Here is a 53,879-nt window from a genome sequence, read left to right on the forward strand (position 1 = left end):
GTCCCACGGGTCGTCGCCGCCCGGACCGCCCGCCCCGTCCGGGCTCCCCACGGGAATCGTCGAGGCGTTCTCCCCCTTCGCCACCCGCCGGAACGCGGCCGTCCCCCGCGTCAGATCGTGGCCCACCGCGACCGCCTCGATGTCCACGAACGTCTTCCGCCGCCCCTCCCGTTCCTCCTCACGCACCTTCAGCCTGCCGTGCACGACGAGTGGTTCCCCGACGGAAACGGAACCGGACAGATTCAGCGCCAGCGCCCGCCAGGCCCACACGGTGAAAAAGCTGGTGTGCCCGTCGGTCCAGAGCTGTTTCCCGCGATCCCAGCGGCGCGGCGTCACCGCGAAACGGAATCGCGCCATTCCACCGGACGCCGTCTCCCGGAACTCCACGCCCGTCGCCGCGTTGCCCACCAGCGTCACCAAGGTGTCGTTCATGACTCCGCCTCCCCTTCGGCCCTCGGACCGGTGACCGCTTCCGCGCGGCCACCGGTCCCAGATTGGAGGAGAGGCGGAAATCCTGCCGGGACCTGTGGACTACGTACCGGTTGTGGAAATCTCCGTCACCGTCACGTACCTCTCCCGCACCTCGCGGTACCGCGCGAGTTCGGCCGCCACCGGGTCGAGGACCCGCGCCCGCCCGCACGCCGCCGCCGCCTCGCGCAACTGCCGCTCGGCCTCCTGCCCGTACCGTCGCGCCGGCCCCCGCGCCGCGGCCACGCACGACCACTCCACCAGGGGACCTCCGACGACCCCGGCCAACATCACCAGGGCCGGGACGACGTAGCCCGGTTCGAGCACCCCGACGATCTGGCCGACCAGCCAGAGACCGCCGAAGACCTGCAGCAGCGTCATCGAAACCTGGGCCAGCACGGCGGCCGGCCACCACTTCGGCCTCGGCGGCCGCCCGTTCGCCCGCCCGCCGTGCGCCGTACCGGAGGTCCCGGCCGTCCCCGGCTCCCCGGCCGCCGCACCGCGCCCCTCCTCGCCCGCGCCGTCGGCTCCGCCCGTACCGTTCGCCCGGCCCCTCTCCTCCACGGCCCCGGCCCGCTCGACCAGTTCGTCGAGCGCCTCCGGCAGACCTTCCGCACCGTTCACCGCCGCCTCGCGGACCGCCTGCGCCCAGGGGGCCGGCAGCCCGTCCGCGGCTTCGTCCGCCACCGCCCGGACCGCCTGCTCGACGCGCTGCCGGGAGGTGAGCCGCTCCTCGGGGGGCGCGGGCTGCGCGGGGCGCTCCGGGCTCCCGGGCCGCCGGGTGGACTCGTACCAGCGCCACAGCCGCAACCACGGCGTGCCGCACGCCCGTCCGGCGTTGCGGCGCCATTCCCGTTCGGCCGCCTGTCCCGTCGCCGCCGCCCCGACGGCCTCCGCGAGCCGGTCGGCGAACTCCTCGCGGGCCTGTTCGCCGAGTCCGGCCCGCCCCTCGGCCACGTACACCGGGCGGAGCCTGGCCGCGGCGACGTCCACGTCCGCGGAGAGCCGGCGGGCCGCCGCGCTGCGTTCCTGGACGAACCGGCCGAGCACCTCGCGCAGTTCGCCCACTCCCTCACCGGTGAGCGCGGACAGGGACATGACGGTGGCGCCGGGTTCGCCGTGCTCGCCCAGGGCCATGCCGTCCTCGTCGAGCAGCCTGCGCAGGTCGTCGAGGACCTGGTCGGCGGTGTCGCCGGGCAGCCGGTCGATCTGGTTGAGGACGACGAAGGTGACCTCGGCGTGTCCGGCGAGCGGCCGCAGATAGCGCTCGTGCAGCGCCGCGTCCGCGTACTTCTCCGGGTCGACGACCCAGATCACCGCGTCGACCAGCGCGAGCACCCGGTCGACCTGGTCACGGTGGCTGGTCGCCGCCGAGTCGTGGTCGGGCAGGTCGACCAGGACGAGGCCCTGCAGGGCCTCGTCGGACTCCGTGCCGCCCTGCTGCGGCCTGCGCCTCAGCCGCCCCGGGACGGCGAGCCGGTCCAGCAGGCCCGCGGCCCCGTCGGTCCAGGAACAGGCGATGGGGGCGGAGGTCGTCGGCCTGCGCAGCCCGGTGTCGGAGATCTGGGCGCCCGCGAGGGTGTTGAAGAGGGTCGACTTGCCGCTGCCGGTCGCGCCCGCGATGGCGACGACGGTGTGCCGGGAGGAGAGCCGCTGCCGCGCCGCCGCCTCGTCGAGCACCCGCCCCGCCTCGGCGAGGGTGTCACCGTCGAGCCGGGCCCTGGACAGCCCGACGAGTTCGCGCAGCGCGTCCAGCCTCGGCCGGAGCGGACCGCCGGAGGGCACGTACGCCTCGACCTGGGGCAGCCGCGCGTCGTCGTCCTGTACGGCCTCGGGTTCGGGGTCGGCCGTCCTGGCGGCGGCCCGCCGGGCGATGAGCCCGTCGTTCCACTCCCGGCCCGGCCCGGCCGGACGGTCCGCCGCGCCGCCGTCCCGCCCCTCGCCGCCGGTGTCCCGGCCGGTGTCCGCCGCCCGTACGGCCCCTTCGGCGTCCGGGCCCGGGCCCGTCCTCGTCGTCCCGGTCCGGCGTCCCGGGACGCCGACGTCCCGGTTCCCGTGCGGAGCGGGGCTCCCGCCCCGGCCGGTTCCCTCGTCGGTGACGGCAGTCATCACTGCCACCTCTCCTTCTGCAGTACGGACAGCGCGGCGATCAGTTCGGCCTGCGGCTCCGGGGCCACGTCGAGCGCGTCGAGCGGGGCGAGCCGCCGGTCGCGCTCGCCGTTCAGCACCCGGTCGAGGCAGTCGGTGAGCAGGGCCCCTCCCTTGTCGCGCAGCCGCAGCGCGCCCTGGGCACCGATCCGTTCGGCGAGCTGCTCCCCGGCGCCGCGGGTGCGGCGGCCGCCGAGCAGCGCGGCGGCCAGCAGCGCCGTCACGGTCCCGGCGTCGGGCGCGGCGTTGCGCTCCAGCCGGCGCACCTCCTCCTCGGCCAGTTCCTCCAGGACCCGCCACCACCGCCGTACGGCCATGGTGATCCGGCCCCGGATGTCCTCGGCGGGCCCCCATCCCCCGGCCTCCCGGCCGACGTCCTCGAAGCCGAACACCCCGGCCGCCGGATCGCGCCGCCAGGTCGTGCGGATCTGTTCGTCGGCGGCGGCCACGGCGCACTGCAGGAGCGCGGCGAGGCTCTCGACCAGCGCTTCGAGGAGTTCCTCGGAGGTGCTGTACAGGGGGTAGCCGCGCCATCTGGTCCGGGCGTCCCCGGCGAGCACGCCGCCGCTGCGCAGCCTCCGCCGCACCCGGGCGCCCTCCGTCCGGTACGCGTCCTCGACCACCCCGCTCAGCCGTACCGACGCCGCGTACTGTGCCGCGACGGCCCCGGCCAGCTCCAGCATCCGCACGTCCAGCGAGGCGATGGCCCCGGCCGCCGTGCGCCCGATGGCCTGCTGGCGGGCCGCCGGGTCCTGGGCGCGGTGGCTGAGCCAGGCCCGCAGCGGGGCGACCGCGGTCGTGGGCAGCAGCCCGTTGCCGCCACCGGCCGACTCGGGCAGTTCGGGGATGGTGAAGCGCGGCACCTCGCCGAGGCCGGCCCGGGTGAGCAGCGCCCCGTACTGCCGGGAGACCTCGCCGATCACCTGGTGCGGCACCCGGTCCAGGACGGTGACGAGCGAGGCGTCGTACTGCTTGGCGGTGCGCAGCAGGTGCCAGGGCACCGCGTCCGCGTACCGGGAGGCCGTGGTCACCATCACCCACACGTCCGCGGCGCAGATCAACTCGGCGGCCAGCACCCGGTTGCGCACCACGAGCGAGTCGATGTCGGGCGCGTCGAGCAGCGCGAGCCCGCGCGGCATGCCGGGCGCGGTCTCGACGCGCAACGAGTTCGCGTCCTCCTCCTCGCCCCCGTCGAGCTCGTCGAGGCCGTCGCACCCTCCGGGGTCCCCGGTCTCCTGCGGGGGCAGCCAGACCCTGGTCAGCTCCGGCAGTACGCGCACCCCCGCGAACCAGTGGTGGTCGTCCGGGTGGCAGACCAGCACAGGTGTCCGGGTGGTCGGCCGCAGCACCCCGGCCTCACTGACCCGTCTCCCCACCAGGGAGTTGACGAGCGTCGACTTCCCCGCGCCGGTCGATCCGCCCACGACGGCGAGCAGGGGCGCTTCGGGCTCCCTCAGTCGGGGAAGCAGGTAGTCGTCGAGCTGGGCGAGCAGCTCGTCCCGGGTCTGCCGGGCGCGCGCCGCCCCCGGCAGCGGAAGCGGAAGACGCACGGCAGCGACACGGTCGCGCAGGGCGGAAAGTGCGTCGATGAGCTGAGGCCGTCCATCCAAGGTCACCACATGCGAAGAATGCCCAATTTTGGAGCCTTTTTGAAGCGTATAACCACCTCTGCGCGCCGGTTCTCCATCGAAAACGGAGTCGGGACAGAGGGGACGAGTGGGGCGCAGGCATAACGAGTGCACAACACCCGGCGCGCGAGACGCCAAAAGCGGTGCGCGAATCCCACCTACCTGCGATTATCGGTTCGCTTCACCGAACCTCCACATCGTGCCACGCAGGTGAAGCAACCAGGACGAGGCGACAGGAGCTCTATCCTTGTTCCGGCTGGTCACCGACCGGCCCGGCCCCAGGGCTCCAGTCCGCCGAGGCCACCACCCGGCCCCCGTAGCTCAGTGGATAGAGCAGGTGCCTTCTAAGCACTTGGCCGCAGGTTCGAGTCCTGCCGGGGGCGCACACACTACATGACCAGCGGAAACGCTGGTCATTCTCTTTCCGGGCGCTACGCACAGCGCAAATCGGCCAAGTGCCCTGCCTGTTGGCGTGGTCCGGCGTACGGTTCAGGAGAACCCAGCGGATACCAGCCCGAGAGGCGATTGGTAGCCGCCATTCGCATACTCGAACAGGGACATCGCATGGCCACCACGCCCCTCTCCCCTGAGCCGCCCGGCGAACCGCGCTGCGACCTTCGACCGGAAGTCGCCTCCTGGATCAGAGCTCTCCGCGCCCGCAATCTCTCGGAAGCCACCCAACGGGTCTACCGGCGCGCGGGCGACGGCTTCGCCGCCTACCTCCTCACCGAATACAGGGTGGTCGATGGGGCACGCCCCGCCCCGGCTTCCCTGGACGAAGTGCACCGTGAGCACGCGGAGGCATTCATCGCGGACTTGATGGACAAGACGTCCGCCGTGACGGCGCACCAGTACTTCCGGAGCCTGAAGACCTTCTTCAACTGGCTCGTCGACGAGGAAGAGCTGGACCGGTCCCCCATGCGGACGATGAAGCCGCCGGCCGTGCCGGAGACCGTCGTGCCGGTCATCCCTGACGACGCATTGAAGAAGCTGTTCGCCACCTGCAAGGGCAAGGACTTCAAGTCGCGCCGGGACACGGCGATCCTGATGCTGTTCCTGGACACCGGGGCCCGCCTGTCGGAGCTGACCGAGCGGTCCGTAAAGCACGTCGACCTGGACCTGATGGTGCTCTACGTCCTGGGCAAGGGGGGACGAGAGAGAGCGGTGCCCTTCGGGCGGTCGACGGCGCAGGTACTGGACCGGTACCTGCGTGCCCTGGCGAAGCACCGTGGCCGGGCGCTGGAGCCGGAGGATGCGCTGTGGTGGGGGGTGAAGAGCGGTAGCCGGATGACGATCTGGGGCGTGGGCACGATGCTGAAGACGCGCTGCGAGGAGGCTGGGATCCCACACGTTCATCCGCACCAGTTCCGGCACACGTTCGCTCATTTGTGGAAGCTGAACGGGGGCAACGAGGACGACTTGATGCGGATCACCGGGTGGCGGTCTCGGCAGATGCTGTCGCGGTACGCGGCGTCGTCGGGGGCGGAGCGGGCCCGACGTGCGCACCGGGACTTGAGCCCCGGCGACCGGTTGTGACGGTTACCGGGGCTGTCGCGAGCTAGGCGTCGGCGCGGTGGACTACCTTCATCGCGCCGATCAGTCTTGGCAAGTACTGGCAGAGCAGGGCGAGTGCGCGAGATTCGCTGATCCTGCGAGGGTCGAAGGCCATGCGTACTCGCCGGCCGAACTCCTTGAAGATCATCACAACGCCATCGTCGAGGCTGGCCCGCTCGACAAGCACCTCGGTCGCCACATGACCCCCTGTCCACGCCTGCACACACACTCGTCCGCACAGACGTTCGATCGCTGCGAGGCTCCGTCACTCTACGCCCTCACAACGTCACCAGATAGTAATCCAGCATGGAACCACCTGCGGAAACCCCGGTCGCCACCTGAAGCACCGTCACTCTGTGGAGCCATTGTACGGAACTTGAAGTTCCTCTTCCCCCCAACTGGCCATAATCGCACGCGACTTGGACGCTTCGGGAATGTCAGCCCCCTCTTCGTGCACGACCGTGCCGCCCTCTACGCCCGTCGCCACGAAGCCCGCGAACTCATAGGCCGCCGCGGCTGCCGCTCGCTCAGGGGGGACGCGGAGGCCGGCCGCGATCGCGCGCACGAGCCCCGGGTTGAGCTTGATGCCTTTCTGCCGGGCCACCTTCCACAGGAGGTTCGCGCCCGGCTGGTACCCACTCTCGGGATCGATGGCGCGGTCCGACAGCTGGGCGAACGTGAGGTCGCCACCGTCTACCGCTTCAGCCACCAAGTTCGCCAAGGTCTCAGGCTTGCTCGTCATTGCCACGCACGCTCCCCATATGTGGGTCATGGAGGATGTGTCGGCTGCACCCTCCGCCCAGGCCACCAGCTACAACTTATTGTCCACATCCCCACCCCCGAACAGGTATGCAGCCTGCGCAAAGAGACCGAAAAGCCCTCGCGGTGTTGACGCTGCAAGGGATTCGCGCGCGTCCTGTGGACACAGGTTGAGCGCTGTGCTTAGCTATAGCCATCCCCATTCGAGGATGGGGATGACGAAAGGCTTGCACGTGCACAACCGCAGGTATCGCATCCATGACGGCCAACTGCTCCGACAGTTGATGAAGCGCCCCGGGTCGGCCGGGGTCCGCCATACGGTGCGCAGCCTGGCCGAGGCCACCGGCCTCTCCTACACCAAAATCCACCGACTGATCACCGAAGAGCGCCCGACCGTCGAAGCGAACGAGGCAGATGCCGTCGCGGAGGCTGTCGAGGTCCGACGTCGAGCGCTTTTCACGCCAACTTCATCCCCATTCGAGGATGGGGATGACAGGGAGGGAACCCATGGACCCCGAGATTCGGAGTCTCCGAGCGCGCCTCGGAGCCCACGCGAGCTGGGCGAACACGACCGACCCGGCAAGCCGGACAGCGAAGGCGCGAGCCGCGGCGAACAGCCGCTTTGAGAAGCAGGCCCGGGAGATGCACCCCGGGGCCACGGACGAGCAGATCACCCGTGTGGCGGAGCACCTGCGCAAGGCGCACTTCTCGCGGATGGCGCTCGCCTCGGCGAAGGCCCGTCGCTCGAAGCCGGCCGCCGCCTGATCGCAGAACGGGGCCGCCCGGACCGGGCCTGGTCCGTACGACCCCTCGGCTCACCTCAACCAACTCAGAAAGAAGAGGTCACCGTGACCATCAACTTTATCCGGCCGGGCGTCACCGGCCAGACCCAGCGTGCCAGCTTCATGGCCGCGCTCTCCTTGGCGGAGACGCTGCTCGCCGAGACGACTGCCATCCCGACGCACTTGCACGTCGAGGCTACCGAGTGGTCGCCGATGACGCCGACCGTCCGGGCCTACTTCCACCACGACCCGGCTGCGGTAAGGGAGTTCGCGAACCAGTTCTTCCTGGAGGTCGCCGATTCGGTGCGGGCGGACGGGCTCGTGCAGACGGAGGCGTCGGGCCGCCGGGACGGTATCGCGGTTCAGGCGTGGGCCCTGGTCCGCGTTGAGGACGAGGAGATGGCGGCATGAGCGAGACGCCTGTGACCGGCCCGTTCCGGATCAGCATCGAAGCCACCCCGGCCGGGGTCGCTCTCGACATGACGCACTACCTGCACACCCTCGTCCTCGCCTTGGCGGAGGCCGCTGTCGAGGACGGCCCTTCCCTCCTCGACGACCTGGTGGCCATCGCCGACCTGGAGCGGTCCGCCCGGCACCAGGGCCTCGACTCGCACGCCACGCACGAGCGCGACGAGGCGGTGCAGAACCTCCTCGACGAGCTGGTCGACGGAGGCTCGGTGCCGGTGTACGGCGAGCAGGTGCTGCGGCTGGTCGCGGCGCTGCGCCGGGCTGTGGCTCTGCGCCCGATTCCGTCGCCGCGGGAAGCGGGTGCGGCATGAACGCCCCGATGACGCCGGAGCAGCGCGAGGCGATCGCGCACCAGCTCGGCGCTGCGAAGCCCGCGACGGACGGACTCCTCGGGTCGCTCGCCGAGTCGGTCACGAACGTCCGCACCCACGACCACCCGAAGTGGGAAGACCTGTACTGCATGAACCTCACCTCGTACATGGGCGAGCGGATGGCACCGGTGCTGCGTCGTCTGCTGGAAGCCGAGGCCGAGTGGGTCGCGTTCCGGGATCAGCGGAACGCGGTCTGCGCGGACAACGAAGAGTTGCTCGCCCGGGTCGAGCGATCCGGTCTGGCTCGGCTGCAGGCTGAGAACGAAACGCGGACGGTGGTGCGGGAGCGTGACGCGCTGCGGGCCCGGGTCGCCGAGCTGGAGGCGCGTCCGTCGCACTCTTCTGCCACGCCCGCCGAGATCGACGCTCACGTGCGGCAGCTCTTTTCCGAGGACGCCTACCTCCGTTACCAGCAGGCGATCGGCGAGCACGTCCTGGCTGAGGCGGTAGAGGACACCCAGGTTGTACGGGCCTCGGCAGACAACGACGGCCTGTACAACGCCGACTGGCGCGAGGGCTGGGACGACGCGATCGAGCGGATCGACCCGGACTTGAACGACCCGTGCCCGTCAACGCTCCTGACGCTGAGCGACTCGGTGGAGGACCCGCACGACTCGCCGCTGCGCCCCGGCGCCTGCGACGCGTGCGGTGACGTGCCCGAGAAGTGGTGCCCGGACTGCGCGGCATGCCGCCAGGGCTGCCACGGCGGACACGACGGCAATCCGTGCGCCCACCCGCGCGCCCCGTGGGGCGGTGCCGCATGAGTGCCGCTGACCGTCTCGCTCTGCTGCGCCGCGCGGTTCGTGATGGCCGGGGCGAGTGGACCACCCACCGCGTGCAGGACCTGTACCGGGCCAGCTCGTACGCCGCTCCGCTCCGGCGGACGGCACGGCAGGACCTGTCCGTTCTCGCCCGTCAAGGCCTGCTCGTCCTGGACGACACCGACCCCGGGCGCCGCTGCTACCGCCTCAACCACGCCCACGGAGGCTCCCGATGAAGTGCGAAGAGCAGCTGTACAACGACGGCGAGACGTACTCCTCCCGCGACTGCCAGTTGGAGCTGGACCATCCCGGAGACCACGAGTACTTCGGGCAGAAGTACCCCCGCCCCGTGCCGGCCGAGCCGGACACCGACGTCGCCGACCTGATCGAGCAGGCCGCCCGCCAGCGTGGCGTGTGGGATCTGGATGAGAGGCAGTGGTCGATCGTCGTTGAGGTCACCAGCGTCTACGTCATCAAGGCGCCGGGAGCGACCGAGGACGAGGCTCTGGCGTACTGGGCTGACGGTGGCGATTACCCCGACCTGGACGGCGAGCAGGCGATCGATGGCGGGTTCGAGATCCGACGCGTCGACCGGTGGCAGCGCGGGAGCCTGACGGGCGCCCCGATCGGCCCGCAGATCGCATGCCCTGGCTGCGGCACGTTGGCCATGCGCCGCGAGTGGTTCCACGACCCGTTCAGGAAGTGTCACGGACCGATCGAGTGGCGCGAGAACGCCCATACACGGACGCTCCAGTGGCGTTATCGCCGCGAGTTCAAGGCCACCCCGGACATGCAGGCGGTGGCGTCGTGAGCGACCGCCCAAGCACGTTCGGCGGGACCTGGACCCGTGACACCCGGCCCACCACGGGCCGCAGCATGCGCGAACTCCAGGACCGGGCGTCCTTCGGCGCTTCGCCTGCGGCCGGGGCGTCCTGCGCCCTCGTCCTCTTCCTTCCTCTCGCCGGGCTGGTCCTCGTGGCCACCCTCCTCCACACCACCGGAGCCGTCGCATGACCATCACCGCGCTGGCCGGGGCTTCGGCCCCGGCCGCCGGGATCGATCCCGGCGTCTACCCCGATCTCCTAATGGAGCGGTACCACGCGGACCGCGGGTCGCTGTCCTCGTCCGGCGCCCGCCGCCTGCTGCCGCCGTCGTGCCCGGCCCTGTTCCGGCACGAGCAGGACAACCCGAAGCCGTCGACGAAGACGTTCGACATCGGGAACGCCGCGCATCAGCTGGTGCTTGGCGAGGGCCCCGACCTGTGGCTCGTGGACCACGTTCGATGGGACACCGCCAAGGCCAAGGCCGAGGTCGCCGAGGCCCGCGCCGCTGGAGCCATCCCGCTGAAGCGCGCCGAGTACGACCAGGTGCAGGCGATGGCCGACGCGATCCGCCGACACCCCATCGCCAGCGCCCTGTTCGCCCCCGACTCCGGCCGCCCCGAGGTGTCGGTGTTCTGGGAGGACAGGACGACCGGCATCCGACGCCGGGCCCGGTTCGACTGGCTGCCGCACCCGCGGTCCGGGCGGCTGATCATCCCCGACTACAAGACCTGCCGCAGCGCCGAACCCAGCGCGCTGGCCCGCGCGATCGACGAGTACGGCTACCACTGCCAGGACGACTGGTACCGGGCCGCCGCCCGCGCGGCCGGCCTCGCCGAGGACCCGGCGTTCGTCTTCGTCTGCCAGGAGAAGACGGCCCCGTACCTCGTGACCGTGGTCGAGCTGGACGCTGCGGCCCGCCGGATTGGCGCCGCGAAGAACCGCCGCGCAATCGAGGTCTTCGCCCGCTGCACCGAGACCGGGAACTGGCCCGGCTACTCCGACGACATCACCTACCTCTCGCTCCCCGTCTGGGCCGAGCGACGCGACGAAGAGGAATACCTCTGATGAGCTACCAGCAGATCGAGCGCATGACCCCGGCCGCGGCCCCGGCCCGGGTCGGGCAGGGCACCGCCGTCGAGCAGTCCCGCGCCGTCGCCGAGGTCCAGGCCGCCGTTCTGGTGGCCCGCCAGTTCCCCCGCGACGAGGCGATGGCCATTGCGAAGATGCGGACGGCCTGCGCCCAGCAGGAGTTGGCGCAGCGGGCGTTCTTCCGCTTCCCCCGCGGCACCTCGAACGTGTCGGGCGAGACGATCCAGCTCGCGAAGGAGCTGGCCCGGTGCTGGGGCAACATCCAGTTCGGGGTCGCCGAGCTGCGTCGCGACGAGGAGTACGGCGAGTCGGAAATGCAGGCGTGGGCCTGGGACATGGAGTCGAACGAGCGCTCCTCGACCACGTTCATCGTGCCTCACGCCCGGTGGGCGAAGGGCAAGGCCGAGAAGCTCGCCGACTTCCGTGACGTCTACGAGAACAACGCGAACAACGGGGCCCGCCGCCTGCGAGAGATGATCTTCACGGTGCTGCCGGTCTGGTACATCGAGCAGGCCAAGTCCGCCTGCGCCAAGACGCTCGCCACCGGGTCTGGTGATGTCCCGCGCGCCCAGCGGATCGCCGACTGCGTCGGTGCGTACGAGGCGGTTGGGATCACGGTCGACCAGATCGAAACGAAGCTCGGCCGGCCGTCGGCGAAGTGGACCGACATGGACCTTGGTCAGCTCCAGGTCATCTACCAGTCGATTCAGCGTGGCGAAGTCACCGCCGACGAGGAGTTCCCGGCCCCGCGGGTGACGGTCGACGAGATCACCGCACCGGCTGCTGTGCCGGACGCCGAGCAGTCGAGTACGTGGCCGACGGCTGCGCAGGCCGGATCGGGGGCCCACGCATGAGCTGGCACACCGGCCGACTTGCTGGCTTCGACATCGAGAGTTCGGGCCTGAACGTTGAGGTCGACCGCATCGTGACCGCGTGCGTCGTCGGGTGCGGCGGCGGTGACCCCATCGACTCCACCACGTGGCTGGCCGACCCCGGCATCGAGATCCCCGCTGAAGCGACCGCGGTGCATGGCATCAGCACCGAGAAGGCGCGCGCGGACGGGCGGCCGGCCTCTGAGGTGGTCGAGGAGATCGTGCACGCCCTCGTCGAAGCCGTCACCGACGGCACGCCCATCGTCGTGATGAACGCGCCGTACGACTTCACGCTCCTCGACCGCGAGGCCCGCCGGTACGGCGTCACGCCCCTCACCGACCTGGTCGGCGATGAGCTCCGGGTCATCGACCCGCGGGTGATGGACAAGGCCGTCGACCCGTACCGGCGCGGCCGCCGCACCCTCACCGACCTGTGCGCGCACTACGGGCTCCGGCTCGACGCCGCGCACACCGCGGACGCGGACGCGCTCGCCGCCTGCCGCGTCGCCCAGGCCCTGGCCGAGCGGTGTCCGCAGCTCCGCGGAACCGCCCTCGACGAGCTGCACGCCGTTCAGCAGCAGTGGGCCGCCCAGCAGGCCACGTCGTACGCGGCGTACCTCGCCCGCACTCCGGGCCGCGAGCACGAGGCGCCCTCGGTCCGGGCCGACTGGCCGCTCGTCCCGCACCAGACCAGGCGGTCGTCATGAACCCGCTGACAGTTGTGCGACGCCTCATCGCCCCTGCTGGCCAGCACCGGGCCACGCCCCTGGATTCGCCGCAGGTCACCCGGGCCGCGTCGTGCCTGTGCTGCGGCTGGGACCGGGTCACCACCCATGCCGTCGAGGACGGGGTGCTGACCTGCCAGGCGTGCGAGCGCCGCACCGCCGAGGTCAGCCGCACCGAGATCGTCCCGGGCACCCGGTGGCTGGTCTGCGACGACCCGGCCTGTGGCCACATGACCACCCGCCACCTCCCGGCCGCCACACCACGGACCTGGGCCTGCACCTGGTGCGGCACCGTGAAGGGAGACCAGCCGTGAAACCTCTCGCCTGGATGGACGAGGCGCTCTGCGCCCAGGCAGACCCCGAAGCCTGGTTCCCCGACGGATCCGGCCAGCACGCCCGTACCGCGCTCCGTATCTGCGCAGAGTGCCCTGTCCGTACTGAGTGCGGCGAGTACGCCCAGGTCATCGAGGACGCCGTCGACGGCCGCCGGCACGGGGCATGGGGCGGACTGTCCGCCAGCGCCCGGAGCCGTCAGACCCCGGCAACCGCCGAGCGGGACCGGCAGATCCTCGCCCTCACCGCGCAGGGCTTCACTGCGGCCGAGATCGGGGACCGGCTCGGCACCACCGGCCGCACCGTCGTCCGAGTCCGCACCGCCCACCGCCGAACGGAGGCCGCGGCATGAGCTACGCCCCCGACACTCTGGCCCGGCCGGCGGAATGGTGGGCCCGCGCCGTGTGCGCCCAGGAGGCCTACAGAGGAAGCGATCTCTGGTACGTCAGCCGCGGCGACGGGGGCGGCCGGGAGACGGCGATCGCCCTCTGCCGGACCTGCCCGGTCATTGCTGTCTGCCGGGCGACAACAGCCAAGGAAGAGGCTGGCAAGGGCTTGAAGCACCGCTTCGGGATCCGTGCCGGGATGACCCCGCGGCAGCGGTGGCTCGCCGAGCAGGCCAGCAGCCAGGACCGCCCGGCCGAGGACGCCCAGCAGCGGAAGCGGGATCGAGCGCCGGTGGTGTGCGGCACCCGGGGCGGCTATCAGAAGCATCTCCGCGACCACACCGAGATCTGCGCCCCGTGCCGACAGGCGAACACCGACGCTGATCGGCGCCTGCGGAACACCGGCACGACCAAAACCACCAGCCCCGAACGGAGCGCCGCCTGATGGACCAGACCACCTCAACCGCGCCGCGAAAGCAGCGGGTCAGCCGGTACGTCACCACCACCGTCGAGGTCGAAGTCGACATCGCCGAGTACTTGGACGAGTCCGAGGACAGCGAACTGTCGGAGCTGGGTCTCCATCGCGCCGACAGCTGCGCCGGAGACCCGGACGGAAGCGCCGACGAGCTGTACCAGGCGCTGAACGCCCTGCATCAGCAGGCCCACCCCGACCAGCCGCTGTTCGTCGACACGTGCCTGCGCGAGCCCTGCCGAGGGCTGTCTGCACGCCGGTTCCCGAACCTCCGCTGAGCCACCCCGGCCCGGGGCGCGGCGGCCCCGGGCCGGGACGCCTACATGCACCCACACGACAAGGAGAAGCGCATGTCGAACGCCTTCCCGCCCCTCCACGAGTACTCCCTCGCCCACGCCTGCCCTACCTGCGGGGTTCAGCCCGGCGTCGACTGCGACGCACCACGGAAGAAGGCCATCCTCGTTCGACGTGTCCGACTGCTCGAACAAGTCGGATGGGAGGTTCCGGTGCCGGGCCCGTTCGAGTTGATGCACGCCGCACGGTCCGACGCTGGCCGACGCCACTACTACCAGGACGTCGGCAACGCCCCTTGGCCGGAGGACCGAGAGCCTGGCAAGCGGTACGACACCATCGCGCAGCTGGCTACGAAGCGGCCAGCAGTCGTGAGGCCAAGGTCATGAGCTTTTCGACTTGGGGCCAGGGGGAGCCGGTGCGATGCCGGCCTCCCGGGCCAGGCGCCGTACGTAGGCAGCGCTGAAGGGTGAGCGTGCTGTGACTTCGGTGGGGGCGGCTCCTGCGCGGAGAGCCGCGAGGACTTCTTGGATCGCGGACTCACGCGCTTGCTCGTGGGCGCGTTCGGTGCGCCGGTATCGGCGGGTGGCCTCGTCAAGGTCCTGCATGTCACTCATGCGCCACACCGTAGCGCAACTAAGTTGCAGGCGCACGGCCAAATAGCTACTGTGTAGCGCATCAGGGTTGCGCTGCTTGTTGGCGCTTATGGCCTCCGGTTTACGCAGACAGTCATCGCACTGAACACCGATGTATCGGGCCCGGACCCCGGGCCACCACCCGCACCACCACGACCGAGAGAAGCAGCGAAATGCCCTGGGTCCGCCTCGACGACCGATTCACGTCACACCGGAAGATCCGCCTGCTCTCCCACCAGGCGTTCCGGCTGTACGTGTCCGGGCTGTGCTACGCCGCCGAGAACCTCACCGACGGACGCATCCCCGCCGAGGAGCTGCGCATCGTCGCCGACATCAAGACGAGTAAAGCAGCGGCAAAGGAACTCGTAGAGCGTGGCCTGTGGGAGGTCCACGAAGAGGGCGGTTGGCAGATCCACGACTACCTCGAATACAACCCCGCCGCTGAACAGGTTCGTGCCGAGCGTCAGGCTAAAACCGCACGTCAGCAGCGGTGGCGGGAGAACAAGAAGAAGCAGCGCCCCGGAAAGGGAACGCCGGGTGTAGACGGTTCGGTAGACGCGTCTACAGACGCGTCGCGAGACGGGGGTGTGACGCCTGCCCCGTACCCGTCCCCGAACCCGGTTCCTCCTACGGAGGAACTACCCCCCTACCCCCCGCACGCCGGAGACCACCTCCCGGCCGTACACGGCGGGGGCCAAGAAGCAGCAGCAGTAGGTCCCGACTGGCTCCAGCCACTCACCGGAGCCATGGGCGCGGCCAGCATGCACGTCCCGTGGAAGTTCAAGGGCGATGACCTGATCCGCCTGCACAACGACATCAAGCGGCTCGGTATCCCGCTGATGGTCGAACAGGCCCGCCGCAGCTGGCAGTCCGCCCGGACCCCCGTCGTGTCGTCGCGGTTCTTCTACGACAGCTGGCACGCGATGCCGACTCCCGAGCCCGCGCCGGACGGGCGGCCGAACCTCCGCGCAGTCGACGGCCCGAGCGAAACCAACGAATACCTCGAAGACATGGCGGCCATCGCCGACGAATTCCGCCAGCGGAAGATGGGAGGCGCCTGAGATGGAGCCTGAGCAGATCCCCCAGCTCATCGCCGAGATTGCCCTCGCTGACCCCCGTGTCCGCCGCGAGGACAGGAAGGAGCGCCGCGCCCAGGCCCTCATGTGGGCCGGGATCCTCGCCGAAGTTCCGTACGACTTCGCCGTCACCGCCGCCCACCAGCACTACGCCAAGAGCACGTGGCCGATCCTCCCCGCCGACATCGCCACCCGGTGGGCCGCCACCGTCCGTGACCGGATGCGGCACGATGTCGACCCCGCCCCGCCCGTCGACCCCGACAACGAGCAGGCGTACCGGCACGCGCTCGCCGCCCGCCGCCGCGCCGTCGCCACCGGCCAGCAGCCCCCCGTCGAGCACAAGATGCTCACCTCCGGACCGGCCGCCGCCTCAGTCGAGCGCCGCCTGGCCGAGCTCGGCGCATACATGCCGCCGTCCGTCCGCGACGCCCTCGCGGTGGCCCAGCCCGAGGCCAGGCGAACCCCGTACCTTGGCCTGACGGTCCCGTGCCCGCACTGCCGTGCCGCGGCCGGCCAGCGCTGCACCATCCCCGCCAGCGGCCGCCGCATGCCCCACGCACACCCCTCCCGCGTCACCGCAGCCACCGAGGCCGCCGCGTGAGCACCCGCTCCTGGCGACCGGACGGCCCCGGCAGCTTCCTCGCCCCCAACGACGTAACCGCTGTCCGAGACCGCACCGGCCGTCTCTGGACCCGTGACCGCACCCGCTGGACCTGCACCGGCTCCCACTGGGTCCGCTGGCGAGTCCTCGTCGCCGACCACGGACCCGTCACCGACGAAACCCCAAGGAAGACCCGGACATGAACACCCCGTCGTGCCGCGTCTGTGGGCGCCTCCTGCGCTCCGAGCGCTGGCGGGCCCGAGGCATCGGCCCCGTCTGCGCCAAGGCCGCAGGCGACCGCCCAGCGCCCCACATCCCCACCCCACGCCCCGACCACCACATCGACGGACAAGCCGAGCTGCCGCTCGTCCACCACCAACCCACCCTCTGGAGCCTCTGATGACCGACCAGCCCACCGAAGGCCGCTGCATCCGCTGCAAGCAGACCCGGCCGCTCTTCCCGTACAAGCCGCTCCACAACTGCATCCGCGACATCGGCCCCGTCGACCTCACCGAAGCGGCCACGCACATCGCGTGGATCGAGGACAACGGCGACCGCTGGTGCACTGCCGCCATCGAACGCCGCGCCCAACTCCACAGGCTGTGCGTCCGCTGCCACGACCGCGAAGCCATCGACGAGCAGCACTTCGTCGACACCGTCCTCGGCTGACGCCTCGTGACGGACAGCAGTACGCCCGCCCGGGTCGTAGCCGGGCGGGCGCCCACCCACCGTACCCACCACCAGGAGGACCCCGTGAAGTACCACTGCGACGACTGCGACGCCACGATGACCGCGCCCACGGACACGGACACGATCCGATGCCCCGGCTGCGGGGAGATGGCCGACAAGGCGACCGCGCCCGCCGACGAACTCCGCGAACGTGTCCGCCGCGCCATCTGCGAGGCGTCCGGCATCGACTGGGACCCGGACATGCTGGAGCCCGACGAGTACGGCGAGCACGCCGACGCGGTCCTGGCCGTGCTGCCCGACTGGCTCGCGGCCGCCGACGCTGCCGTGGGCGGGCCCGCCGTCGCCGAGGACACGATCGGCCTCTGCGGCTACTGCGGCGTGCCGCGCGAGGGGCACCACCACGGGTACGTCAGCACGGCTGCCGTTCTTGCGGTGGCCCGGCAGATCCTCGGCACCGCCGTGACGGTGAGCTGCTCCGACGTCCGGCTCGACAACGGCGAGAACCTGCGAGACCTCGCCGTCGGCGACCACCTCGAACTATCCGAGCCCGCCGCCGGGATGCGGCCCGGCACGTGGCAGGTCGTCGACTTCCACGGCCGATTTCGCGACCGGGCCACGATGCGCCTGGTGCCCGCCGTGACCGAGGAGCCGGGCCGATGAGCCTCACCCTCGCTGTCCTGGCCGCGCTCACCGCTGGATACGGGCTCGGCCGCTACAAGCCCCTCCACCGTGCCTCTGACTGGGCGAACTGGCAGCACTACGGCAAGCGCCCCACCGGCACCCGCTACTGGGCGGTCTACACGGTCCTGTCCGCCGAGAACATCGTCTGGCTGCTCACCCACCCGGTGAAGGGCTGGGACGCGTGGCGACACCGTCACGACCCGCCCCCGCCGAAGTCGCCGCCCCTCCGCTTCCGCACCGACCACACCACCAAGGAGACCCGATGAGCCGCATTCGCCTCGACGACCTCACCGACGAACAACTCGATGCCCTGTACGACCAGCTCGACGCCACGTACCGCGAGCGCGCCCACCTCGTCGCGCACCTCGCAGCCCTCCACCCCTCCCACATCGGCCACACCGACCCGGCCGCCCCTGACTGGGCCGTCGTCACCATCGAGACGCCCGCCGGACAGATGACCTGGCACATTGCCGAGCGCGACATGGACCTCTTCACCCACGTCCAGCCCACGAACCGGATCTGCCGGGGCTGGGACGGCCACACCACTGCCGAGAAGTACCAGCGCATGTGCGACCTCACCGAGGCCACCCCGAGCCTGCTCTCGCTGGAGGTCGTGGCCGACCAGCAGGCCGAGCACATCAAGCAGCTGACCGCCCATGTCGGGCAGGCCGACGCCGTCACCACCGAGGCCAAGCGGCTCATGGACCGCCGCACTACCACGCTGCGCAAGCGCGCCGAGCAGGCCGAGGCCGCCATCGCCCGCGTGCGGGACCTCGCAGACCGCTACCAGATGTGGCACGACGGCGGCTGGGCGCCCAGCGACGCCGCCACCGTCGCCCGCGAATTCCGCGCTGCGCTCGACGAGCAGCCCACCACCTGACCCGCCCCGGCCGCCCCGCACAGCCGGGGCGGCCCCTGAACCTCAACCGCCGCGAACTGGAGCCCCCGATGACCAGCACCGCCATCTGCGCCGAGTACTCCACCCGCACCACCGACCAGCCGCCCGTCGGCCCGTGCGTCCTCCGGCCCGGCCACCGTGGCCACATCCACCAGGACGTCCGCGGCATCCAGTGGGCCACCCGGCCGGGTGCCTGCCCGACCAGTCCCACCGGATGGCACCACTACAGCGAGGGCGACGGCCGGCCCGAGAGCCGGACCTGTGACCACTGCGGGGCGGGCGGATGCTGTGCCCCAAGCGTGCCAGTGGAGTGCTGCGGTGATCTTTCCCCGTCGGTCTTCGGCGAGGCGCCTGCCGAGTGTGTGCTGCGCCCCGGTCACTCCGCCCGCCATTCTGACAACCGCGGCCGTCGCTGGTGGCACACCCCGGACGAGGACGTCACAGACTCCGACCCCGTTGGCGAACTCCGTGCCCGACTGGACGCAGCGCTCCGGGTAATGATCCGGTCCGAGCAGGAGATCGCCGACCTGCGCGCCGAACTCCGGGCCCGCGACAAGGTGATCGCCCAGCAGCGTGCCACCGCCCAGCGGGCCCTCTGTGACGTAGCCGCCGTCGCCCGCGTGCGGGGCCTCGCGAACCACTGGTACGGGCAGGGGACTCCGGCCACCAGCTACGCCCGGGAGCTCCTCGCCACCCTCGACAACGCCGCCTGAACACGACGGTGGGGCGCCCTCGCCATCCTCAACAACCCGAAAGGCCAGTGATCATGCCTGCCAACGAACTCTCCGTAATTGTCATCCTGTCCGTGTTCGCGGGCAGCCTCGCCGCCATCATCGGACTCGCAGCCGGAGCCCTCCTGGCCGAGGCCTGGAACAAGAAGAAGGGCCCGTGCCAGCGGTGCAGCAGCCCGGCTCCCGATCGGATCGTCCCCTGAAGCGGGAATGGCCCATCCCATTCACTCCACCCCAAGGACACCTAAATGCGTAAGATCCCGACCCTGTTCGTCCGCAATCCTGAAGACCGCCAGCACGTGCTGCCCGACGTCAGCCCTGGCTGCGCCTGGGTCCTCGAAGGTGAAGGGCGGGCCACCCGGAAGTGGGACGGCACCTGCGTACGTCTCGACGAGGCAGGCGACTGGTGGGCGCGCCGAGAAGTGAAGCCCGGCAAGACCCTGCCCGTCGGCTACCTCCCCGTCGAGGAAGACCCGGTCACCGGCAAACGAGTCGGGTGGGAACCGGTCGAGCAGTCATCGTTCGCGAAGTACCACGCCGAGGCCCTGGCCATCTGCAAGGTTGATGCCGTCGGCACGTACGAACTGCTCGGCCCGAAGATCAACAGGAACCCTGACGACTTCGAGCAGCACGTCCTCATGCCGCACGGCTGGGCACCCTTCTCTGTCCGCCAGGACTACGCCACCGCACCCCGCGACTACGACGGCCTCCGGGACTGGCTGCACGCCCGCCCCCATGAGGGCATCGTCTGGTGGCGGGACCCGGCCGACCCGCACTGCGACAAGGTCAAGCTCAAGGCCAAGGACTTCCCCCGCAAGACCAACACCACCTCGGCGGCCGCCCCGGAAGGGCCAGGGAAGGTCATCAAGACGGCCGGGCACGACCACGACCACTGGTCTTGGGCGTGCCCCAAGGAGGACGGAGGCTGCGGCTACCAGTCGCCGTGGCACATGCGCACGGAGGCCGCCGCGCAGCAGGCCCTCGAGGAGCACCTGGAGAAGTGCCGCGCCGCGGACGAGAAACCGGTCAACCCGGCCACGAGGGCCAGCTCCGCGACCAGCGACTGAAGCGACCGGACGAGGAACACCGGGAGTGCAGCGGCAGCTTGGCCAGATACCGGCTCGAGGGCCTCCCCGGCCTACCAGCTGCGCCTGGTTAAGGAACCCCGCGGACTTCCGTCAGCGCCGCTCGCAGGCACCGCGAACCGTCAGCGGCACGTGCCCTACCACGAGTTGGTGACATGCTGCACACACGGTTGGCGTGACCGCCAAGACCACGGGACCAATACCGGATATCTGGAGCAGTAAATGATCAAACGGATTATGGGGGCCCTGCTGCCCCTCGTCAGCTTCGGGCTGCTGTCGTTCGCCCCGTTCCTGTACCTCATGCTCACCCGCAAGACCGGGCGCGACCGGACCTTATTCGCCGTCTTCACCGCCGCGAGTGTCGTGGAGATCGCCCTCATCGCGCTCGTCGGGCGTGACACAACCGAGGGCCTCGCTGACTTCCTTGTTGGCGTCTACATCGTGGTCCTGGCCATCGTCGCCGCGGTCATGGCGTTCGTCGAGCTGCGCCCCGGCAAGGAAGCGGCGGCCATGCCCGGCCGCGCCTACCTCTGACCTATCCACACCACCCGTTGCCGCGTACCTCAATGCCATCGAGGTACGCGACAACGGCCACCCAGCCCCGACGGGCACACCTAGGGGGCGTTCTCGGACAACCTGACGCATTCCCCGACGCAGGCAAGGCGCTGGCCGCTACGGTCCGCCACGTGCGATACACCTACCGCTGCCACACCTGCCGCCTCACCTGGGACACCCGCGACGACCTCTACGACGCCCAGGCCGACCAGAACGCCCACAAGTACCAGGCCCACGGCGGCGCCCGCCCGGCCATGCCCGGCCGCGCCTACCTCTGACCTATCCACACCACCCGTTGCCGCGTACCTCAATGCCATCGAGGTACGCGACAACGGCCACCCAGCCCCGACGGGCACACCTAGGGGGCGTTCTCGGACAACCTGACGCATTCCCCGACGCAGGCAAGGCGCTGGCCGCTACGGTCCGCCACGTGCGATACACCTACCGCTGCCACACCTGCCGCCTCACCTGGGACACCCGCGACGACCTCTACGACGCCCAGGCCGACCAGAACGCCCACAAGTACCAGGCCCACGGCGGCGCCCGCCCGGACGGCCAGATCATCGAAACCCCAGGACCGCTCGACGAGGTGGGCAGCGTAGTACGGGCGGGCGCGGCTGGCCTGGCCCGAGGCGTCTACCGCGGACTCACGTCCAAGTCGCTCCAGAAGGTCAGCGAGACCGACTACTTCCGGCAGGCCGCGATGCTCCTCGGCGGCGGGATCCTGATCCTGGTGCTCATTCGCTGGCTCACCCACTGACCCCGGCCTCGCCGTACGCGCGGCTACCCTGACTGCGGGCAGCGAAGAGCCCCCACCTCGGATCGATCGAGGCGGGGGCTCTGCTGCGTCGGGCTGAATGTTGCTACCGACCGGCTGGTTGTGCCGGAATGCTGGCGGCATCAGCAACCGGTGGCTGCGGCGGCCCAGCCACCATCGCCTGCACGAGCGTCATCAGAACCTCCGCTCGCTGCTCGTCGCTCAGCTTCCCATCGGCGATCAGCCGCTCCGCGGCGAGGAAGCGGGAGAGCTCTAGCGGTTGATCGAAGTAAGACCTGAGATGGCCGGCGGCTGCTTCCTGTGACCGTACGAACGTATGGCTCACGTAGCCTGCCAGCGCGGCCGAGACAGCCCCAAGGCCGCCAGCAACGATGCTGCCCGCCGTGGTGGACGCATTCAGTGCCACCACGACGAACGCGACGAGCAGCACGAATCCCATCACCATTGCCACCTGCGCATTCCGAAACGACTGCCTCGCCTGACCGGTAGCAATCTTGTGATAAAGCTCCAGCCGCGCGTGCGTAGCAGCCCACAATTCCGCCAGCGCGAGATGCTGTGGGGCAACAAATGACCTGCCCGCCTCAGCGGCCGTGGCATTCGGCAGAGCCGTCTCGCCCCTTCGGGCGCGTAGCTCATCGACCCTCTGTTGCGTTACCCCGAGAGAATCAAGGAACTCGACGCGCAGCGCGCCTTCCAGATCTTGCTCGGCTTGAGTCAGTCGCCGTTGGCTCTCTCCGATACTCTCGATATCACGTCGCGCCCGCGCGCTTGCCCAAAACCCCCAAATCCATAGGCCAACGACTCCTGCAAATAACGACATTTGAACAAAAGTCTCTTGCTTTTCGGTGAGCCCCTCTCGCGTTGTCGCTTCCCAGATTGTGAGCGCTAGCGATAAAGGGGCCACCAGTAGAATTGCGTGCTGGTTCCACGACTGCCTGATGTGTCGAAGAAACGCATGCCTGCGCGGTGAGTTGCTGGTCGACATAGCCGATCAGCATGCCAACCAGCCCCGCTCCAGTCCAAACCAGCAGCACAGAAGAGGAACGGAAGCCGCCCCGCACCCGAAATCGGGTGTGGGGCGGGATGCCTTGACTGAGTCATGGCGTCATGCGGCCCTCCGGCGGTCGGTGCCAATCATCGCGACGACGCGGGTGTCCTCGCTCAGCCGGGACACGATGCGGTCGCCAAGGGCACTGGTGAGGTCCGGGCCAGCAGGCCGGCCGTTCTCGTCGCGTAGAGCGCGGGCGGGAAGGTTGCTGGTGTAGACGGTCGGCCTGCACGCGTTGTACCGCTCGTTGACGAGCCGGTAGGTGACCTCCTCCGTCCACTCGGTGGCTTTGGCCGAACCGAGGTCGTCAAGGAGAAGGAGCGGGATTCGGCAGAGGCGGGCCAACTCTCCTTCCGTTCCGCGTGGAGACGCGTTGGGTCGGAGAAGCCCGTACATGTCTGCGGCCGTCGTCGCGAGGATCTCGTACGTCCGAGGCCCGGCAGCAGCGATCCGGCGCAGCGCCCCGTACGCCTCGTACGTCTTCCCGGTGCCGGTGGTGCCCGTGAGGAGCAGTGACCCGGCGGTCTCCGGGTCTGCGACTACCGCATCGGACCACGCCTGCACCTCCGGGTGGGTGGCGTCGGCGCGCCGGTATCGGGGCGGGGCCGCGGTCTCCCAGCGGGCGAGGTTCCATTCAGCGCGGTTGCGGCGGTGGTACTCGGGGTGGCCGGGATCGTCGGGGGTGGGAGCGTCGTCGACCGGGCCGGCGGTGATGCCTTGGCGCTGCTTCTCGCGGATGCCGCCCATGATGCGGGCGAACGCAGACGGGCCGAGGGCGCCGATAGTGGTGGGTTCCATGATCAGAATCCGTTCGAATACGCGGAAACGTCGGTGGGGTTGGTGTAGGGCCGCCAGCCGGTGAAGGGCGTGGCACGAAGCGGCGGGCGCTCCTGGCGCTCGGACGCCCACTTCGCGGAGCGGAGCATCCACTTCTGCCACTCATCCGGCCAGGACCGGCGGCGCCCGCCGTTGGCGCGGAAGTGAGCGACGAACTGGGCCGTCTCAAGGTCGATCTCAAGGGCAGGCACGGTGGCAGCAGCCCAGCAGCGCATCGGGTCGGTGAGGGCGAAGCCGTCGTCGATCGGGGCCATGGGGAGGGAGCCGTCAGGCCGCGGCGCCGGAACGCCACTACCTGAGGTATCTCCCCCCTCATCAACCACCGACAGGTTCTCTGGTGGTTCTACTGACGGTTCAATGACGGTTCGGGGGGCGTTAACGACGTGACGGCCGTCGTTGAACGACGTGACGTCACGCTGTTCAACGACGTGACGGCCGCCCCCAGAAGACGTGACATCCCCTGTCCGGTCGTTCAACGACGTGACAGTCACGTCGTCAGAAGACGTGACGGCCGCTCGCGACTTCCGCTTCCGCTCCGCCGCGGCACTCCGCTTCGCTTCCTTCTCCGCTACCAGGTCATCCCAGTCCGACGCCGGGCGCCGCAGATGCATCGACAGCCGATAACGGGTACACCCGTTCACAGCCCCATCAGCAACGATCAGGCCGCCCACCTCCAGGCGCCGCAGCGCGTTCTGGACCGTGCGCTCGTCGAAGCCTGTCCGGTACTGAACCCGCGCCACGGAAGGGTGAGCATTCGAACCGTCCGCGCGAGCATGCTCCGCGAGGACCTGGAGGACGCCGCGCGCAGTCGTGTCCTTCTTGCCCTTGGGGGTGAGCAGCATGGGCGCGTCATCCATCGCCCACGTCACGGCTTCGTGGCTCACGTGCGCTCTCTCTCGGATTCGTTCTGATTGGGCGATACGGGGGCTTGACGGCCCGGGGCGCGACGGCCCCGGGCCAGGGAAGGGCTGCGGCACAGCAAGCAAGGGCCGCAGCCGGAAAATGAGTCAGCGACGCGAACGCCGTAGCCCGAATACGGGCGCACCGAGCACCGGCCCAACCCTGCGGGCCAGTGCCCAGCTGCGCCTACTCGGGGTCAGCCAGCAGAGGCCGCTTTGATCCGCTCGTCCAACTCGGCCATCACACGGGCGCGCTCCACCGGGTCGCCGTCGTGGTCGTCCTGCGACTCACGCTCCAGCTCGACGGCGAGCTGCGCCAACTGCGGCAAGAACGCTCGCAGCCCCTCGTGAAGAGAACGGGCCTGAGCGGCATCAAGTTCGAGGAACAGCCCGCCAGCAAACTCGGCCCAGATCTTGGTCTTACGACCCCACGCCGCCTCGTTGTCGTTCATCACGGTCACACGCGCCGACACCAACGGAGTGCCCGGCTCCAGGCGGGGCTCGTCGACGAACGGCGCAGGCTGAACAACCTCAGCCGCCGCCCCCTGATGCCAGCCGGGAGCACCGTCCTCACCGTCGTGCCGCATCGTGCACCACGACGGGCAGCCGTACCGCACCATCCAGCCGGCACCACGCTCCACAGCCGGCAGACCCTCAGTGGTGATCACAGGCATGCTGGTCGTACGATTCATGGGATTCCTTCTTCTCGAGGTGGATCACGATCAGCGGGCTGCAATCCCGCTGGTTCTTCGCGGCCGGGCGGCTCCTACACCGCTCGGCCGTACTCATGCGTCAGGGTCTTCGGTCTTCTTCTTGCGCGGGCGACCAGGGCGACCGCGCTCCTTGTCGGGCTCGTCCTTCTTCCGGCGCTGCGCTCCGCTGACGCCTGACCCGATCTGCTGGGCGCGCGCTCCGGAGATGCCGAAGATCCTGCCGACGTCAGCCCATGTCTTGCCCTGCTTCATGGTCTGGACGTCCTGCGCGCGAAGGTCTCGAAGCACGGCGGTGTAGCCGTTCATCTCGCTCAGCGCCTTCCCTACCTCGCGTACGCGGACCTCGATGTCCTCGATGTCCTTGAACGCCTCGATCGCCAGCACTAGGCGTCTCACCTCCTCTGATTGCTTGGCTTCGTCCTCCATGCCGCTCCCTTCTGCGGCGCGGACAACACGAGAATAAACCCCGTGCTTGCAATTCTCAAGCACGGGGTTTATCGTCTTTCTCGTGAGGCCGCCCCGGCGGTCTCGTACCAACAGAACGGCCCCCGACCGGAGTTCGTACCTCCATATGGCCGGGGGCCAGCCAGAAACCTGCTACCGACAGGAGACTGACCGTGTCCAAGGTTATCCGCCGTGAACGCCGCGCAACACGTCGTACCGCCCGCGCTGTCCTCCGGGAGCGCATCCGGGCCGGCCGCCCGCACTCCCTCGCCAGCCACATCGTGGCGCGCGGCGAGTCCGCCGAGACCGCGAAGGGCATCTCCGCCGGCCTCCGCACCGCCGCGAAGAAGCTCGGCCTCGTCGGGAAGGCCGGCCGTACCCGCCGAACCGTCGACGGCCGCGGCCGCCTCCGCAAGGTGGTCCGCTACACCGCCACCCAGTTCGCCGCCGCGCTCGCCTCGTACCGGCCGCGCAAGGCCGCGTACGTCGCCGCCCGCGCCCGCCTCCTCGCGGGGGTGGCCGCGTGATCCCCGTCGACGAGCCGCTCTACGGCCCCGCCGCCCGCGCCATGCGCGACGCCCTCCGCGCAACCACCGCCCACACCGGCGACAGCGACCCCGACATGGACGAGGCTCTCCGCCGCGCCCGCCAGCACGGTTCCGCCCACACCACGAAGCACCTCTCGGCCGTCGGCACGCACTTCACCACGCACCGGCCGGCCGACCCGATGACGGACGCGGCCCGCATGACGGTCGCGCTCCGCACCGTGGGCAGCGCCGCCGCCGCGCGCCCCGTGCTCCGCGCCCTCCCGTTCCCGTCTGGCGGGGTCACCCGCGGCGAGTACGGGCAGCGGATCCTCGCGCAGGCCGGGGGTGCCCGATGACGTGCTGCGGACGCCCCATGACCTGGCAGGGCGACAAGTGGGTGTGCGGGAAGTGCCACTCCTGGTACGTCCCCGGGTTCACCGCCGTGCTTCTCCCCGTGGGGGTGACGGTCTGATGCCCCCCTACCCGCTCTTCGTCCTCGCCGTCTACGGCCACTGGCAGTGCAGCTTGTGCAGCGAGTGGTTCTACGGCGAGAACTCGCAGACCTGCGGCAAGTGCTGACCACCCCCTGACCGGCCGGGCCGCGACACCTCCCCCCGCGCGGCCCGGCCACCCCACCCCTTCAAGTTCGAGGAGAACCCATGCAGAACACCCATGCCTCCACCGAGCCCTGGGCCAAGGGCGTCATCGCCCGCTACCTCACCGACGCAGGCAAGGCGCTGACCGACCCGACCATCACCGTCGACCTCAGCGAGGACCCCGACAACAACGGCGCCACCGGGATCTGCCGCGGGTGCGAGACCACCTTCAAGGACAGCAGCTACATCTGCCGCGACCGGGCCACCGGGCGCCTCTGGGCGCAGGAGCACGCGGAGAAGTGCCGCGCTCTCCCGCGCCCCGCGCAGTAACCACCCAGCCCCTCACCCAGAAGGACCCCGCCATGTTCGGCAAGTGCAACCGCACGACCACGCCCATCCCCGCCGCACAGTCCGACCAGTACCGCCTGAAGAGCACCGGCCAGCGGGTCACCCTCCTCGAACACCTCAGCGGCGGCGACGTCCGAATCGCCATGGACACCGAGCACATCACGCGGGACGCCATCGTCAGCGCCCGCGACATCACCCCCGCCTGACCAGCACCACCGCCCCGGCATCCACGCCGTGAGGGCGCCGGATCGGATCCGGCCCGGGGCACTCAGCACCACCACCCGACCACCGCCGGACTGGAGCCACCCCGTGTCCACCACACCCACCAAGAAGGACATCGCCCACAGCGCCCCCGTCCGTTCCCTCACTACAGGGCAGATCACGGTCCTCATCATCGCCACCGTCCCGATGGTCACCGCAGGAGGGCTCGGAGCCTGGGGCACCTACAGCAACGTCAAGACCGTGTTCCCCGACAACGGGACCGCAGCCGGTGTCGTTGCGGCCGGGGAGGGCGCGACGTTTGTCCTCGCGCTCGTGTACGTGCTGCTGACCCTGCTCGGCCAGACGGCGCCGGCCCCCGTCCGCCTGGGCCTGTGGCTCCTGCCCGCCGTCGCCTCGGCGACCGGCGCCAAGCTCGCGGCGACCACGACGGAAGCTGTCGTATACGCCGTCACACCGATGGCGATGTGCGTCTCGGCCGAGGGCATCGGTCTCGTCGCCCGCCGGGTCGTCGTCTACTGCACTGGTGTCGACATGGAGGCGCAGCGCCGCAACGCCGACTTGATGCGCCGGATCGCGTACCACTCGGCGCGGTCGGAGCGGCACCCCTGGGAGCGGGTTCAGAAGTGGTCGGCGCTCAAGGCGTGGCGGCTCATGAGCCGGGCCGGGGCCGGTGACGCGCAGCTCGGCTCAGACCTCGTCGCAGTCCAGCGAGACCGACTCACTGAGGGAGCAGATACCGCAATGTCGGCCATGCTCAAGGGCTGCCCTGAGCCGACCGCAGTGATCCCGGTGAGCCTGCCCGCTGAGCCGGTCCGTCCCGCCCTTGAGCCCGCCCCTGAGCCGGGGGTTGAGCCCGCCGGTCCCTGTGAGCCCGACGCCGAACTCACGGACGAGCCGCATGAGTCCCCGGGCGAGAACGCCCCCGCTTCCACCCCTCCTACCGAACCGGACCACGCCGACGACAAGGCATCTGACCAGGCATTTGAGCCTGAGCCCGTCTTGAGCCAGTCCGAGCCCACCGCCACCCCCGACCCGGGTGAGCCGCGCCCGACCTCTGAGCCCGACCCGGATCCCGACAGTGAGCCGCAGGCGAAACCCCACCCGGCCGACGACGAGCCCACCACCGTCCTGAGCCGCGAGGAGCAGCAGGTCCGCACCCTGGCTCACCACCTCCGGATCGGCGAAGAGCTCACCAAGACCACCGCGGCTCAGCTCCTCGGCGTGAGCCCGGCCACCGCCGGCCGACGGCTCAAGGTCGCCCGCGACCGGATCGGCGAGGGCACCGGCCTCTACCTGTAACCAGCCCCGAACCTGAAGGACCACCCGATGACCACGACGACGTACTACGCCCCGAGGCCCCGGCCGGCCGACCCGCGGCAGACCCTCAACACCAGCTGCTCCACGACCAGCAGCGACGTCCGGGACCTCCTCGGCGTCGACCTGCCGGACGGATACACCTGGGCCCACCGCCCCACCCTCACCACCACCCACGGTGACCCGACCACGCCCGGCCCCGACGAACGCCGCGCCCGCGCCACCATGATCCGCGCGATCGACCGGTGGGGTGCGTCATGAACGACACCACCGAGGCGCAGACCGACGAGACCGAGGCCCCGGAGGCGGAGGGCGAGCGCCCGTTCCGCGTGCGCGATGTCTTCCAGGTCCGCCGACCGGCCACCCTGGAGACGGCCGAGGAGCCCTCCGCCGAGGAAACGGCCCCCGCGGCACCGCCTATGCCCACCGAGCCGCCAACCACCCCGGCGCCCCAGGTAGGGCGGGAAGCCCGCACCGACAACCACCACGTCCCCAACTGGTGGGACCAGGACAAAACCCAGCTGACCAGCCCCATGCCAGCCGCCGACGGCGTGAAGTGGATCAACGGCGTCCCCCATCACGTCCCGGCGCCGGCCCCCCAGCCCGCCGCCGAGCAGCCGGACCCGAAGAAGGCCAACGCCGACAAGTGCCTGCACCTCTCGCTCCTGTCGCTGAGGGACGAGGCGGACAAAGGCGACGGCGAGGTCGTCGCCCGGCTGTGCCTGGACTGCAACCTCAGGCTCCCAGCGACGGACCCGGGGCCGCAGCCGGACTGCGAGCACGAGCAGCGTCTTGAAGCGCGCTCGGAGAGCGGGCGGCTGATCGGCTACGTGTGCGCGGCCGAGGGCTGCGGTGCGCGGCTGTCGATCGAGGAGGTCCACGGGAGGGCCGGCAAGTGGCTGCGCCCTGCCGCGCGGTACTACCCGCGCCTGCGCACTCCCTTCTCTCCCAAGGCCACCGAGACCGGGGAGGTCAAGCCCGCGCTGTCGCCGGGGACGCTGCGGCTGCTGGCCAACGCGGGGGCGGCCGGGGTCGGGTACTGGCTGGGCCTGGTTCCGCTGATCGGTCACGCGATCGAGGACTGCGGGCGCACGACGTCGATCGGCGGGGCGCTGACCCTGGGCGGGGGGCTGGTGCTGTTCATCGCGCACGTCTGGGACCGCAAGACCCGCCACTGGAACCTGCTTCTGGCGTGGGGCGCCCGGATCCCGCTGGCCTCCGCGATCACCGCGCTCGCCCTGTACGCGCCTGCATCACAAATCTGACATTTCTTCACTAAAAGGGAAAGTTTTCATGCTTGAGCACATCGAGACAGCGCAGGCACTCGCGGCGGGCATCGAGGGCGGGAAGATCCTCGGTTCGGTGGGGAGCGGGGGGCTCGCGATCGGGCTGACCGCCGTACTCGTCACGGGGATCAGGGAGCCGAAGAAGGGCGGCAAGGTCCGCCGCAAGCTGAGCCCGACGGAGGCATCCGTCGTCGGCGTCACGGCGGGCACCGCCTACATGGCGGCAGGGTCGATCTGGACCACGGGCAAGGACCTCTCCGAAGCGTTCTCCGCCATGTTCACCCAGGGCGACTTCGGGTCGGCCGGACTCGGCGGGGTCAGCCTGTTCCTCGCCGCGATCATGTACTTCCGGGAGATGCGTCCCGGGTTCGCCGCGCTGACCGGGATCGTGGCGGCCGGGGTCTGGTCCCAGGCCGGGGGCATCTGGGGCCTGCCGGAGTCCGTGATCCTGACCACTGCCGGTGCGCTGGGAGCCTCCTGATGGGCGTCCAGGAGGCGGCCGCCGAACTCCCGCCGCAGGATGACACGGAGACCGCCGAGCGCCCCCGGCTCACCCTCGTCAAGGAGCCCGTCACCGAGGAGACGACGGAGCCCGCCGTCGAGGAGGAGGGGCGGGGTAGGGCGGCCGAGATGTGCGCTGAGCTGGCAACCTACCTGCCTACCCCCCGGAATCTCGCCGGATTGATGACCGSGGTCGGGGAGGGGTCGGCCGTCCTGCTGGGACGCGGCTGGGCCTGGATCCGGGGCGAGGAGGGGTGGGACAGCGACTCCGCGATGAAGGCCGGCGGGGTGGTACTCGTCGCCTACGCAGTCGGCCGGAGCCTGTTCGCCTCGCTCGGTATCTACACCGGTTACGTGATTCCTCCCGCGATCGTGGCGTGGTGCCTGGTGGCCCGCCAGCACACCGAGTTGGCCGCCGCCGTCCGGGTCGCGACCCGGGAGGCGAAGGACGCCGAGCGGGAGCGGCTGCTGGCCGAGGCCCGGGCGGACGTCGCGAAGAAGGCGAAGGCCGCGGCGGAGGGCAGGATCAAGGCAGCTGCCGAGCGGCGCCGGGCCGGGACAGGCGCGGAGGAGGCCACAGGCGGCAAGGACCAAGCCACCGAGCCCGTCGAGGAGGACCAGGACGAACAGGTGGAGGACGACGATCTGACGCTCGACGACATCGCCGCGGTCATCCGGAGAGTCGCTGCCCGCCACCCGCACCACCTCGGTGTCCACCTCTCCGACCTCCTGCCCGAACCCGAGCTGGAGGGGTGGGAGCAGGTTGACCTCAAGGCTGCGCTCAAGGACGTCTGGCTGCTGCCGGTCACCTCCTTCAAGCTCACCTTCCCGAAGGCACCCGCACGGACCCGCGACGGGGTCCGGCTGGAGCACCTTCCGGCCGCCCCCGTGCCCCCCGCTGGACCGGCCGGGGAGGGGGCTCCGCAGGGCGCCCCGGCGGGGGCTGAGGAGGGGCCCCGTCCGGTGTCCGCCGGGGGGTGCCCCGGCACCCCGTCCGAGGGCCGCTCCAGCACCCCCGCCAGCACCCCGTCCAGGGCGGCTGGAGGGGCGCCGCTCGACCCCTCCCCGACCGCGGCCCTGGCCCCCTCCCAGGGGACCCGGTAGCCGGGTAGTCGTCGCAGGTCAGCCCGCCTACCTACCGCCGCCTACCGACCGCCTGCCTACCCGCCTACCGGCCCGATCCCAGCAGGGGAGCGGGCCACTGAACCCGAGGAGAGAGACATGGCCACTACCACCTACTGGACCTGGATCGTGGAGTGCGACGAGCCCGGCACGGGACGCCGCATCGCTTCCGAGGGCGAGGTCCTCGCGCCCCTGGACGCGACCGAGCAGGAGATCCGCCAGCGGCTGTTCCCGGACCTGACCGCGGAGCTCCAGCGCCGGTACGGCGCGGGGTTCCAGGTCGAGGATCTGGCCCCGTCCTGCCGCTTCGACCGCAAGTGAGCCCACCCGCCTGACGGCTGCCCGATCTGCCCGTCTCGCACGGGCGGTGACGGGGAGCCGGCCGCCCGCGAGTGGGGCAGCCGCTGACCCGCGACACGGGGCGCCCGGGACCCCGTTGTCGGTCCCGGCCCGTACCGTGGACGGCATCCCATCCGCGCTTCATGGCTGCGGCGCGCTGGACCCAGGGCCCCTCTCAAGCTGCGCTCGGGAGGGGCCTCTCCACGCGCTACGCCGGAACCGGAACCAGCGCGGGCACCAGGCCCTCGACCGCACGAACCCAGTCTTCCAACTCAGGCTTCGGGTCCAGGGCCGTAGCACGCCGCAGAGACGCCGCCGACGCCGCGTCCCACGCCCCTGGAGCCCCCAGCAGCTCCCGGAGCCGCACCACCCACCGCGCTGGCGCGTCCCGAGGCGTGAAGGTCCCTGCCTCGCCTAGGCACTCCACCAGGCCCGGCGTCGGCGCCGCCATCACCGGGATCCCCGACATCACCGCCTCCGCCGCGACCATCCCGTACGACTCGTACACCGACGGCACGAGCAGCACCTTCGTCTTCGCCCACACGTCGTCCCGCATGTTCGTCGTCTGCGGCACGACCGTCACGTTCGGCGAGTGACCCCACGTGATCTGCTCCCCGTGCCCGCCCATCACCCCGAGGAACGGGACGTCCGGGAACGCCCTCGAGAGCTTCTGGAACACCTCAACGCCCTTGTGCCTGGACAGGTTCACCAGCGTCACGTGATCGCCCGGGGCCGTCGCGTGGTCCTTCGGCCACACCGGAGGGTGCACCACCATCCACGCCCCGGCCTTGTGCTCGTACTGGGCGGCGATCCACTCGGTGTTGAACACCGTCAGGTCCGGCCTCGTGGCCAAGATCTGCTTGTTCATCCCGAACGTGTTGTGCTGGACGAAGACGGACTTCGCCCCGATCCGACGCGCCGCGAGGTTCGCGTGGGTCGCGTTCTGATGGTGGGAGACGACGACGTCCGGCCGGTCGACGATGACCTGGGCCGTGGCCGCCGACACCCCCGCACGGGACAGGCACCGGATCCCGTCGTACTCGAAGGATGGCGGCGCTTCCGGCATGTCCGAGACGACGACGGTGACCTCGTGCCCGGCGTCGGCGAGGGCCCGCATCATGGCGTGGGCCATGGTCTCCGAGCCGGCCATCCGGTACGGCGGGTAGTAGTGCACGTGCGCGTGGACTCGCATTGGGCTATCCCCGAATCTTCCTGGGTACTGCGCTGAACTCGATGACAGAACTGATGCAGCCCCCCTCGGGGCCGCGTGTGTAGATACGGGTCGGCTCAATGGCGTACGGCTGCGCCCCGTCGCAGCAGACCATCGCGTCGAAGAGGAGCTGCTCGTCCCACGCGCCGAGAGCGGCGGCGACGGTCATCTCCTCGCAGTCGAGATCCTGCTCATCCCCGGGCCAGCAGCGGGAAATGCCGGCCTCCATGGCCCAGCGCTCCTCCCAGCGCGACCCGCACGGCACCCCGCCGAAACCGCGCTGCTGCGACTTCGGGAGGAAGTTCCGCTGCCGGACCCGGATCCACGCCATCCCGTCCCCGTCCGGGCTCGTGGAGTCGCAGTTCTGCGGGGTGTACGCCGCTGCGCCCGACCGGACCCAGCAGCACGAGCAGACAGGCCGGTCCGACTCGGCGAGACGGTCGCAGAGGCACCGGAGGAGATCCCCGACCATCTGCTCCGCCCGCCGGTCGCCGTTCTCCCCAAGGACCGTCCGGCTCACGGGAGTGCCCTGTGACATTCGCTCGCTCCTCGGTAAATCCACTGGGGACGGTCCAGGGTGCGGACCTGCGCGGTCCGGGCGTGGTTCTGCGGGTTCACGAGGGACACCCACGCATCAACGGACCCGATCCCGAAGCCCCCGGCCGGCACCTCGTACGTCACTCCGGCGCGCTGGATGCGCTTCGCTCCGACGAGGCTCCGGCACTGCCCGCCGCAGAACGACTGGTAGTACGCGCAGGCCAACTCCGAGACCGCCCGGATGGCTTCCAGGGACCGCTCGGGGTTGATCCCGCGGAGATAGCGGACGCAGAAGCTCCCCTGCTCCCCGCACGGCACGCGCATGTCCTGGTTGTGGGGCCAGCAGCCGTTCAGCCGGGCGAGACCGCCGCGGCTGTCCAGGTGCCAGTCCACGCCCTCGACGAGGACTTCCCCGTCGACCGTCACGGACAGGATCTCGTTCACGGGCCCGGGGAGCCGGATCGTGCAGCCGATCTCGCAGTCCGAACACGCACACCCGCACCCGGCGTTGTAGATGCTCCCGCCCGACAGGTACGGGCGCAGCACGGCACGCCCCCTGCCTGCTGGCCGGCAGTGGGACGGGCCGCAGGGGCGCACGAGGTCCTCGCAGAGCCCCCAGAGCCCCGCCGTCCTGGACTTCAGCATCTCCCCGGCGAGCCGCTGCGCCTTGAGCGCGCGCCGCTGTTCGGGGGTGTAGTCCTCGGGCGGGGTCTCCGGGGGAATCGGCCACGGGGACGGCCAGGTCTCGCAGCAGAGATCCGGGTCCACGGGCCACGGACGGCAAGCGCACATGTCACCCGGTGCTTGCAGCGCCATCGCGCTTACCTCCTTGCCGTCAGCCGGAGTACGGATCCATCGGGACGTCCGCGACAGTGCACGTCCGCTCCCGTGTGGCTTCGGCCCGGTACGAGCAGACCCGGTAGCGGCCGGGGTAGCGGTAGACGTGCGTGGCGTCCACAACTCCGGTGTCCCCCGCGTCCGCTTCGGTGGTCTCCCGATCACCCCAGTCGATGACGACGTGGCCGGCGGCCTGCGGCGGCAGGACGACCGTGGCCGCGATCCGGTTGGGCTCCTCGGGGGTTGCTGCGCCCGTGATCGCCATGTCCGGGGCGTCCGACGGGAGCGGGAGGGTGATCTCCTTCTCCGAGCAGACGACCGGGTCTTCCTTGTCGCAGACGCGGATGGTGACCGGGGCGCCGTACGTGGTCTCCGCGTACTTGTGGGAGACCGCAGCGAGGTCACCGACCTCCTGCACGGGAGATCCGTCGCCCCAGTCGACCAGGACGGGGCCCAGGCCGTTGTTGTCCGCGGCGAGGCGGACGGTCATGCGGGTGAAGTCGGCGGGGTCGGCGATGATCGAGAGGGTCGCCGGGTCCGGGATCGGGCGGGGGACCTCGATGCAGTCGCAGTCGGCCTCCGGCGGCGGGAGGGTGACGATGCCCTCCCAGTACGGCTCCTCCTCGTCCGGGTCGAACGGCTCGGGGAGTCCGCTGGGCATGCCGTCGGTCAGGGTGATGTTGTACGGGCCCCTGCCCCAGCGGGTACGGGTCTTGGTGCGCCCGGTGAAGACGAATGCCACCTCATCCGTGCCGCCCATGGTCAGGTCGCCGGGGGTCGCGCCGGTGATCCACGGGTACACGCGGTAGTACCACTGCCCCTCGGCCTCGGACTGGCCCGAGCAGGCGTCGGACTCGCCCATGGAGCGGGCCCACACCTCGATGGCGTATCCGGCGGAGCAGTCGATCCGCTGAGTCCCGAACCGGCCGATGGCCTCGCCGGAGCTGTCGCGGGTGATGCGCGCGGCGGGGTTCATGAAGCTGAAAGCGTCGAGGTTGATTTGCGACCAGGTCGCTTCGATGGTGTGGTAGTTGACCTTGTCGCAGCCGACCTCGGTGGCGCAGGCGGTGCCGTCGAATCCGGTCTGGGTCCGCGGCTCGGCCTCCTCGACCTCGGGGGTGTCGGTGATCGTGGCGATGCATCGGCTCACGACGGCGTTGCAGTCGCCATAGACAGGGCGGCCACAGGAGTCGACGCGGGTAATGCGCACGACCTCCCAGGCGCCGGGGATCATGCAGGTGGTCACGGTGCTCCTCCCGGGCAAGCAGGGACGGTGATGGTCGCCGCGAGGCAATCTGCCGTCAGGACGTAGAGGCGCTCGGCGACGGCAGAGCGCTGGTTGGTGCGGGCGTCGAAGTCGGGGGTGGCGACGATCGCGGTGCGCCAGATCCCGACTTCTCCGGTGACGAGGAGCGTGAGGGTCTCGTCACCGGGCTCGCCGGGATAGCCGCTGCCGACGACGATCCGAGTTCCCCAGACGGTCTCCAGCCGGTCGCCGGTCCGGGTCAGCAGGTGGTTCGCCGCGAGGACCGGGAGGTAGCGGGTGGGGACGTGTAGAACCGGGGCGCCCGCGTAGTTCTTGGCCGCGTGAGCTTCGAGCTTCCCAAGAGCGCAGTCCGGGGTAGGGGCTTCCCCGAGGTCGACGAGGTCGGGCCGGGTCGTCTGCTGCTCCCAGAAGACGGTCTCGGCCCGGTGCTGCTCCCCGCGTGCGAGGTGCGCGGTGGCCCGGTCCTCGGCGTCGAAGTTCGGGGACACGCAGACGACGCCCGACGTGACGAGGAAGGGCGCGCCTTCCACGGGGACAGGGGCGTACGGGGTGATCTCCTTCTCGCCGTCGGGGCAGAACCCCTCGAGCGATCCGGTGTTGAGGTCGCACATCTCCGACCAGTAGCGGACGCCGTGCTGGTAGGCGGTCGCGGGCGCGCCCCCCGCCGCTTGGACTGCGAGTGAGAGCAGTCCGAAGGGGCGAGGGGCGGCGGTCGGAGCTGCGACCTCGTAGCGGGGCGTGAAGCCCTCTACGGCGGTCGTCATCTCAGTACCTCGGCTCTACGGTCGGGTCAGCGGCGGCGGGGGGCGACGCGGAGCTGCTCCGGGGCCGGGGTCGGGATGAACGGGGTGCACTCGGAGACGACTTGACCACCGCTGACACCGTTCGCGCAGAGCGGGACGGTGAAGCTGGCGGCCTGTCCGCAGCGGCGGGCGATGGCGTAGAGGTCCTCGGCGAAGAGCCGGATCTCCTTGTTCGCCTGGATGAGGGCCTTGTCGTGGACCATCTCGAGCTGGACGGACGGGCCAACGATGTTGACGAAGGTGCCCGCCTGGAACAGCAGGAACGTCATCGAGGTCGGGTACTGGGTGACGGCGGCGTCATCGCGCAGCCACTCGTCCTGCCAGCCGCGCACGAACTGGGGCCGGATCCCGCGGAGCAGGAGGTAGTTGATGACGTCCTGGTCGGTGGCGGCCCAGCGGCCCTCGATGGCGTTCTTCTTGGTGAGGTCGGCCCGCAGGACGGAGAGGACCCACAGGGGGAAGACCGCTTCGAGGGTGGTCGTGAAGGCGAGGCGGCGGCGCTCGCGGATCCGGTGCGCCTGGAGCTCGATGAAGCTGAGGAAGCTCTCGATGAGGCCGGGGCCGTGGTTGCCGTACTCGCTGAGGTCGGTGTGGGCGCCGGACTCGCTCGCGATGGAGTCGACGATCTTCTGGATGCGCTGCCCGTTCAGGTGGTGCTGGTGGGCGATGAGCAGCTCCGTCACGGCGCGCTCGACCTGCTCCGGGGCAACACGGGACTGGATGATGCCCGTCTGGAGGCAGTAGGAGCAGCCTTCCAGCTTCGCCTCGTCCCAGCCCTCGGGGCACGGCAGCTCGACGCACGGCTTCTCCAGGTCGTAGCCCTGGTTCATGTCGCCGTCGGAGAAGCAGAACGGGGTGTACAGCGCGGTGTAGTCCGGGGTGGTCGGCCACATGACGCCGCCACGGGAGGTGACGAGGGTCGGGAGGTCCAGGAGGCCGTCCAGGGACCCCTCGACGGGGCACAGCTCGTCGCGGATCTCCATCGGGGCGCACCAGGCGTAGCCGGTGGACAGGCCCGGGATCGGGGTGGAGGCGGTGAGGCTCTGGCTGCGCTTGAGGAGGGTCGCGGCGAGGGACTGGCCGAACTGGGCGTGCTCGTTGGCGACCTGGTCGATCTTGTGCCAGTCGGCGGCCTGCTCAGCGACGTGGTGGGTCTCCGGGACGACACGCTGGAGCGAAGCGAGCTGGATGCCCTTGTCGGTGACGCGGGCGGAGGCGCGGCCGGCGCGCTCGGTGATCGCGGCGGACAGGGCGGCGAACGAGGGGATGTTCGTGCCGCTGTAGTGGCCGGGGAGATCCGACGAGGCGACGAGGTTGAAGCGGTTGAGGTAGGACGCGCTGCTCGAGGACCGGGAGGCACCGGTGCTGCGCCGGGCGGGCGGGACGGCCGTGGATGCGGAGATCACCTCGGCGCCGGAAGCGGTGGGGACCTCGGTGGAGTTGATCCGGGCGGCGAGAGCAGCGGCAGCGGCCTTGCGGTCGGCCTTGGCCTTCTCATCCGCGAGGAAAGCGGTGCGGGCGTTGATGGCGTCAGAGACGTCGGCGAGGAGGCTGATCTCGCGGAGCTGGTCCTCGGTGACGTCATCGGTACCGTCGAGAACGCCGGTCTTCTCGCGGACGGCGGCGGTGAGGGCCGTCATGTCGACGTGCCCGGAGGAAAGGAGGTCGGCGAGGGTGCCCTTGCGGGTCTCGGCCTGCTCCTCTTCGGTGAGGCTGGTGTCGATCTCGCGGAGGGCGGCGAGGACTTCGGTCAGGTCCATGGGTGGACTCCTGGTGCGCGGAAGGGTCATTGACGACGCCTGTCCGGCCCTCAGCACCAGCGACATGCGGTTCCAGGATATGACACTTGGTCTCATATAAAACCGGGTCACGTATGGGACTGGGTCACGAAAGGGCGCATCCCGCCTATCCTGGGCGGGTGATATCACATTTCGGGTTCTATCTGCTGGCGGTTCTTTCGTCGTGCCGCCTCAACCGGCTGGTGGTCACCGATGTGATCACTCACCCTCTCCGCGCCTGGCTCGAGAAGCGGTCAGGGTTCCTGGGCCGGTTCTTGTCGATGCTGGTGTCCTGCACGTGGTGCGTCGGGGTGTACACCGCCCTGGCGTGCGCGTCGTACGTCCACTGGGCGGTCGGCTGGGACTGGTCGCTGCTTCCGCTGACATCGTTGTCGATCGGGTGGGTTGCTCCTGTCCTTGCCGGATGGATCGAGGATTGAAATGACAGGTGCTCCCCAGCGCCGGCGCATTGTCCGGAAGTGGAATCTGCGCGCGTCCGGCAGAGTCGAGCGCCCCCGCCCGGGCGGGATTCTCCCGGTGCGCGGCGGCGGCCAGACGCGGCCGTGGGAGCTGTTCCGGATGGTGCCGGAGCTGGGCTCGGCGCTGAACCTGATCGCGGACTCCACATCGCGTGCCGACCTGTACGTGGCGGAACGGACGCCAGAGGGCCTGGTCCGGTCGACGGACCCAGAGGTCGTGAAACTCCTGGACCCGGTACTGGGTTCGTCGGCGACGCAAGGGGAAGCGATCCGTCGGCTGTCGCTGCTGCTGGAGGTGACCGGCGAGGCGTACCTCGTCCCGACCGAGTACGGGTACCAGGTCGCGAACCGGACGGAAATCTCCACAGTCGGCGGCACGGTCGGGGTGTGCGTCGACCAGGACGAGGTGCTCCAGGCGACGGGTGACCCGCTGCGGATCTGGTACTCGGACCCGGAGCGGTCCTGGCTGCCGTACAGCGTCGTCCTCGCGATGGAGCCGATCCTGGAGAACATCGCGGCGATCCAGGCGCGGATGCTCGCGGTGTCAGAGTCACGGGCGGCCGGCAACGGGCTCGTGGTGATCCCGGACGAGCTGAACGTGATCACACCACCGGCGGGTGGCCCGGAGACGGGAGTGAACCAGCCGGTAACGAACGACGTGGCCGGCGCGCTGGAGTCGGCGATGCTCACGCCGATGGGAGACCGCGGAGACGTCTCAGCAGTCGTGCCGCTGCTCCTGTCCGGGCCCGGTGAACACCTGTCGAAGATCGTCCGGATCGATCTGTCCTCGCCGCTGGACAAGGATGCCCCGGCACAGCTCGAACTGGGGCTGCGCCGGATGGCGGTGTCGCTGAGCGTCCCGCCGGAGCTGGTGACGGGCCTGGGGGCGACGAACCACTGGTCCGCAGCGACGATCCGGGAAGAGGCGGTCACGACGGCGTTCGAGCCGCGCGTGGACGCGCTCGCGGATGCGCTGACGCACTGCTACCTGCGCCCACAGCTCACGAAGCTGGGCCTAGACCCGACCCGGTACGTCGTGGCGTACGACCTGACGGACCTGAAGGTGCGCCCGGACCGGTCGGCGCAGGCGGACAAGGCGCACGACGCGGGCCTCCTCACGGACGAGGCGTGGGCGCGCCACGTGGGCTTCGAGGTGTCGGACATGCCGACAGGGTCGGAGCGGACGCGGTTGCTGCTGGAGTCGGTGCTGCGCCGTGATCCGAAGACGGCGGTGTGGGTGCTGCCGGCGCTCGGGATCGACGTGGAGGTCCCGGAGAGTGCCGGTGCTGCGCCTTCTGGTGTTGAGACTCCCGAGGACGCGGAGACGTTCGAGGAGTCGGCAGGAACGGAGCCGCTGGAGAGGCCAGTGACAGCCGGGCTGGACCCGGAGGAAGCGCTGCTCGCCGCGGTGGAGTCAGCGGTCCTGCGGGTCCTGGAGCGCACAGGGAACCGGTTGGTCGGCCGGGCCCCGAGAGAGATGCGCGCGGATCTGAAGGCGGTGCCCTTGACGGCAGTTCACGCGCACTTGCCTCCGATGACGGTGGACATCCGCGACAGGGCGCTCAAGGGGGCGTTCGACACCTGGGACGTCCATCTGCCGTGGCTCGCCCCGGTGGTGCGCTCCTACGTGGAGCACCTGATGAACTCGCAGCAGCCTCATTCCCAGGAGCTGCTCCGCGAGGTCATCGCGAAGATCGATCTGGCCGCGCTGCTGGCGGCCTCCAGCGAACAGAGGAGTTCCTGAATGCCTGTTTCGGTGAAGTTTGATGCCCCGTGGGCTGACCGGGGACGGCCGTGGGACGGCGCGGAGGCTGTGGCGGCGCTCCGTGAATGGGCCACGGTCGACGGCGAGCTGGACGAGGACCGGCTCGCGCAGGGCTACGTGTGGCGGTCGGACGGCCCACCGTCGGACTGGTCGCTCCCGGTGGCCACAGCCATCGACGGCGAGCTGACGCTGGTATGGGACGGGGTGACGGCCGCAGCAGGGGCTGTGCAGGGCGCCCGCTCCGAACTGGACCTTCCCGAGGACGCCATGGCGGAAGTCCGGGGCGCCCTGGAGCGGCTGTACGAGCGGGCGTCGGAGGTCTTCGACGACGACTCGATCGAGAACGCCCCGTGGGACCGCGACGACGACGCGGACGAGGGCGGCTCCGTGGGAGCTTCACTGGTGGCATCGTTGTCGGCGTCGGCCCTGCAGCGGGCAGTCGCGGGGCGGGAATGGACTCCCCCAGCGGCGTGGTTCGCTGCGCCCGACGGCTCCCAGACGGAACTGGTGTCCCCGGAAGGCCGGGTGTCCGGGTACGTGGCCCGGTGGGAGGACATCGACGGAGAGCCGATGGTCCACGCCGGGTACGCGGCGAACGGCGACGTCCAGCGGGTGCCCCGCGGCGGGTCGTACGGCTACTTCCACCAGGCGAACGTGGTCCTGACGCTGGACGACGGGACGCAGGTTCATCCGGGGCTGCTCACCACGGACATCGGGCACGGGAACGCTTCGGCGCCGGCGGATGCGCAGGCCGCGCACTACGACAACCCGCGCGCTGCTGCGGCGGCGGTGATCGTCGGCGAGGACGACACCGGGATCTGGATGTCGGGCGCGGTGCTCCCCGACGTGATGGAGGACTCAGCACGCCTGACCCGGCTGCGGATGATGCCGGTGTCCGGGCACTGGCTGACAACGCGCCTGGGGCGTCCGGCGGAGCTGATCGCGGTGACCGCGGTGCCGCACCCGGGGTTCCCGCAGCGGACGGCGACGGACTCGTACGAACTGGCCGCGTCGATCGCGGCCGCGGCCGGCTTCCACGCGATGCTGGTGCCCGAGGGTGCGCTGGAGCGCATCGAGGGGAAGCTGGACGCGCTTCTGGCGATCCTGTCGCAGGATCCCAGCGAAGAGACTCCCGAAGACGCTGCTCCGGTGGAGGAGTTCCCGGAGGGCGTCGACGCGGAGCTGGTGCACGCGGCCCTGGCAGTACTGGAGTCGGGAGACCTGAAAGCGGCTATGACGCTCCCGTCGGGTGTGGAGCTCCCGAAGTGCCTGTCGATCCTGGCGGACTTCCTCGAGGGGCGCGGGTCGTCGTCGCAGCAGTCCAGGGCGGCCGCGGTGAAGGCGGCCCAGGACATCTGCAAGTCCCCGGAGACGGTCAATTCGACGGTGCGCGCCCGTGCGTGCCGTCTGGTCCATGAGGTCAAGGCGAAGGGTGGCCGGTGATGGGTTGCAAGACGTGCGGTGGAGGTGGCCGGGCCCGTCTGAGCGCTCCGGCCGCGACGGGCGGTATCCGCGGCGGCAGGTCGCGGCGCGCCCTGGGCTGGGTGCACGTGGCAGTGGGTGGTGGCGCCCGTACGCCGTACGCGTCAGAGGCTGAGGTAGATGCCGCGATCCGGCTGTTCGGCGGGACGAAGGAGGAGAGCAAGTGATGCAGTTCGAGGACGTCCTGACGGCGTGGGACGGCGCCGAGGCCGGGGATATCCACCCGTTGTGGACAGTGTCGGAGGAGGCGTACTGGCGGTCCGGGTGGGACCAGGTCTCCGAGATCGCGGAGTACGCTCGCCGGGGTCAGCCGGTCGTGGACTTCGGTTGCGGCAACGGCCGTCTGACGGGCCCCCTGGCGGAGCTGGGCTTCGACGTGATCGGCGTGGATGCGTCACAGGCGATGCTCGACGCGGCGAAGGCCCGGCTGAACTTGATGGGTGTGAAGGCGCGCCTGGAACTCTCCGACGGTCTGGACCTGTCGAGGGTCCTCGGGAAGAAGCGGGCAGCCCTGGTCGTCGCCCGCGCGGTCCTGATCCATCACGCTCCGGAGGACGTGGAGCGGCTGCTCCGGTCGATGGTGAGGGTCCTCCGGAAGGGCGGGGTGATCGTCGCGGATCTCCCGGTCGGGTCGGGCGGTGTCCGCAAGTCGTGGATCGACGTGACCTGGTGGGACCCCCAGGACCGGGCGAAGATGGTGTCCTCCCTGGGCCTGGAGTTCATCGACCAGGGTGACGTCGCGGTCATGCGGAAGAAGTAGCCCCGGTCCGCAGGAAACGAGGAAGCCCCCGGTGCCGGCCGGGGGCTTCTTGGTGTCCAGGGTCAGCCCTGGGCGCTGCACCGTCGAGTGACGCGGATCAGCGCTTCCTTGCGGCCGGCTCAGCCCTGACTGCTTCGCGGGCGGCGTCGATCTTCGCGAGGGCCACCTTCGCCAGGGACAGGATCCCTACCGTCATGACGAGGAAAAGACCCATAAAAACCAGTACGAATGAGGTGTTTGGAGACATCTGCGCATGGTCCTTCCGGAGGATGTCGCACCTACGTGCCTTACTTGAGCAGGTTCATCATCCGGCGCATCACGCGGATACCCGTTCGTCGCGGCAGCAGCAAAAGCCGTCGACCCGGACCCCGTACCCCTGCTGCGCCTCGTCCTCGCAGCCCATGCAGCACAGTCCCCGGTGATGGGGCGAGGCGCAGTACCAGCGCGCCCAGTCCTTACGGCCGCCGAGCTGCACGCCGAAGCGGGCGAACCAGCGAAGCTGTGACCGCTTGCCCCACTTGGCCACGACCTCGGGTACGTGAGTCCCCTGCGGCGGGTACTTCGGCCTGTACGAGTCCTGCTCAAGTGGATGCATCACGGGTTGCCCCCGAACTCGTCCTTAAATGCCTCCACGTCGATATGGTCGGCGATCTCCCGCAGCTCCTCCGCAAGGAGTCGCTTCACCGCGCGCACGTCGAGCTCGGCCGTGTACCCGCCATCGACCGGTCGGCTGGTGACTGGCACCTGAAGGTAAGACTCGATCAGCTCGACAGGCCGCTTCCCATCCTGGCGGGCGATGACCGCGATCGGAACCGTGTGCGTCGCGATGTGAAGTTCCGTCATGCTGCGCCTTCCTCGGGCTCGAGTACCCACCGAGGGGCCGCGGCAAGGTGATCGAGAGCTTCGTCGGGGGTCATGCCGACCCGGGCGGCGAGGTTGGGCAGGTCGTCGCCGACGATGCGCCGGGCCCGTGATCGGGCGAGCTGCCACTCGATCTCGAAGCGGGTGATCACGGGCGTCCGGTACTGGCGGTGCGGCGGGATGAGCGCGCTCATGAGTCGACCTCGGTTTCGTGGCGTCGGCGTGATCGGCCTCGTTCCGCAGGGCGGCGCCGCGGTGCTCCCATATCCGAACTCTACCGATTTAGGGCTAGTTGAGCCACGCTCTTGCTGCGCTGAGCGCTTCCAGCAGCCAGGGCTGCGCCTTGGCGGGGCCGACGCGGCGAACGAAGCGGGGATACGGGGCGGGGAGCGGCCCGAGGACTTTGCCGGGCGCCGCTTCGACGGGGCCGCGGCCTTCGTGGACGTAGGGCGCGTACTTCGCGTCGGTGTAAACGACTCCGGTGATCTTCTGCCCTTGGACGTCGACCTGGTACGTGAGCGAGTCCTGAAGGTCCCCTGTGCGGACAGGGCAGGTGCGCTTGGCCTCGTCAAGCACGGCCTCCGTGACGGGGGTGATGATCTGGTCGGCGACGAGGGCGGCGAAGAGAGTGCTGTTCCACTGGGTGAGGCGGGCCATGGGTCACTTCCCTGGGATTCGGCGGCGGCCGGCGGCGGGTGCTGCTGCTGCGCCCCGGCCGGGTACACGGCGGCGCGGAGGGGCCGCGGGGGCGTCCTCGGCGGTCTCCCGGACAAGGTGGGCCACGGCGGGGCGGAGGAGCGCCATGGCGGCGTACACCGACGCGTCGAGCCTGCCGGGCGAAGTTCGGGTTCCGGGGACGTAGGACGCCCACTCCTTGGCGAGCTTGGTCAGATTCCGCTCGAACCGGAGGCGCCCGAGGGTGACCTCCACGGCGATGGGCTCGGCGCGGAGGATCTTGCCCTTGAGGGCGCGGACGGCGGAGATCGCGGGGCGGAAGGTACTGCGCTCCTCGGCGGCCCAGGCCGACCGGATGGCCTGCGGGACCAGGCCGGCGCCGAAGTTGGTCTCCAGGACGATGCGGTCGGCGCGGTGCTCCTCGGCGACGGCGCAGACCCGGAGAGGCCACTCGGTGACGGACATGCGGTCGGAGTAGTCGTGGGTGATGTAGGCGATGCCGGTTCCGGGGTCGACGGAGGCGACGATGATGCCGACCTCGTCCTGACCGCCCCCTGCAGGGTCGACGGCCACGACGGTGCGCCCGACGCCGGCGGGGAGTTGGGGGAGGTTGAACATGGCGTTCTCGACGGCCTCCCAGGTGAGGACGGCGCCGTCTCGTGGGCGCGGGTCACCCTGGTAGAGGGCTTGCCAGTCCAGGAGGAGGGTGGAGGCGCGCCGGGTCTCCCAGAAGCTGCGGAGGGCGTTTTGGTCGCGCTCGGGGATCTTCGGGTGGGTTAGGTAGTCGCCGTCGGCGCGCCCGAGGGGGTCGGGGCCGGTGAGTGCGTGGTCGGCGATGGCGGGGAGGTGGACGACGCGCCACTCTCCTCCGTCCTCGAGGCGTCCTTCGCGTTCCAGAAGCCGGAGGATGGCGTCCTGTTCGGTCCAGAGGGTGCCGATCATGAGGATGGGCGCACCGGGGCTCATGCGGGTGAGTGCAGAGCTGGAGAGCCAATCCCAGATGGTGTCGCGGATGGTGAGGGACTCAGCGTCGGCCCGGGACTTGTAGAGGTCGTCGATGATGAGCATGTCGGCGGAGAAGCCGGTGAGTGCTGCGCCGACGCCGGCGGAAAAGACGCCGCCTCCGTGGGTGAGGCTCCAGCGGGTGACGGAGCGTTCGCCGCGGGCGAGCACCCGTCCGTAGCGGTGGCCGTGTTCGTCGACGAGGCTGCGAATGGCGCGCCCGTTTCGCTCGGCGAGGCTTTGCCCGTAAGAAGCCGTAACAATCTTTATATCCGGCTTGCCCATCAGAGCCCAAAATGGCCCCCATTGGGCACAGAGTGCAGATTTACCCACCTGTGGGGGCGTGATGATCGCGGTCTTGCTGCCGGGGGTATAGACGGCGTGACGGAACGCCTCGCCGATGACCTGAGTGTGGGCGCGCATGGTCCATCCGGGAAGCAGGTGCGCGGCAAGGTACTGAGGGCCAGCCAGGAGCGCCCCCAGGTCGCCTGCAGGGCCTTCAGGGAACATCACCCGTCCCCCCTTTCTTCGCCGAGACCCTTGAGAGACTCCCCGCGGGCCTCGTAAGCGCTCTGGAAAGCGAGGGAGATCAGATCGTCCCCGACGGTCCCCCCGGAGGCCAGAACGAGTTCCGTGCCAGGCATGAGGTTCTTCACGACGGACGACAGGGCGAGCAGGTAGCGCGGGTCGGTGCGCTCCCCCTCCTCGACCTGGAGGCCCTCCGTGGCATCCACGATGTGCCGGAGGACGGCGGAGATCGCCTGGGAGCGCTCGCGCCGGGTATCGGCGGCGAGTTGCTCGGCCTCGTCGCGGTCGTATTCCGCTGCGCGCTCCTTCCAGCCGAGTCGCTTGATGAGGACGCGGGAGTACTCCGCGGAGAGGTCGAGGGCTTTCCCTGTGCTGGCCGCGGAGCGGTCCCGCAGGGCGAGGTACATCCGGAAGCGGGAGTAGTCGGCGATGCGCTCGTCCGGCTGGCGCTCCCATGGCAGCGGGGTCGCGTTGATGGACTCTTCGGCACTATCGGCGTTGCACCCATTTTTTCGGTTGTTTTCGGTTGTCTGGTCCATGTATCCCATGGTTGCAGAGGGGTTCGGTTGATTGTTCGTGATAGCGCTCGATAGCAGATGTGATCCGGGGGTTGAGTCCCTTTGATCCCTACATCTCGAACTAGGTGAACCGTCTGAAGTACTCTGATACCGGGTGTACCGGCGTATAGCCCCTGCGTCAGACCGAGAGGTCCGCAGGTACGGGCCTCCTTCCAGTGAAGAAGGCCTGTGTGAGTACCGAGCCCGTCATCGTCATCGACACCGCGACCCTCGCTACGCCTGTCGCGCCTTCCGTTCATGTCCGGATCGGCGGGAAGACCTTCGAGGCGCACTGCCCGAAGGATGCCGTCCTCTTCGACATCTACGAGACGGGCCACAAGGACATCACTGTCGTCCGCCGGTTCCTCACCGCGATGATCGGCGCCGACGAGGCCGCCGAGGTGGAGAAGATGCTCTCTTCCCCGAAGCCTGAGGACGTCACGTTCGTGACCCTCTACAAGCTGGTCCGCTACCTCATGAACGACCCGAAGGGCCCGAAGTGGGAGGACGCCGTCGTCGGCTCCATCCGCGGCCTCGGCTCTGGTGTCACTCCGACCACGCAGAAGGTCGCGGCGAAGAAGCCGGTGAAGAGGGCCACCGCCGCCCGTAAGGCCACCCGCAAGTGATCTTCGGCCTCCGCGCACCGCTCCAGACCTCCGTCCGGCTCGACGGGATCGACTACCTCATCCACCTCGACGCGCCGGACGGCCCCGAGGCGTGCGCGTGGGCCCTCCAGGACGAATGGCTCCACCTGTTCCCGCGGGCTCTTCCGCCTGATCAGCAGGCATTCTGGGACGACCTCCTCACCGACCCGGAGACCGCTGTCGGCTTCACCACGCTGCGCCCCATCGCGTTCCGTCTTGCCCAGCAGCTCTACGGCGTCCCCTGGTGGACCGCGCACCGCCTTACCGAGTCTGCGGCGCAGTCCCTGCTCGCCTATGAAGCCTGGACCGTTCGCAAGGGCTTCGACCCTGCCGGGAAGCCGGCCCGGCGCATCGTCGCCTCCATCGTCGCCTGGCAGGCCGAGCAGTGGGCCGACGAGGCGGAGGCGAAGTCCTGGCATCAGCGCATGTTCATGCCCCCTCCCGGAGTGAGGATCTGACTCATGGCCACGTACGGAACCGCCGAAGTCCGGATCGAGGCAGACACCTCGGACTTCCACCGGGAGCTTCAGCGTGACCTCCAACGTGGCCGGCCTGTCGAGATCAACATCGAGCCCGATGCCCGGGGATTCGTCGACCGCCTGCGCCGGGACCTGCGCCGCATCACGGCGGAGATCACTCTCCGGGCCGATTCCCGCCGGCTCGTCCGCGAGATCGAGCGGGAGCTGCGCCGCGTCCGCCCGCCCCGCATCGAGCTCGAAGTCCGCGCTGACACCAGCCGCGCCGAGTCCGACATCCGGTCTATCCGCGCCCGTGACATCGATGTCACCGTTCGTGCCGACACCAGCCAGGCCCGCTCAGAGCTGGACGACCTCCAGAACCAGATCCCCGACGGCCTGACAGTCCCCGTGACTGCGGGCGGAGCAGGAGACGCAGGCGCAGCAGCGGGCGGTGACCTCATCAGCGGCCTTGCGGGTTCCCTCGCCGGAGCAGGGCCGTGGGGTGCCGTCGTCGCCGTTGTCCTCGCCGGGGCCGCGCTCGTCGCGAAAGCCTTCACGACCGGCGTCTCCGAGTACATCGCCGGGCAGCAGATCACCGGCCGGTTCGAAGCCCAGCTCGGGTCCACCGGAGCCGATGCGAAGAAGTACGGCGCCACCGCGGGACGCCTCTATGCGGAAGGGGTCACCGAGACTGCCGACGACGGCGCCAGGGCCGTCCAGGAAGCCGTACGCGCCGGGCTCCAGCTCAACCCGGGAGACCTCGACCTCCAGGGCGTCTCCACCGCCCTCGCCGACCTCGCGAACCTCATGGAGGAGGACGTCGGCCAGACCGCCCGAGCCGTCGGACAGATGATCAAGACGGGGCTCGTCGACAACGCCCAACAGGGCTTCGACCTTCTCACCAAGGGAGTTCAGGGCGGGGCGAACGCCGCGGAAGACCTCCTCGACACCTTCTCCGAGTACTCCACCCAGTTCCGCCAGCTCGGACTCAGCGGAGAAGAAGCCCTCGGCCTGATCCAGCAGGGCCTCAAGGGCGGTGCGCGCGACGCCGACGTCGTCGCCGACACCCTCAAGGAGTTCAGCATCGAGGCCGCTCAGGGGGGAGAGCGGGTAACGGAGGCGTTCAAGTCCCTCAACCTCGACGCCACCGAGTTCTCCAATGCCTTTGCCAAGGGCGGCGCGCCTGCCCGTGAGGCTCTCGAGAAGGTCCTCGACAGTCTCCGGAACATCGAGGACCCCCTCAAGCGGAACCAGCTCGCCGTCGGTCTCTTCGGTACCAAGGCGGAAGACCTCGCCGGGGCCCTCGACAAGATGGACCTCGGGACCGCGGCCAAGCAGATGGAGGGCTTCGAAGGCTCCACCACGCGCGCCGGAAACAGCCTCCGGGACAACCTCGGAACCGCACTGTCGCGCGTCGGCCGCGAAGCCAAGCTCGCTCTCGGTGGCCTCTTCTCCGGAGACGTCTCCGGCTTCGGGAACTTCGCCGACTCCGTCCGCGACCTGCTCCCCTACGTCAAGGAGGCCGCCAAGGGCCTGGCCAGCGCCATCGAGGACGCCTTCCTGGAGCTGGTCCCGAAGATCCCCGGCCTGATGATGAAGATCGGCACGAAGATCGGCGAGTCCGTCGGCGACTGGGGCCCCCAACTCCTCAAGATCGCCGCGATCTTCAACCTCATCCCGGTGATCCTCATGGCTGCTCTCGGCACCGCCATGGTCAGCGCCGTCGCCGCCGTCTGGAACACCTACATCTCCCCCGCCCTGGAGGACCTCGGGCAGGGGTTCATCAACTTCTTCTCCGTGGAGCTCCCGGCCTTTTTCACCGGGATCGGGGACTCCATCGGGGCCGCCCTCTCCGAGGCGTTCAACGTCGCCTGGACGTTCGTCACCGAGCAGCTCCCCGTCTACGCACAGGGCGCCCTCGACTGGTTCCTGAACCTCCCCGGGCTCATCTTCGAGGCCCTCGGGATGCTCGCAGGGCTCCTCGTCGCCGCGTTCGTCGCAGGCTTCAACTACCTGTGGGAGCAGGTGCCTGTCTGGATCGAGAACACGATCACGTTCTTCCGGGACCTCCCCGGCAAGATCGGCGAGGCGATTTCCAACCTCGGCAGCTTCCTTGCCGACGCGTTCAATGCCGCGATCGGCTTCGTCACCCAGACCCTCCCAGCGAAGATCGCCGGGATCATCGCGTTCTTCCGCCGCCTCCCCGGGCAGGCCCTCGCGGCCCTTTCCGACCTCGGCTCGAAGATCAGCAGCGCCTTCTCCACCGCCTTGTCCGCCGCTCAGCGGAAGGTCTCCACCGGGCTCGACAACATCGCCGGCTTCTTCCGGAAGCTCCCCGGGCAGATCACCTCCGCCCTCTCCGGGATCGGCACGTCCATGTGGAACGGCCTCCGAGCCGCCCTCAACGCAGGTATCCGCCTCGTGAACCGCGCCGTCGACGGCTTCAACAAGTTCTCACCGGTCAACGTCTCCCGCATCCCCGAGCTCGCGGACGGCGGCATCCTCTACCAGCGCACCCTCGCCTACGTCGGCGAAGCCGGTCCCGAGGCGGTCATCCCGCTCATGCGCCCCCGCCGCGCTGCTCAACTCGCGGAGCAGTCCGGGCTCATCGACCTCCTCCAGAAGCAGGGCCTCGTGGTGCGCACCGGTACGACCGACCGCTCCCAGTCCCACACCTGGAACATCACGACCCGGGGAGCAGACCCCCGAGCCCTCTCTCAGTCCCTGTACAACCGCATGACCCTTGCGACGGGAGTCTGACCATGTGGCCCGGATACCTGAACCTGGCGTGCGCCGAGATCATCAACAACGAGCGTGCGGCCACGTACGTCCAGCCGTACGGGGTCACGATCAACTGCGATCGCTGCGCCGGCCTCCCCGAAGTCCTCGGCCACGACCCGTACACGTCCCCTGTCGCCGACGACGCGCCCTGGTACGACCCCGTACGCGGCGCCAGCGCGGACTTCCTCGGGGCGTTCTCCTCCAGCATCGATGGACTCTCCGCGTCCCCCGCGGCCCGCGACCCGCTGCCCCTCGTCCGCGATGGGAGCAGCATCGGTCCGCTGCGCCGGGAGCACCGCGAGATCCCCGTGACCGTCCGTCTTTTCGCGCTCTCCGAGTGCGGGCTCTCCTATGGCCTGGAGTGGCTCTCCCGCTCCTTGTCCGGGGACCCTTGCGGCGGGAACTGCACCGGCGCCGAGATGACGCTCTTCGCCTGCTGCCCCGGTTCCGGGACCGACACCGGGTACGACGGTGCCGAGCTTCGCTACCTGTACGACGTGGGGCTCCTCCAGGGCCTCACCGTCTCCGAGCGGATCTACTGGGGCGAAGTCGTCGAGGCGGTGGTGTCGTTCACACTCGTGGCCGGGAACCCGTGGATCTACGGGCAGGCGCTTCCGACCGGGGATGACTGGGTGGCCCTCTCCCAGGGAACCGAGACCCGCGCCGACCCTGACCAGGTCTACCAGCGCTGCCTCCCGCCGACTCCGTGCGCCACCGACGACCAGTGCCCCCGGCCGCCGCTCCCTCCGCGGCCGCCGCGCCCCGTGTCTCCCTGCTACCCGAAGGGGGTCGGGGACTTCCTCGTCACCCGGATCCGCGTCGCCTCGGAGGACTACCCGCTCTGGTCCGAGCTCGTTCCCGTCGTGGAGATTGAGCCCGGCTCCGCCGACATGCGGCGGCTCCTCGTCCGTTTCTGGTCGAACCCTCAGAACGAGGACTGCGCCCAGGAGTTGGACCCCTGTGACGCGTGCGGGGACCTGAACGTCACCTACCTCCCCGCGAACAGCCTCCTCACCATGGACGGACGCGTCTCCCGGTCCAGCATCGAGTGCGAGACCGAGGGGGTCGGAATCGCCGTGTCCGCCCCGAACGCCTTCGGCCCCCAGGGCGGCCTCTTCACGTACCCATACTTCCCTTGCCCCGGGGGTCTCTGCGTGGAGGTCTGGGCCCGTGCCGACACCGTCGCCGACGACGCCCGCGCCCGCATCACCCTCATCCCTCGATCGGACGTGATGTGACATGGCCGTCCTCGACCCGCTCGGCCCGTCCGACGTCTACCTCAGCGGCCCGGTCACTCTCTCCGAGCGCACTGTCCACCAGCAGGCCGCGATCGAACCGGTCACCGGGGAGGTCTTCGCGACGCAGGTCATCCAGGGCGGGCGCCAACTCCAGGGCGAGAGCGCACCCGTCGACTCCGCTGCCCGGAACGCGCGGGGCGACCTCGCCATCTCCCGCGTCAGCACCGCCGGCGAGCTCGTCGACAACATGTACGTCCGCCGCTTCGACCACGGCAGCGGGCTCGGCGTCGAGAACAGGGACGGCGCCACCTGGATCTGGACCGCGTACGACGCGGCAGAGCGCCCCGCCGGCCAGAACGCCCACGGCCGGCTCATCGCCCGCTACCCGTACCAGCCCGGAACCGTCCTCGACGTCGGCACGGCCACGGCGGAGGTCTTCGAGCCGATCCCCGGCGCGACGAGCATCACCCCGAGCCTCGACCTCACCCACTCCCAGGTCGGCATCCGCTACTCCCTCGGCGGCGGGAACCTCCGCTACCGCATCTACAGCTACGCCGACTTCACCGCCCGGAACTTCGACGCGTTCATCACCGACTTCCCGCAGACCGACACCGACCTGTTCCAGTCCTGGACCCTCTACGGCCGGTACATCTACCAGGTCCACGGGAGCGGCTACAGCGACGACAACCCGCCGCCGGGCAACGCCCGCTTCGTCATCCTCGACACGTTCACCGGCCGGACCATCCGGACCGTCCCGTTCACCGGCTACCCGGACCTGGTGACCCGCGAGCCCGAGGCCCTCACCGTCTGGGAATCCCCGGCCGGGCCCCGGCTGGTCTACGGCTTCGCGACCGACGCCGCGCCCCGCCTCATGCGCCTGTACGCCGTGAAGGCCGACGCCGGGCCGGGCACGTGGATCGAGGCGGAGGCCACGGACCAGGGCATCGCGCTCGCCGCGTCCCTCGGCGACCCCGCCACCGTGCAGTCGTGGACGATCACTCGCCCTGACGGGACCGTCCTCACCTCCGGGACCGGGGCTACGGGCGATCCTGTCCTCGCCGTGGACGCCCTTGCACCGCCGTGCCGCGACAACATCTACGTCCTCACGATCGAGCGCACCGACGGCTCCACCAGCAGCCTGTCCTCCTCACCCGTCGCCTACATTCCGCCCGGAGGCTGCGAGTCCGGAGGCGCCGTCGGCCCGACCGGGAGCAACGTCGGCTGCGCCACCGCGTACACCGCGCGCATCCACTGGCGCGGCGGGGCCCTCGAGCTCCCCGTTGCCGCGATGGACGACATCACCGAGATCTCCTGGGGGCGCACCGCCGATGACGTCTCGGAGGCCACTGTCACTCTTGCCCGTTGCGGCCCGTGCCATGAGATCGAGGACATCCACCCCTGGGTTCACGAGCTGACCATCTACCGCGACGGCGAACTCGTCTGGCAGGGCCCGGTCCGCCGCGTGAGGGTGCGCCGCAACGAGGTCATCATCGAGGCCCTCGACGTCGTCGCCTGGCTCGACCGCCTCAACAACACCTTCCGCGTCGACTACTCCACCACCACCCCGGACTCCATGGGGCGGAGGAAGGGCACGATCGTCTACATCGCCCGGAACCACATCCGCCTCGCCCTGGAGGAATCGGCCCTGTCCGTGCCCCCGGACTACCCCGGGATCATGGACTACATCGTCGCCGACGAGTCAGGGCTCCCCACGATCAAGGTCGAGAAGGACGGCTCCTCCAACACGACGATCTGGACCGAGTACCTGGGGACGATGCTCCGCGAGTGGAACGACCGGGGCCTGCACTTCACGACTGTCGGCCGCTCTCTCGTCCTGCGCGGCTGGCCGACCGAGAACACGCCCGCCCAGGCCCGGATCAGTCTCGGGGACCTCGTAGGCGAGGTGGAGGTCGTCCGTGACGGGGAGCCCGCGGCCACCTATGCCTTCGCGACGACGCAGCAGGGCGAGGACATCTCCAAGGGCCTCACCGTCGGTACCGGGCGCACCGGCACCCCGTACGGGAGGCTCGACACGATCGTCCGTATCCAGGAGGACGACCCGACGGAGGCCGACCTCCGCTCCGCCGCACGTGACGCCCTCGCGGGCCGCTACCCCGCGCCGATGGTCATTCAGATCCCGCAGTCCGCGCAGCTCGCCCCGCAGGCGCCGCTCCTCATGGCCCAGCTCGTCCCCGGCGAACGCGTCGACATCTACGACGACGAGCACTGTTTCGCCCTGGAGCAGGGCTTCGCGCTCTCCGACATGGAGGTCACCTGGGACGGGTCCCGCGAGCGGGTCTCCGTCGGCCTCATCCCCCTCGACCAGGAGGTCCCCTGATGGCACGCCCCGGGCAGCGCCT

Annotated in this window: 71 protein-coding genes and 1 tRNA gene (1 of these 72 running past the window's edge); 49 read left to right on the forward strand and 23 right to left on the reverse strand. The window is 70.0% G+C overall.

What is annotated here, in order from left to right; translation table 11 throughout:
- From EAO76_RS09730 to EAO76_RS09740, 3 genes are all read right to left on the reverse strand, one after another.
- Positions 1-432, reverse strand: a 432-nt coding sequence (locus tag EAO76_RS09730) for a single-stranded DNA-binding protein (protein WP_148835675.1), incomplete at its 3' end; no start/stop codon positions are given.
- A 99-nt stretch (positions 433-531) separates the two neighbouring features.
- On the reverse strand, positions 532-2,577 hold the full coding sequence (locus EAO76_RS09735) for a YfjP family GTPase (RefSeq protein WP_148835277.1): 2,046 nt from the start codon (positions 2,575-2,577) through the stop codon (positions 532-534).
- Positions 2,577-4,226, reverse strand: coding sequence for a dynamin family protein (locus tag EAO76_RS09740; protein ID WP_148835676.1), 1,650 nt, complete (start codon positions 4,224-4,226; stop codon positions 2,577-2,579). Before EAO76_RS09740 ends, EAO76_RS09735 begins: the two co-directional genes overlap by 1 nt.
- 328 nt (positions 4,227-4,554) lie before the next feature.
- Between EAO76_RS09740 and EAO76_RS09745 the strand changes: the two genes are divergently transcribed.
- Positions 4,555-4,627 (forward strand) — tRNA-Arg (locus tag EAO76_RS09745).
- Between the two features lie 181 nt (positions 4,628-4,808).
- Positions 4,809-5,780, forward strand: coding sequence for a tyrosine-type recombinase/integrase (locus EAO76_RS09750; RefSeq protein WP_148835279.1), 972 nt, complete (start codon positions 4,809-4,811; stop codon positions 5,778-5,780).
- A gap of 22 nt (positions 5,781-5,802) precedes the next feature.
- Here EAO76_RS09750 and EAO76_RS09755 read toward each other — a convergent pair whose 3' ends face one another.
- Both EAO76_RS09755 and EAO76_RS09760 read right to left on the reverse strand, forming a co-directional pair.
- Positions 5,803-5,997 carry a hypothetical protein gene (locus tag EAO76_RS09755; protein WP_148835281.1) on the reverse strand — a complete coding sequence of 65 codons (195 nt, stop codon included), beginning with the start codon at positions 5,995-5,997 and terminating at the stop codon, positions 5,803-5,805.
- 150 nt (positions 5,998-6,147) lie between these two features.
- Positions 6,148-6,540 carry a hypothetical protein gene (locus tag EAO76_RS09760; RefSeq protein WP_148835283.1) on the reverse strand — a complete coding sequence of 131 codons (393 nt, stop codon included), beginning with the start codon at positions 6,538-6,540 and terminating at the stop codon, positions 6,148-6,150.
- Positions 6,541-7,199: 659 nt separating this feature from the next.
- Here EAO76_RS09760 and EAO76_RS45985 point away from each other — a divergent pair.
- From EAO76_RS45985 to EAO76_RS09885, 27 genes are all read left to right on the forward strand, one after another.
- Positions 7,200-7,322 (forward strand): hypothetical protein, encoded by a 123-nt coding sequence (locus tag EAO76_RS45985; protein ID WP_262375329.1) that lies wholly within the window; start codon positions 7,200-7,202, stop codon positions 7,320-7,322.
- Positions 7,323-7,405: 83 nt separating this feature from the next.
- Complete coding sequence (locus EAO76_RS09770; protein ID WP_148835287.1) at positions 7,406-7,750, forward strand: hypothetical protein; 345 nt, start codon at positions 7,406-7,408, stop codon at positions 7,748-7,750.
- Positions 7,747-8,118, forward strand: coding sequence for a hypothetical protein (locus EAO76_RS09775; RefSeq protein ID WP_148835289.1), 372 nt, complete (start codon positions 7,747-7,749; stop codon positions 8,116-8,118). The genes EAO76_RS09770 and EAO76_RS09775 overlap by 4 nt, the downstream gene beginning before the upstream one ends.
- Positions 8,115-8,942, forward strand: coding sequence for a hypothetical protein (locus EAO76_RS09780; RefSeq protein ID WP_148835291.1), 828 nt, complete (start codon positions 8,115-8,117; stop codon positions 8,940-8,942). The genes EAO76_RS09775 and EAO76_RS09780 overlap by 4 nt, the downstream gene beginning before the upstream one ends.
- On the forward strand, positions 8,939-9,175 hold the full coding sequence (locus EAO76_RS09785; RefSeq protein ID WP_148835293.1) for a hypothetical protein: 237 nt from the start codon (positions 8,939-8,941) through the stop codon (positions 9,173-9,175). The genes EAO76_RS09780 and EAO76_RS09785 overlap by 4 nt, the downstream gene beginning before the upstream one ends.
- Entirely contained in the window at positions 9,172-9,750 is a 579-nt protein-coding gene (locus tag EAO76_RS09790; RefSeq protein WP_148835295.1) for a hypothetical protein, read from the forward strand. Before EAO76_RS09785 ends, EAO76_RS09790 begins: the two co-directional genes overlap by 4 nt.
- On the forward strand, positions 9,747-9,953 hold the full coding sequence (locus EAO76_RS09795) for a hypothetical protein (protein WP_148835297.1): 207 nt from the start codon (positions 9,747-9,749) through the stop codon (positions 9,951-9,953). Before EAO76_RS09790 ends, EAO76_RS09795 begins: the two co-directional genes overlap by 4 nt.
- Complete coding sequence (locus EAO76_RS09800; protein ID WP_148835299.1) at positions 9,950-10,828, forward strand: PD-(D/E)XK nuclease-like domain-containing protein; 879 nt, start codon at positions 9,950-9,952, stop codon at positions 10,826-10,828. The genes EAO76_RS09795 and EAO76_RS09800 overlap by 4 nt, the downstream gene beginning before the upstream one ends.
- Positions 10,828-11,706, forward strand: a complete 879-nt coding sequence (locus EAO76_RS09805) for a hypothetical protein (protein ID WP_148835301.1) — start codon at positions 10,828-10,830, stop codon at positions 11,704-11,706. Before EAO76_RS09800 ends, EAO76_RS09805 begins: the two co-directional genes overlap by 1 nt.
- Positions 11,703-12,431, forward strand: coding sequence for an exonuclease domain-containing protein (locus EAO76_RS09810; protein WP_148835303.1), 729 nt, complete (start codon positions 11,703-11,705; stop codon positions 12,429-12,431). The genes EAO76_RS09805 and EAO76_RS09810 overlap by 4 nt, the downstream gene beginning before the upstream one ends.
- Entirely contained in the window at positions 12,428-12,763 is a 336-nt protein-coding gene (locus EAO76_RS09815; RefSeq protein WP_148835305.1) for a hypothetical protein, read from the forward strand. Before EAO76_RS09810 ends, EAO76_RS09815 begins: the two co-directional genes overlap by 4 nt.
- The gene (locus EAO76_RS09820; protein ID WP_316248322.1) at positions 12,760-13,134 is read left to right on the forward strand and encodes a WhiB family transcriptional regulator; all 375 of its coding nucleotides are present in this window, start codon (positions 12,760-12,762) and stop codon (positions 13,132-13,134) included. The genes EAO76_RS09815 and EAO76_RS09820 overlap by 4 nt, the downstream gene beginning before the upstream one ends.
- The gene (locus EAO76_RS09825; protein ID WP_187438517.1) at positions 13,131-13,613 is read left to right on the forward strand and encodes a WhiB family transcriptional regulator; all 483 of its coding nucleotides are present in this window, start codon (positions 13,131-13,133) and stop codon (positions 13,611-13,613) included. The genes EAO76_RS09820 and EAO76_RS09825 overlap by 4 nt, the downstream gene beginning before the upstream one ends.
- On the forward strand, positions 13,613-13,918 hold the full coding sequence (locus tag EAO76_RS09830; RefSeq protein ID WP_148835309.1) for a hypothetical protein: 306 nt from the start codon (positions 13,613-13,615) through the stop codon (positions 13,916-13,918). The genes EAO76_RS09825 and EAO76_RS09830 overlap by 1 nt, the downstream gene beginning before the upstream one ends.
- 821 nt (positions 13,919-14,739) lie before the next feature.
- Positions 14,740-15,627: a hypothetical protein gene (locus EAO76_RS09835; RefSeq protein ID WP_148835311.1), complete on the forward strand. Its 888-nt coding sequence runs from the start codon at positions 14,740-14,742 to the stop codon at positions 15,625-15,627.
- A 1-nt stretch (position 15,628) separates the two neighbouring features.
- Positions 15,629-16,243, forward strand: coding sequence for a hypothetical protein (locus EAO76_RS09840; protein WP_148835313.1), 615 nt, complete (start codon positions 15,629-15,631; stop codon positions 16,241-16,243).
- 199 nt (positions 16,244-16,442) lie between these two features.
- Positions 16,443-16,643, forward strand: coding sequence for a DUF6011 domain-containing protein (locus EAO76_RS09845; protein WP_148835315.1), 201 nt, complete (start codon positions 16,443-16,445; stop codon positions 16,641-16,643).
- Positions 16,643-16,912, forward strand: a complete 270-nt coding sequence (locus EAO76_RS09850; RefSeq protein WP_148835316.1) for a hypothetical protein — start codon at positions 16,643-16,645, stop codon at positions 16,910-16,912. Before EAO76_RS09845 ends, EAO76_RS09850 begins: the two co-directional genes overlap by 1 nt.
- Before the next feature lie 84 nt (positions 16,913-16,996).
- Positions 16,997-17,593, forward strand: coding sequence for a hypothetical protein (locus EAO76_RS09855; protein WP_148835318.1), 597 nt, complete (start codon positions 16,997-16,999; stop codon positions 17,591-17,593).
- A complete protein-coding gene (locus EAO76_RS09860) occupies positions 17,590-17,880 on the forward strand; it encodes a hypothetical protein (protein WP_148835320.1) in 291 nt (96 codons plus the stop codon). The genes EAO76_RS09855 and EAO76_RS09860 overlap by 4 nt, the downstream gene beginning before the upstream one ends.
- Entirely contained in the window at positions 17,877-18,494 is a 618-nt protein-coding gene (locus EAO76_RS09865) for a hypothetical protein (RefSeq protein ID WP_148835322.1), read from the forward strand. The genes EAO76_RS09860 and EAO76_RS09865 overlap by 4 nt, the downstream gene beginning before the upstream one ends.
- A 68-nt stretch (positions 18,495-18,562) precedes the next feature.
- Positions 18,563-19,225 carry a hypothetical protein gene (locus EAO76_RS09870; protein ID WP_148835324.1) on the forward strand — a complete coding sequence of 221 codons (663 nt, stop codon included), beginning with the start codon at positions 18,563-18,565 and terminating at the stop codon, positions 19,223-19,225.
- 53 nt (positions 19,226-19,278) lie between these two features.
- Positions 19,279-19,446 (forward strand): hypothetical protein, encoded by a 168-nt coding sequence (locus EAO76_RS44430; RefSeq protein WP_187438518.1) that lies wholly within the window; start codon positions 19,279-19,281, stop codon positions 19,444-19,446.
- Positions 19,447-19,491: 45 nt separating this feature from the next.
- Positions 19,492-20,310, forward strand: a complete 819-nt coding sequence (locus EAO76_RS45990; protein WP_262375330.1) for a hypothetical protein — start codon at positions 19,492-19,494, stop codon at positions 20,308-20,310.
- 240 nt (positions 20,311-20,550) lie between these two features.
- Complete coding sequence (locus EAO76_RS09880) at positions 20,551-20,862, forward strand: hypothetical protein (protein ID WP_148835326.1); 312 nt, start codon at positions 20,551-20,553, stop codon at positions 20,860-20,862.
- Between the two features lie 152 nt (positions 20,863-21,014).
- Entirely contained in the window at positions 21,015-21,161 is a 147-nt protein-coding gene (locus tag EAO76_RS44435) for a hypothetical protein (protein WP_187438519.1), read from the forward strand.
- A 152-nt stretch (positions 21,162-21,313) separates the two neighbouring features.
- Positions 21,314-21,643, forward strand: coding sequence for a hypothetical protein (locus EAO76_RS09885; RefSeq protein ID WP_148835328.1), 330 nt, complete (start codon positions 21,314-21,316; stop codon positions 21,641-21,643).
- Between the two features lie 103 nt (positions 21,644-21,746).
- On the opposite strand, the gene EAO76_RS09890 is transcribed toward EAO76_RS09885, so the two are convergent.
- The 5 genes from EAO76_RS09890 to EAO76_RS09910 form a co-directional block, all read right to left on the reverse strand.
- Entirely contained in the window at positions 21,747-22,646 is a 900-nt protein-coding gene (locus EAO76_RS09890; protein ID WP_148835330.1) for a hypothetical protein, read from the reverse strand.
- 120 nt (positions 22,647-22,766) lie between these two features.
- Positions 22,767-23,507 (reverse strand): ATP-binding protein, encoded by a 741-nt coding sequence (locus EAO76_RS09895; RefSeq protein ID WP_262375331.1) that lies wholly within the window; start codon positions 23,505-23,507, stop codon positions 22,767-22,769.
- 2 nt (positions 23,508-23,509) lie between these two features.
- Entirely contained in the window at positions 23,510-24,430 is a 921-nt protein-coding gene (locus tag EAO76_RS09900; protein ID WP_148835332.1) for a helix-turn-helix domain-containing protein, read from the reverse strand.
- 212 nt (positions 24,431-24,642) lie between these two features.
- On the reverse strand, positions 24,643-25,137 hold the full coding sequence (locus EAO76_RS09905) for a DUF6907 domain-containing protein (protein WP_148835334.1): 495 nt from the start codon (positions 25,135-25,137) through the stop codon (positions 24,643-24,645).
- Positions 25,138-25,230: 93 nt separating this feature from the next.
- Entirely contained in the window at positions 25,231-25,584 is a 354-nt protein-coding gene (locus tag EAO76_RS09910) for a hypothetical protein (protein WP_148835336.1), read from the reverse strand.
- A gap of 191 nt (positions 25,585-25,775) precedes the next feature.
- Here EAO76_RS09910 and EAO76_RS09915 point away from each other — a divergent pair, with 191 nt between their 5' ends.
- From EAO76_RS09915 to EAO76_RS09955, 10 genes are all read left to right on the forward strand, one after another.
- Positions 25,776-26,129: a hypothetical protein gene (locus EAO76_RS09915; protein WP_148835338.1), complete on the forward strand. Its 354-nt coding sequence runs from the start codon at positions 25,776-25,778 to the stop codon at positions 26,127-26,129.
- Positions 26,126-26,485 (forward strand): hypothetical protein, encoded by a 360-nt coding sequence (locus EAO76_RS09920; RefSeq protein ID WP_148835340.1) that lies wholly within the window; start codon positions 26,126-26,128, stop codon positions 26,483-26,485. Before EAO76_RS09915 ends, EAO76_RS09920 begins: the two co-directional genes overlap by 4 nt.
- Positions 26,486-26,788: 303 nt before the next feature.
- A complete protein-coding gene (locus EAO76_RS09925; protein ID WP_148835342.1) occupies positions 26,789-27,055 on the forward strand; it encodes a hypothetical protein in 267 nt (88 codons plus the stop codon).
- Between the two features lie 32 nt (positions 27,056-27,087).
- On the forward strand, positions 27,088-27,279 hold the full coding sequence (locus tag EAO76_RS09930; RefSeq protein WP_148835344.1) for a hypothetical protein: 192 nt from the start codon (positions 27,088-27,090) through the stop codon (positions 27,277-27,279).
- A 103-nt stretch (positions 27,280-27,382) separates the two neighbouring features.
- The gene (locus tag EAO76_RS09935; RefSeq protein ID WP_148835346.1) at positions 27,383-28,594 is read left to right on the forward strand and encodes a hypothetical protein; all 1,212 of its coding nucleotides are present in this window, start codon (positions 27,383-27,385) and stop codon (positions 28,592-28,594) included.
- Positions 28,595-28,621: 27 nt separating this feature from the next.
- On the forward strand, positions 28,622-28,870 hold the full coding sequence (locus EAO76_RS09940) for a hypothetical protein (protein ID WP_148835348.1): 249 nt from the start codon (positions 28,622-28,624) through the stop codon (positions 28,868-28,870).
- A complete protein-coding gene (locus EAO76_RS09945) occupies positions 28,867-29,874 on the forward strand; it encodes a hypothetical protein (RefSeq protein ID WP_148835350.1) in 1,008 nt (335 codons plus the stop codon). The genes EAO76_RS09940 and EAO76_RS09945 overlap by 4 nt, the downstream gene beginning before the upstream one ends.
- Positions 29,875-29,902: 28 nt before the next feature.
- A complete protein-coding gene (locus EAO76_RS09950; protein ID WP_148835352.1) occupies positions 29,903-30,376 on the forward strand; it encodes a hypothetical protein in 474 nt (157 codons plus the stop codon).
- The gene (locus EAO76_RS44440) at positions 30,376-31,500 is read left to right on the forward strand and encodes a hypothetical protein (RefSeq protein ID WP_187438520.1); all 1,125 of its coding nucleotides are present in this window, start codon (positions 30,376-30,378) and stop codon (positions 31,498-31,500) included. Before EAO76_RS09950 ends, EAO76_RS44440 begins: the two co-directional genes overlap by 1 nt.
- 117 nt (positions 31,501-31,617) lie before the next feature.
- Positions 31,618-31,839 (forward strand): hypothetical protein, encoded by a 222-nt coding sequence (locus EAO76_RS09955; RefSeq protein WP_148835354.1) that lies wholly within the window; start codon positions 31,618-31,620, stop codon positions 31,837-31,839.
- Between the two features lie 226 nt (positions 31,840-32,065).
- Here the strand turns inward: EAO76_RS09955 and EAO76_RS09960 are convergent, their stop codons facing one another.
- Genes EAO76_RS09960 through EAO76_RS09985 form a run of 6 tightly spaced genes read right to left on the reverse strand, consistent with a single transcriptional unit; the run spans position 32,066 to position 38,271 of the window.
- Positions 32,066-33,049, reverse strand: a complete 984-nt coding sequence (locus EAO76_RS09960) for a glycosyltransferase family 4 protein (RefSeq protein ID WP_148835356.1) — start codon at positions 33,047-33,049, stop codon at positions 32,066-32,068.
- A gap of 4 nt (positions 33,050-33,053) precedes the next feature.
- Positions 33,054-33,605, reverse strand: a complete 552-nt coding sequence (locus tag EAO76_RS09965) for a hypothetical protein (protein ID WP_148835359.1) — start codon at positions 33,603-33,605, stop codon at positions 33,054-33,056.
- The gene (locus tag EAO76_RS09970) at positions 33,584-34,420 is read right to left on the reverse strand and encodes a hypothetical protein (RefSeq protein ID WP_148835361.1); all 837 of its coding nucleotides are present in this window, start codon (positions 34,418-34,420) and stop codon (positions 33,584-33,586) included. The genes EAO76_RS09965 and EAO76_RS09970 overlap by 22 nt, the downstream gene beginning before the upstream one ends.
- Positions 34,421-34,439: 19 nt before the next feature.
- A complete protein-coding gene (locus EAO76_RS09975; protein ID WP_148835362.1) occupies positions 34,440-35,687 on the reverse strand; it encodes a hypothetical protein in 1,248 nt (415 codons plus the stop codon).
- Positions 35,684-36,472: a hypothetical protein gene (locus tag EAO76_RS09980; protein ID WP_148835364.1), complete on the reverse strand. Its 789-nt coding sequence runs from the start codon at positions 36,470-36,472 to the stop codon at positions 35,684-35,686. The genes EAO76_RS09975 and EAO76_RS09980 overlap by 4 nt, the downstream gene beginning before the upstream one ends.
- A 26-nt stretch (positions 36,473-36,498) precedes the next feature.
- Positions 36,499-38,271: a major capsid protein gene (locus EAO76_RS09985; RefSeq protein ID WP_187438521.1), complete on the reverse strand. Its 1,773-nt coding sequence runs from the start codon at positions 38,269-38,271 to the stop codon at positions 36,499-36,501.
- 158 nt (positions 38,272-38,429) lie between these two features.
- Between EAO76_RS09985 and EAO76_RS09990 the strand changes: the two genes are divergently transcribed.
- From EAO76_RS09990 to EAO76_RS10005, 4 genes are all read left to right on the forward strand, one after another.
- Positions 38,430-38,729: a hypothetical protein gene (locus tag EAO76_RS09990; protein WP_148835368.1), complete on the forward strand. Its 300-nt coding sequence runs from the start codon at positions 38,430-38,432 to the stop codon at positions 38,727-38,729.
- 1 nt (position 38,730) lies between these two features.
- Positions 38,731-40,512 (forward strand): phage portal protein, encoded by a 1,782-nt coding sequence (locus tag EAO76_RS09995; protein ID WP_148835370.1) that lies wholly within the window; start codon positions 38,731-38,733, stop codon positions 40,510-40,512.
- Between the two features lie 69 nt (positions 40,513-40,581).
- Positions 40,582-41,976, forward strand: coding sequence for a hypothetical protein (locus EAO76_RS10000; RefSeq protein WP_148835372.1), 1,395 nt, complete (start codon positions 40,582-40,584; stop codon positions 41,974-41,976).
- Positions 41,977-42,181: 205 nt separating this feature from the next.
- Complete coding sequence (locus EAO76_RS10005; RefSeq protein ID WP_148835374.1) at positions 42,182-42,775, forward strand: class I SAM-dependent methyltransferase; 594 nt, start codon at positions 42,182-42,184, stop codon at positions 42,773-42,775.
- 97 nt (positions 42,776-42,872) lie between these two features.
- Here EAO76_RS10005 and EAO76_RS44445 read toward each other — a convergent pair whose 3' ends face one another.
- From EAO76_RS44445 to EAO76_RS44450, 7 genes are all read right to left on the reverse strand, one after another.
- On the reverse strand, positions 42,873-43,022 hold the full coding sequence (locus tag EAO76_RS44445; RefSeq protein ID WP_187438523.1) for a hypothetical protein: 150 nt from the start codon (positions 43,020-43,022) through the stop codon (positions 42,873-42,875).
- Positions 43,023-43,091: 69 nt separating this feature from the next.
- The gene (locus EAO76_RS10010; RefSeq protein ID WP_148835376.1) at positions 43,092-43,373 is read right to left on the reverse strand and encodes a hypothetical protein; all 282 of its coding nucleotides are present in this window, start codon (positions 43,371-43,373) and stop codon (positions 43,092-43,094) included.
- A complete protein-coding gene (locus tag EAO76_RS10015) occupies positions 43,370-43,618 on the reverse strand; it encodes a hypothetical protein (protein WP_148835377.1) in 249 nt (82 codons plus the stop codon). Before EAO76_RS10015 ends, EAO76_RS10010 begins: the two co-directional genes overlap by 4 nt.
- Complete coding sequence (locus EAO76_RS10020; RefSeq protein ID WP_148835379.1) at positions 43,615-43,830, reverse strand: hypothetical protein; 216 nt, start codon at positions 43,828-43,830, stop codon at positions 43,615-43,617. The genes EAO76_RS10015 and EAO76_RS10020 overlap by 4 nt, the downstream gene beginning before the upstream one ends.
- Before the next feature lie 94 nt (positions 43,831-43,924).
- A complete protein-coding gene (locus EAO76_RS10025; RefSeq protein WP_148835382.1) occupies positions 43,925-44,293 on the reverse strand; it encodes an HK97 gp10 family phage protein in 369 nt (122 codons plus the stop codon).
- A 3-nt stretch (positions 44,294-44,296) separates the two neighbouring features.
- A complete protein-coding gene (locus EAO76_RS10030) occupies positions 44,297-45,823 on the reverse strand; it encodes a terminase large subunit domain-containing protein (protein WP_316248327.1) in 1,527 nt (508 codons plus the stop codon).
- Entirely contained in the window at positions 45,823-46,380 is a 558-nt protein-coding gene (locus EAO76_RS44450) for a hypothetical protein (protein WP_187438525.1), read from the reverse strand. Before EAO76_RS44450 ends, EAO76_RS10030 begins: the two co-directional genes overlap by 1 nt.
- Positions 46,381-46,589: 209 nt before the next feature.
- On the opposite strand from EAO76_RS44450, the gene EAO76_RS10035 reads away from it, so the two are divergent.
- The 6 genes in view from EAO76_RS10035 to EAO76_RS10060 are tightly spaced (at most 3 nt apart) and all read left to right on the forward strand, a layout consistent with a single transcriptional unit that may run on beyond the window.
- Positions 46,590-47,024: a hypothetical protein gene (locus EAO76_RS10035; protein WP_148835385.1), complete on the forward strand. Its 435-nt coding sequence runs from the start codon at positions 46,590-46,592 to the stop codon at positions 47,022-47,024.
- Positions 47,021-47,500 (forward strand): hypothetical protein, encoded by a 480-nt coding sequence (locus tag EAO76_RS10040; protein WP_148835387.1) that lies wholly within the window; start codon positions 47,021-47,023, stop codon positions 47,498-47,500. Before EAO76_RS10035 ends, EAO76_RS10040 begins: the two co-directional genes overlap by 4 nt.
- Positions 47,501-47,503: 3 nt before the next feature.
- Positions 47,504-50,260: a phage tail tape measure protein gene (locus tag EAO76_RS10045; RefSeq protein ID WP_148835389.1), complete on the forward strand. Its 2,757-nt coding sequence runs from the start codon at positions 47,504-47,506 to the stop codon at positions 50,258-50,260.
- 2 nt (positions 50,261-50,262) lie between these two features.
- Positions 50,263-51,519: a hypothetical protein gene (locus EAO76_RS10050; RefSeq protein WP_148835391.1), complete on the forward strand. Its 1,257-nt coding sequence runs from the start codon at positions 50,263-50,265 to the stop codon at positions 51,517-51,519.
- A 1-nt stretch (position 51,520) separates the two neighbouring features.
- Positions 51,521-53,857, forward strand: coding sequence for a hypothetical protein (locus EAO76_RS10055; RefSeq protein ID WP_148835393.1), 2,337 nt, complete (start codon positions 51,521-51,523; stop codon positions 53,855-53,857).
- A protein-coding gene (locus EAO76_RS10060) for a hypothetical protein (RefSeq protein WP_148835395.1) crosses the window boundary here: on the forward strand, positions 53,857-53,879 show its start. It continues 181 nt past the right edge of the window; 23 of the gene's 204 nt are visible here — the first part of the coding sequence; it begins with the start codon at positions 53,857-53,859; its stop codon lies beyond the right edge, outside the window. Before EAO76_RS10055 ends, EAO76_RS10060 begins: the two co-directional genes overlap by 1 nt.

It is taken from the genome of Streptomyces sp. sk2.1, assembly GCF_008120935.1.
GTDB lineage: Bacteria > Actinomycetota > Actinomycetes > Streptomycetales > Streptomycetaceae > Streptomyces.

Bases quoted from the DNA above. Each gene is read 5' to 3' on its own strand.
- EAO76_RS09980 (WP_148835364.1), bottom strand. From the start codon at position 36,472: ATGACGACCGCCGTAGAGGGCTTCACGCCCCGCTACGAGGTCGCAGCT.
- EAO76_RS09840 (WP_148835313.1), top strand. From the start codon at position 15,629: ATGGAGCCTGAGCAGATCCCCCAGCTCATCGCCGAGATTGCCCTCGCT.
- EAO76_RS44430 (WP_187438518.1), top strand. From the start codon at position 19,279: ATGCCTGCCAACGAACTCTCCGTAATTGTCATCCTGTCCGTGTTCGCG.
- EAO76_RS09985 (WP_187438521.1), bottom strand. From the start codon at position 38,271: ATGGACCTGACCGAAGTCCTCGCCGCCCTCCGCGAGATCGACACCAGC.
- EAO76_RS09785 (WP_148835293.1), top strand. From the start codon at position 8,939: ATGAGTGCCGCTGACCGTCTCGCTCTGCTGCGCCGCGCGGTTCGTGAT.
- EAO76_RS09825 (WP_187438517.1), top strand. From the start codon at position 13,131: ATGAGCTACGCCCCCGACACTCTGGCCCGGCCGGCGGAATGGTGGGCC.
- EAO76_RS10050 (WP_148835391.1), top strand. From the start codon at position 50,263: ATGTGGCCCGGATACCTGAACCTGGCGTGCGCCGAGATCATCAACAAC.
- EAO76_RS09800 (WP_148835299.1), top strand. From the start codon at position 9,950: ATGACCATCACCGCGCTGGCCGGGGCTTCGGCCCCGGCCGCCGGGATC.
- EAO76_RS09805 (WP_148835301.1), top strand. From the start codon at position 10,828: ATGAGCTACCAGCAGATCGAGCGCATGACCCCGGCCGCGGCCCCGGCC.
- EAO76_RS09865 (WP_148835322.1), top strand. From the start codon at position 17,877: ATGAGCCGCATTCGCCTCGACGACCTCACCGACGAACAACTCGATGCC.
- EAO76_RS45985 (WP_262375329.1), top strand. From the start codon at position 7,200: ATGCACCCCGGGGCCACGGACGAGCAGATCACCCGTGTGGCGGAGCAC.
- EAO76_RS09890 (WP_148835330.1), bottom strand. From the start codon at position 22,646: ATGTCGACCAGCAACTCACCGCGCAGGCATGCGTTTCTTCGACACATC.
- EAO76_RS09905 (WP_148835334.1), bottom strand. From the start codon at position 25,137: ATGAATCGTACGACCAGCATGCCTGTGATCACCACTGAGGGTCTGCCG.
- EAO76_RS09845 (WP_148835315.1), top strand. From the start codon at position 16,443: ATGAACACCCCGTCGTGCCGCGTCTGTGGGCGCCTCCTGCGCTCCGAG.
- EAO76_RS44450 (WP_187438525.1), bottom strand. From the start codon at position 46,380: ATGGACCAGACAACCGAAAACAACCGAAAAAATGGGTGCAACGCCGAT.
- EAO76_RS09790 (WP_148835295.1), top strand. From the start codon at position 9,172: ATGAAGTGCGAAGAGCAGCTGTACAACGACGGCGAGACGTACTCCTCC.
- EAO76_RS10045 (WP_148835389.1), top strand. From the start codon at position 47,504: ATGGCCACGTACGGAACCGCCGAAGTCCGGATCGAGGCAGACACCTCG.
- EAO76_RS45990 (WP_262375330.1), top strand. From the start codon at position 19,492: ATGCGTAAGATCCCGACCCTGTTCGTCCGCAATCCTGAAGACCGCCAG.
- EAO76_RS09815 (WP_148835305.1), top strand. From the start codon at position 12,428: ATGAACCCGCTGACAGTTGTGCGACGCCTCATCGCCCCTGCTGGCCAG.
- EAO76_RS09870 (WP_148835324.1), top strand. From the start codon at position 18,563: ATGACCAGCACCGCCATCTGCGCCGAGTACTCCACCCGCACCACCGAC.
- EAO76_RS44445 (WP_187438523.1), bottom strand. From the start codon at position 43,022: ATGTCTCCAAACACCTCATTCGTACTGGTTTTTATGGGTCTTTTCCTC.
- EAO76_RS10020 (WP_148835379.1), bottom strand. From the start codon at position 43,830: ATGAGCGCGCTCATCCCGCCGCACCGCCAGTACCGGACGCCCGTGATC.
- EAO76_RS09940 (WP_148835348.1), top strand. From the start codon at position 28,622: ATGACCACGACGACGTACTACGCCCCGAGGCCCCGGCCGGCCGACCCG.
- EAO76_RS09860 (WP_148835320.1), top strand. From the start codon at position 17,590: ATGAGCCTCACCCTCGCTGTCCTGGCCGCGCTCACCGCTGGATACGGG.
- EAO76_RS09880 (WP_148835326.1), top strand. From the start codon at position 20,551: ATGATCAAACGGATTATGGGGGCCCTGCTGCCCCTCGTCAGCTTCGGG.
- EAO76_RS09780 (WP_148835291.1), top strand. From the start codon at position 8,115: ATGAACGCCCCGATGACGCCGGAGCAGCGCGAGGCGATCGCGCACCAG.
- EAO76_RS10055 (WP_148835393.1), top strand. From the start codon at position 51,521: ATGGCCGTCCTCGACCCGCTCGGCCCGTCCGACGTCTACCTCAGCGGC.
- EAO76_RS09945 (WP_148835350.1), top strand. From the start codon at position 28,867: ATGAACGACACCACCGAGGCGCAGACCGACGAGACCGAGGCCCCGGAG.
- EAO76_RS09810 (WP_148835303.1), top strand. From the start codon at position 11,703: ATGAGCTGGCACACCGGCCGACTTGCTGGCTTCGACATCGAGAGTTCG.
- EAO76_RS09925 (WP_148835342.1), top strand. From the start codon at position 26,789: ATGCAGAACACCCATGCCTCCACCGAGCCCTGGGCCAAGGGCGTCATC.
- EAO76_RS09960 (WP_148835356.1), bottom strand. From the start codon at position 33,049: ATGCGAGTCCACGCGCACGTGCACTACTACCCGCCGTACCGGATGGCC.
- EAO76_RS09830 (WP_148835309.1), top strand. From the start codon at position 13,613: ATGGACCAGACCACCTCAACCGCGCCGCGAAAGCAGCGGGTCAGCCGG.
- EAO76_RS09965 (WP_148835359.1), bottom strand. From the start codon at position 33,605: ATGTCACAGGGCACTCCCGTGAGCCGGACGGTCCTTGGGGAGAACGGC.
- EAO76_RS10025 (WP_148835382.1), bottom strand. From the start codon at position 44,293: ATGGCCCGCCTCACCCAGTGGAACAGCACTCTCTTCGCCGCCCTCGTC.
- EAO76_RS09910 (WP_148835336.1), bottom strand. From the start codon at position 25,584: ATGGAGGACGAAGCCAAGCAATCAGAGGAGGTGAGACGCCTAGTGCTG.
- EAO76_RS09850 (WP_148835316.1), top strand. From the start codon at position 16,643: ATGACCGACCAGCCCACCGAAGGCCGCTGCATCCGCTGCAAGCAGACC.
- EAO76_RS09995 (WP_148835370.1), top strand. From the start codon at position 38,731: ATGACAGGTGCTCCCCAGCGCCGGCGCATTGTCCGGAAGTGGAATCTG.
- EAO76_RS09835 (WP_148835311.1), top strand. From the start codon at position 14,740: ATGCCCTGGGTCCGCCTCGACGACCGATTCACGTCACACCGGAAGATC.
- EAO76_RS09895 (WP_262375331.1), bottom strand. From the start codon at position 23,507: ATGGAACCCACCACTATCGGCGCCCTCGGCCCGTCTGCGTTCGCCCGC.
- EAO76_RS09955 (WP_148835354.1), top strand. From the start codon at position 31,618: ATGGCCACTACCACCTACTGGACCTGGATCGTGGAGTGCGACGAGCCC.
- EAO76_RS10015 (WP_148835377.1), bottom strand. From the start codon at position 43,618: ATGACGGAACTTCACATCGCGACGCACACGGTTCCGATCGCGGTCATC.
- EAO76_RS09930 (WP_148835344.1), top strand. From the start codon at position 27,088: ATGTTCGGCAAGTGCAACCGCACGACCACGCCCATCCCCGCCGCACAG.
- EAO76_RS09760 (WP_148835283.1), bottom strand. From the start codon at position 6,540: ATGACGAGCAAGCCTGAGACCTTGGCGAACTTGGTGGCTGAAGCGGTA.
- EAO76_RS09735 (WP_148835277.1), bottom strand. From the start codon at position 2,577: ATGACTGCCGTCACCGACGAGGGAACCGGCCGGGGCGGGAGCCCCGCT.
- EAO76_RS09970 (WP_148835361.1), bottom strand. From the start codon at position 34,420: ATGGCGCTGCAAGCACCGGGTGACATGTGCGCTTGCCGTCCGTGGCCC.
- EAO76_RS09775 (WP_148835289.1), top strand. From the start codon at position 7,747: ATGAGCGAGACGCCTGTGACCGGCCCGTTCCGGATCAGCATCGAAGCC.
- EAO76_RS09750 (WP_148835279.1), top strand. From the start codon at position 4,809: ATGGCCACCACGCCCCTCTCCCCTGAGCCGCCCGGCGAACCGCGCTGC.
- EAO76_RS09950 (WP_148835352.1), top strand. From the start codon at position 29,903: ATGCTTGAGCACATCGAGACAGCGCAGGCACTCGCGGCGGGCATCGAG.
- EAO76_RS10030 (WP_316248327.1), bottom strand. From the start codon at position 45,823: ATGTTCCCTGAAGGCCCTGCAGGCGACCTGGGGGCGCTCCTGGCTGGC.
- EAO76_RS10005 (WP_148835374.1), top strand. From the start codon at position 42,182: ATGCAGTTCGAGGACGTCCTGACGGCGTGGGACGGCGCCGAGGCCGGG.